The organism is Dyadobacter sp. CY261, from assembly GCF_021440085.1.
In the GTDB taxonomy this organism is placed as follows: domain Bacteria; phylum Bacteroidota; class Bacteroidia; order Cytophagales; family Spirosomataceae; genus Dyadobacter.
Window position 1 is genome coordinate 461372 of sequence record NZ_JAKCPW010000001.1, and the last position, 57671, is coordinate 519042.

Annotated in this window: 53 protein-coding genes (2 of these 53 running past the window's edge); 19 read left to right on the forward strand and 34 right to left on the reverse strand. The window is 47.7% G+C overall.

Going from position 1 to position 57671, the window contains the following annotated elements; genetic code table 11:
• Together LZD49_RS01875 and surE are read right to left on the reverse strand one after the other, a co-directional pair.
• Positions 1-1012, reverse strand: partial view of an MFS transporter gene (locus tag LZD49_RS01875; protein ID WP_234665614.1) — the 5' portion only. The gene continues 287 nt to the left of window position 1, outside the view; 1012 of the gene's 1299 nt are visible here — the first part of the coding sequence; it begins with the start codon at positions 1010-1012; its stop codon lies beyond the left edge, outside the window.
• Between the two features lie 226 nt (positions 1013-1238).
• Positions 1239-1973: a 5'/3'-nucleotidase SurE gene (gene surE / locus LZD49_RS01880; protein WP_234665615.1), complete on the reverse strand. Its 735-nt coding sequence runs from the start codon at positions 1971-1973 to the stop codon at positions 1239-1241.
• Positions 1974-2058: 85 nt separating this feature from the next.
• On the opposite strand from surE, the gene LZD49_RS01885 reads away from it, so the two are divergent.
• From LZD49_RS01885 to LZD49_RS01895, 3 genes are all read left to right on the forward strand, one after another.
• Positions 2059-2961, forward strand: a complete 903-nt coding sequence (locus LZD49_RS01885; RefSeq protein WP_234665616.1) for a diacylglycerol kinase family protein — start codon at positions 2059-2061, stop codon at positions 2959-2961.
• 109 nt (positions 2962-3070) lie between these two features.
• Positions 3071-4075 carry an NAD(P)/FAD-dependent oxidoreductase gene (locus LZD49_RS01890; RefSeq protein ID WP_234665617.1) on the forward strand — a complete coding sequence of 335 codons (1005 nt, stop codon included), beginning with the start codon at positions 3071-3073 and terminating at the stop codon, positions 4073-4075.
• A gap of 2 nt (positions 4076-4077) precedes the next feature.
• Positions 4078-4401, forward strand: coding sequence for a 2Fe-2S iron-sulfur cluster-binding protein (locus LZD49_RS01895; protein ID WP_234665618.1), 324 nt, complete (start codon positions 4078-4080; stop codon positions 4399-4401).
• Between the two features lie 73 nt (positions 4402-4474).
• On the opposite strand, the gene LZD49_RS01900 is transcribed toward LZD49_RS01895, so the two are convergent.
• Positions 4475-5167, reverse strand: a complete 693-nt coding sequence (locus LZD49_RS01900) for an SGNH/GDSL hydrolase family protein (protein ID WP_234665619.1) — start codon at positions 5165-5167, stop codon at positions 4475-4477.
• 55 nt (positions 5168-5222) lie between these two features.
• On the reverse strand, positions 5223-5495 hold the full coding sequence (locus tag LZD49_RS01905; RefSeq protein ID WP_234665620.1) for a hypothetical protein: 273 nt from the start codon (positions 5493-5495) through the stop codon (positions 5223-5225).
• A 158-nt stretch (positions 5496-5653) separates the two neighbouring features.
• Here LZD49_RS01905 and LZD49_RS01910 point away from each other — a divergent pair, with 158 nt between their 5' ends.
• On the forward strand, positions 5654-6376 hold the full coding sequence (locus tag LZD49_RS01910; RefSeq protein WP_234665621.1) for a peptidase: 723 nt from the start codon (positions 5654-5656) through the stop codon (positions 6374-6376).
• A gap of 31 nt (positions 6377-6407) precedes the next feature.
• Here the strand turns inward: LZD49_RS01910 and LZD49_RS01915 are convergent, their stop codons facing one another.
• From LZD49_RS01915 to pdxA, 7 genes are all read right to left on the reverse strand, one after another.
• Entirely contained in the window at positions 6408-7793 is a 1386-nt protein-coding gene (locus LZD49_RS01915) for a M28 family peptidase (protein WP_234665622.1), read from the reverse strand.
• Between the two features lie 78 nt (positions 7794-7871).
• Positions 7872-10193 carry an RND family transporter gene (locus LZD49_RS01920; RefSeq protein WP_234665623.1) on the reverse strand — a complete coding sequence of 774 codons (2322 nt, stop codon included), beginning with the start codon at positions 10191-10193 and terminating at the stop codon, positions 7872-7874.
• Between the two features lie 72 nt (positions 10194-10265).
• Positions 10266-11450, reverse strand: coding sequence for an SAM-dependent methyltransferase (locus LZD49_RS01925; protein WP_234665624.1), 1185 nt, complete (start codon positions 11448-11450; stop codon positions 10266-10268).
• Between the two features lie 71 nt (positions 11451-11521).
• Positions 11522-13321 (reverse strand): sensor histidine kinase, encoded by a 1800-nt coding sequence (locus tag LZD49_RS01930; protein WP_234665625.1) that lies wholly within the window; start codon positions 13319-13321, stop codon positions 11522-11524.
• Between the two features lie 71 nt (positions 13322-13392).
• The gene (locus tag LZD49_RS01935; protein ID WP_234665626.1) at positions 13393-14016 is read right to left on the reverse strand and encodes a DNA-3-methyladenine glycosylase; all 624 of its coding nucleotides are present in this window, start codon (positions 14014-14016) and stop codon (positions 13393-13395) included.
• Positions 14016-14903 (reverse strand): YicC/YloC family endoribonuclease, encoded by an 888-nt coding sequence (locus LZD49_RS01940; protein WP_234665627.1) that lies wholly within the window; start codon positions 14901-14903, stop codon positions 14016-14018. Before LZD49_RS01940 ends, LZD49_RS01935 begins: the two co-directional genes overlap by 1 nt.
• A 181-nt stretch (positions 14904-15084) precedes the next feature.
• Complete coding sequence (gene pdxA, locus LZD49_RS01945; RefSeq protein ID WP_234665628.1) at positions 15085-16191, reverse strand: 4-hydroxythreonine-4-phosphate dehydrogenase PdxA; 1107 nt, start codon at positions 16189-16191, stop codon at positions 15085-15087.
• Positions 16192-16199: 8 nt separating this feature from the next.
• Between pdxA and LZD49_RS01950 the strand changes: the two genes are divergently transcribed.
• Positions 16200-17213, forward strand: coding sequence for a 2-hydroxyacid dehydrogenase (locus LZD49_RS01950; protein WP_234665629.1), 1014 nt, complete (start codon positions 16200-16202; stop codon positions 17211-17213).
• 60 nt (positions 17214-17273) lie between these two features.
• Here LZD49_RS01950 and LZD49_RS01955 read toward each other — a convergent pair whose 3' ends face one another.
• From LZD49_RS01955 to LZD49_RS01975, 5 genes are all read right to left on the reverse strand, one after another.
• Positions 17274-17840 (reverse strand): 50S ribosomal protein L25/general stress protein Ctc, encoded by a 567-nt coding sequence (locus LZD49_RS01955; protein WP_234665630.1) that lies wholly within the window; start codon positions 17838-17840, stop codon positions 17274-17276.
• 36 nt (positions 17841-17876) lie between these two features.
• Entirely contained in the window at positions 17877-18821 is a 945-nt protein-coding gene (locus LZD49_RS01960; RefSeq protein WP_234665631.1) for a ribose-phosphate pyrophosphokinase, read from the reverse strand.
• Between the two features lie 38 nt (positions 18822-18859).
• Positions 18860-19438 (reverse strand): phosphatase PAP2 family protein, encoded by a 579-nt coding sequence (locus LZD49_RS01965; protein WP_234665632.1) that lies wholly within the window; start codon positions 19436-19438, stop codon positions 18860-18862.
• Positions 19435-20412, reverse strand: a complete 978-nt coding sequence (gene trpS / locus LZD49_RS01970) for a tryptophan--tRNA ligase (RefSeq protein WP_234665633.1) — start codon at positions 20410-20412, stop codon at positions 19435-19437. Before trpS ends, LZD49_RS01965 begins: the two co-directional genes overlap by 4 nt.
• 306 nt (positions 20413-20718) lie before the next feature.
• Positions 20719-20949: a hypothetical protein gene (locus LZD49_RS01975; protein ID WP_234665634.1), complete on the reverse strand. Its 231-nt coding sequence runs from the start codon at positions 20947-20949 to the stop codon at positions 20719-20721.
• Between the two features lie 116 nt (positions 20950-21065).
• On the opposite strand from LZD49_RS01975, the gene LZD49_RS01980 reads away from it, so the two are divergent.
• From LZD49_RS01980 to trxA, 3 genes are all read left to right on the forward strand, one after another.
• Positions 21066-21737 carry a DUF2461 domain-containing protein gene (locus tag LZD49_RS01980; protein ID WP_234665635.1) on the forward strand — a complete coding sequence of 224 codons (672 nt, stop codon included), beginning with the start codon at positions 21066-21068 and terminating at the stop codon, positions 21735-21737.
• A 57-nt stretch (positions 21738-21794) separates the two neighbouring features.
• Positions 21795-25445: a DNA polymerase III subunit alpha gene (dnaE, locus tag LZD49_RS01985; protein ID WP_234665636.1), complete on the forward strand. Its 3651-nt coding sequence runs from the start codon at positions 21795-21797 to the stop codon at positions 25443-25445.
• Positions 25446-25530: 85 nt separating this feature from the next.
• Positions 25531-25863, forward strand: coding sequence for a thioredoxin (gene trxA, locus LZD49_RS01990; RefSeq protein ID WP_019943838.1), 333 nt, complete (start codon positions 25531-25533; stop codon positions 25861-25863).
• A gap of 430 nt (positions 25864-26293) precedes the next feature.
• On the opposite strand, the gene LZD49_RS01995 is transcribed toward trxA, so the two are convergent.
• The 9 genes from LZD49_RS01995 to LZD49_RS02035 all read right to left on the reverse strand — a co-directional run bounded on the left by LZD49_RS01995 (position 26294) and on the right by LZD49_RS02035 (position 35106).
• Entirely contained in the window at positions 26294-26986 is a 693-nt protein-coding gene (locus LZD49_RS01995) for a hypothetical protein (protein WP_234665637.1), read from the reverse strand.
• An 80-nt stretch (positions 26987-27066) separates the two neighbouring features.
• A complete protein-coding gene (locus LZD49_RS02000) occupies positions 27067-27663 on the reverse strand; it encodes a Crp/Fnr family transcriptional regulator (RefSeq protein WP_234665638.1) in 597 nt (198 codons plus the stop codon).
• Positions 27656-28573 (reverse strand): aldose 1-epimerase family protein, encoded by a 918-nt coding sequence (locus tag LZD49_RS02005; RefSeq protein WP_234665639.1) that lies wholly within the window; start codon positions 28571-28573, stop codon positions 27656-27658. The genes LZD49_RS02000 and LZD49_RS02005 overlap by 8 nt, the downstream gene beginning before the upstream one ends.
• Positions 28540-29751: an aspartate aminotransferase family protein gene (locus LZD49_RS02010; protein ID WP_234665640.1), complete on the reverse strand. Its 1212-nt coding sequence runs from the start codon at positions 29749-29751 to the stop codon at positions 28540-28542. The genes LZD49_RS02005 and LZD49_RS02010 overlap by 34 nt, the downstream gene beginning before the upstream one ends.
• 1 nt (position 29752) lies before the next feature.
• Positions 29753-30946 carry a hypothetical protein gene (locus LZD49_RS02015; RefSeq protein ID WP_234665641.1) on the reverse strand — a complete coding sequence of 398 codons (1194 nt, stop codon included), beginning with the start codon at positions 30944-30946 and terminating at the stop codon, positions 29753-29755.
• Complete coding sequence (locus tag LZD49_RS02020; RefSeq protein WP_234665642.1) at positions 30939-31781, reverse strand: type 1 glutamine amidotransferase; 843 nt, start codon at positions 31779-31781, stop codon at positions 30939-30941. Before LZD49_RS02020 ends, LZD49_RS02015 begins: the two co-directional genes overlap by 8 nt.
• A 121-nt stretch (positions 31782-31902) precedes the next feature.
• Positions 31903-33003, reverse strand: coding sequence for a carboxylate-amine ligase (locus LZD49_RS02025; RefSeq protein WP_234665643.1), 1101 nt, complete (start codon positions 33001-33003; stop codon positions 31903-31905).
• Positions 33004-33030: 27 nt separating this feature from the next.
• Positions 33031-34365 carry a glutathione synthase gene (locus LZD49_RS02030; protein ID WP_310590468.1) on the reverse strand — a complete coding sequence of 445 codons (1335 nt, stop codon included), beginning with the start codon at positions 34363-34365 and terminating at the stop codon, positions 33031-33033.
• Positions 34366-34392: 27 nt separating this feature from the next.
• Complete coding sequence (locus LZD49_RS02035) at positions 34393-35106, reverse strand: esterase family protein (protein ID WP_234665644.1); 714 nt, start codon at positions 35104-35106, stop codon at positions 34393-34395.
• Between the two features lie 131 nt (positions 35107-35237).
• Here LZD49_RS02035 and LZD49_RS02040 point away from each other — a divergent pair, with 131 nt between their 5' ends.
• Positions 35238-36017, forward strand: coding sequence for an esterase family protein (locus LZD49_RS02040; RefSeq protein WP_234665645.1), 780 nt, complete (start codon positions 35238-35240; stop codon positions 36015-36017).
• Positions 36018-36022: 5 nt separating this feature from the next.
• Here the strand turns inward: LZD49_RS02040 and LZD49_RS02045 are convergent, their stop codons facing one another.
• Positions 36023-37045, reverse strand: coding sequence for an acyl-CoA reductase (locus LZD49_RS02045; RefSeq protein WP_234665646.1), 1023 nt, complete (start codon positions 37043-37045; stop codon positions 36023-36025).
• A gap of 129 nt (positions 37046-37174) precedes the next feature.
• Here LZD49_RS02045 and LZD49_RS02050 point away from each other — a divergent pair, with 129 nt between their 5' ends.
• From LZD49_RS02050 to LZD49_RS02060, 3 genes are all read left to right on the forward strand, one after another.
• Positions 37175-37522: a 4Fe-4S binding protein gene (locus LZD49_RS02050; RefSeq protein ID WP_234665647.1), complete on the forward strand. Its 348-nt coding sequence runs from the start codon at positions 37175-37177 to the stop codon at positions 37520-37522.
• Between the two features lie 346 nt (positions 37523-37868).
• Complete coding sequence (locus LZD49_RS02055) at positions 37869-39065, forward strand: porin (protein WP_409021290.1); 1197 nt, start codon at positions 37869-37871, stop codon at positions 39063-39065.
• Positions 39066-39124: 59 nt separating this feature from the next.
• A complete protein-coding gene (locus tag LZD49_RS02060) occupies positions 39125-40444 on the forward strand; it encodes an ammonium transporter (protein ID WP_234665648.1) in 1320 nt (439 codons plus the stop codon).
• A gap of 181 nt (positions 40445-40625) precedes the next feature.
• On the opposite strand, the gene mtaB is transcribed toward LZD49_RS02060, so the two are convergent.
• Both mtaB and LZD49_RS02070 read right to left on the reverse strand, forming a co-directional pair.
• Complete coding sequence (gene mtaB, locus LZD49_RS02065) at positions 40626-41954, reverse strand: tRNA (N(6)-L-threonylcarbamoyladenosine(37)-C(2))-methylthiotransferase MtaB (protein WP_234665649.1); 1329 nt, start codon at positions 41952-41954, stop codon at positions 40626-40628.
• 36 nt (positions 41955-41990) lie between these two features.
• On the reverse strand, positions 41991-43826 hold the full coding sequence (locus LZD49_RS02070; RefSeq protein WP_234665650.1) for an LTA synthase family protein: 1836 nt from the start codon (positions 43824-43826) through the stop codon (positions 41991-41993).
• 148 nt (positions 43827-43974) lie between these two features.
• On the opposite strand from LZD49_RS02070, the gene LZD49_RS02075 reads away from it, so the two are divergent.
• Together LZD49_RS02075 and LZD49_RS02080 are read left to right on the forward strand one after the other, a co-directional pair.
• Positions 43975-46161 (forward strand): glutamine synthetase III, encoded by a 2187-nt coding sequence (locus LZD49_RS02075; RefSeq protein WP_234665651.1) that lies wholly within the window; start codon positions 43975-43977, stop codon positions 46159-46161.
• Between the two features lie 29 nt (positions 46162-46190).
• Positions 46191-46742, forward strand: coding sequence for a hypothetical protein (locus LZD49_RS02080; RefSeq protein WP_234665652.1), 552 nt, complete (start codon positions 46191-46193; stop codon positions 46740-46742).
• Between the two features lie 104 nt (positions 46743-46846).
• Here the strand turns inward: LZD49_RS02080 and LZD49_RS02085 are convergent, their stop codons facing one another.
• Complete coding sequence (locus tag LZD49_RS02085) at positions 46847-47857, reverse strand: glutamine synthetase beta-grasp domain-containing protein (RefSeq protein ID WP_234665653.1); 1011 nt, start codon at positions 47855-47857, stop codon at positions 46847-46849.
• Positions 47858-48251: 394 nt separating this feature from the next.
• Here LZD49_RS02085 and LZD49_RS02090 point away from each other — a divergent pair, with 394 nt between their 5' ends.
• The 3 genes from LZD49_RS02090 to LZD49_RS02100 all read left to right on the forward strand — a co-directional run bounded on the left by LZD49_RS02090 (position 48252) and on the right by LZD49_RS02100 (position 50588).
• Positions 48252-48959 carry a 16S rRNA (uracil(1498)-N(3))-methyltransferase gene (locus LZD49_RS02090; RefSeq protein WP_234665654.1) on the forward strand — a complete coding sequence of 236 codons (708 nt, stop codon included), beginning with the start codon at positions 48252-48254 and terminating at the stop codon, positions 48957-48959.
• 93 nt (positions 48960-49052) lie between these two features.
• Positions 49053-49712, forward strand: coding sequence for a DUF4159 domain-containing protein (locus tag LZD49_RS02095; RefSeq protein WP_234665655.1), 660 nt, complete (start codon positions 49053-49055; stop codon positions 49710-49712).
• Positions 49713-49841: 129 nt separating this feature from the next.
• Positions 49842-50588, forward strand: a complete 747-nt coding sequence (locus LZD49_RS02100; protein ID WP_234665656.1) for an acyl-CoA desaturase — start codon at positions 49842-49844, stop codon at positions 50586-50588.
• A 646-nt stretch (positions 50589-51234) separates the two neighbouring features.
• Here the strand turns inward: LZD49_RS02100 and LZD49_RS02105 are convergent.
• From LZD49_RS02105 to LZD49_RS02125, 5 genes are all read right to left on the reverse strand, one after another.
• Entirely contained in the window at positions 51235-52617 is a 1383-nt protein-coding gene (locus tag LZD49_RS02105; RefSeq protein ID WP_234665657.1) for a HAMP domain-containing sensor histidine kinase, read from the reverse strand.
• A gap of 3 nt (positions 52618-52620) precedes the next feature.
• On the reverse strand, positions 52621-53298 hold the full coding sequence (locus LZD49_RS02110) for a response regulator transcription factor (RefSeq protein ID WP_234665658.1): 678 nt from the start codon (positions 53296-53298) through the stop codon (positions 52621-52623).
• A complete protein-coding gene (locus LZD49_RS02115) occupies positions 53295-53828 on the reverse strand; it encodes a 5' nucleotidase, NT5C type (RefSeq protein WP_234665659.1) in 534 nt (177 codons plus the stop codon). Before LZD49_RS02115 ends, LZD49_RS02110 begins: the two co-directional genes overlap by 4 nt.
• Positions 53828-55141 carry a dihydrolipoamide acetyltransferase family protein gene (locus LZD49_RS02120; protein WP_234665660.1) on the reverse strand — a complete coding sequence of 438 codons (1314 nt, stop codon included), beginning with the start codon at positions 55139-55141 and terminating at the stop codon, positions 53828-53830. The genes LZD49_RS02115 and LZD49_RS02120 overlap by 1 nt, the downstream gene beginning before the upstream one ends.
• Before the next feature lie 65 nt (positions 55142-55206).
• Positions 55207-56478: a competence/damage-inducible protein A gene (locus LZD49_RS02125; RefSeq protein ID WP_234665661.1), complete on the reverse strand. Its 1272-nt coding sequence runs from the start codon at positions 56476-56478 to the stop codon at positions 55207-55209.
• Positions 56479-56585: 107 nt separating this feature from the next.
• On the opposite strand from LZD49_RS02125, the gene LZD49_RS02130 reads away from it, so the two are divergent.
• Positions 56586-57311 (forward strand): DUF4197 domain-containing protein, encoded by a 726-nt coding sequence (locus tag LZD49_RS02130; protein ID WP_234665662.1) that lies wholly within the window; start codon positions 56586-56588, stop codon positions 57309-57311.
• A gap of 60 nt (positions 57312-57371) precedes the next feature.
• Positions 57372-57671, forward strand: partial view of a gliding motility protein GldC gene (gene gldC / locus LZD49_RS02135; protein ID WP_234665663.1) — the 5' portion only. It continues 42 nt past the right edge of the window; the window shows 300 of its 342 coding nt (coding positions 1-300); its start codon is at positions 57372-57374; its stop codon lies beyond the right edge, outside the window.

Below are 57671 nucleotides of genomic sequence, written 5' to 3' on the forward strand. Positions count from 1 at the left end.
CAGCGGTAGCGATCGCGATAATGGCTACGACCGTCCAAATATCAGTCGCAAACTGCGCGAGGATGATCGGCATTACAGCAAACGCCACGATCAGTAACGTTGTTTTGCGGGCTCTGAGCGGCGCCCAGCCTTTTTTTATGAGGTAAGAGGACAAATAGCCGCCGCCGATACTCCCGAAAGTAGTTGCCGTGTAAACGATCGCTAAATGCAGGCTCGGTTTTTTCAAATCGAGTGCAAATGTGGTCGCGAAATAGGAGGGTAGCCAGAAAAGGAAGAACCACCAAACCGGGTCTGTCAGGAATTTACCGACGATAAACACCCATGTTTGCGGGAGCCTGACCAGTTTGGTCCAGTGAATGGGCTTTTGACTTTCACCGTCTCCGGCCTCATTGTCGCTGTGGATAAATGCATATTCTTCGGTACCGAGTTTCTTGTGGCGTGACGGGATTTCATACATGGACCACCAGAAAAACAACCAGATAAAGCCGAGTGCGCCGGTGATCAGGAATGCGCCCTGCCATCCGTAACTGCCCAGTAGCCAGGGGACAAGGATGGGCGCAGCTACGGCACCGATGCTCGTTCCCGAATTGAAAATACCCGTTGCCAGTGCGCGTTCTCGTTTAGGAAACCATTCGGCAGTGGCTTTTACCGCCGCCGGGAAGTTGCCCGCTTCGCCAAGACCCAGCACCGCGCGAACGGCCCCGAATCCGAAGGTGCTTTTGACAAACGCATGCGCTATCGCAGCAATGCTCCATATGATGATAGACACGGCGTAGCCAAGTTTGGAGCCGATCTTGTCGATGATATTACCGAAAACAATATAACCTGCCGCATAACATCCGGCGAAAACCATGACAATGTTGGCGTAATCACTTTCAGTCCAGTTGAATTCAGTTTCGAGGGTCGGTTTCAGGAGTCCAAGAATCTGTCTATCGATATAGTTGATGGTGGTTGCAAAGAAGAGTAATGCGCAAATAACCCAGCGATAATTGCCAATATTGGTTTGTTTCATGATGGGGAATAACTGATTTCTTGGATTCAGGAATGAACGAAAATACGTCTGTTTGGGGATAAGACTGCATTTTGTCCATTCTACCCCTTAACGATTTTGTAAAGACTTTCGCCAAAAAAATCCCGCACCTGATTGGGCGCGGGATAGAGGTACTCTGATGGAACGTCTCGTAAATAATTTAACATAACAAAATACAGCCCCAAGACGGTTCGGCTGCCGAAGCTACTTAGGTAATGGGGTAGGCAAGCTGCGCTTTTACGAGCTCGGCTTCGTTGGTCAGATCGAGGCGGAGAGGTGTAATGGAAACGTAATGGTTTTCAATGGCCCAGCGATCGGTACCTTCTTCGGCAGGTTCCAGGGGCACTACGGTAAACCAGTAATGCTTGCGGCCCATGGGGTCGAGGGCCGGGACAATGTTGTTGTCGTAGAGCCGCACCGACTGCCGCGTCCAGCGCACGCCCTGGGGGTTGTGCGGGAAGTTTACATTGACCAGATTTAAATGCGGATTTTTGAAAAGCAAGTCCAGCGCTCTTTCCACAAACGGATCGAGGGCGTCGAAATCGGGTTCAATATCCGTTGGCGTGCTTAATGCAATGCCTTTAATACCGAACAATACTGCTTGCTTGGCTGCGGCCAGCGTGCCCGAATGCCACATCGCATTCCCCAGATTTGGCCCCAGATTGATTCCCGAAAGCACCACATCGGGTTTGTCCCACAAATGTTGCCCAAGCGCCACGCAATCGGCTGGTGTTCCATTGACACGGTAGGCGTCGATGCCATTGAAATCAATGGGTGATTTTTTATAGGAAAGAGGTCGGGATGCCGTAATCGCATGGCCCATAGATGATTGTTCTACATCGGGGGCCACAATTTTAACCTCCCCGAACCGCGAGGCAATTTTGGCAAGCGCCGCAATACCCGGGCTGTATATTCCATCGTCGTTCGTTACCAGAATTTTCATAACGTATAGCGTTTTCAGGTGAGTATTAATAAAATTATGCCTGGTATGTTTTTTATAAAATGGCATGTAGGCTATACATCCGGATATGAAACGAACAACCCTTTTACACAACCCCACAGCCGGGGATAACGACTTTTCCAAAAAGGAACTCGTCAGGCTCATCGAGAAAGAAGGCTTCGACTGCAATTATGCATCGGTGAAAGAGGAAGGATGGGATGAGTTTGAAAATGACATTGACTTCTTGATTATCGCAGGCGGCGACGGGACAGTACGGCGTGCAGCGAAGGCGCTGATGAAACGCAAGCGGCTCGACAAGCAATATCCTCTCGCGCTTCTGCCGCACGGCACCGCCAATAACATTGCGACGGCATTGCAGATCAATGGCCATCCCAAAGACATTATTCCGCATTGGCACCGTTACCACCTGCAACCGTTCGATATCGGCCGGGTCCATGGAATATGCGATGACCTTTTCTTCCTGGAAGCATTCGGTTATGGCATTTTTCCCCGACTCATGAAGGTGATGGACAAAATCGAGAGCGATATCGGCAATACGGCAGAAGAAAAATTGAAAGCCGCCCGCTCAGTGCTGCTGGAAATCGTCCAAAGCTACGAGGCCCGGCGATGTACGATCATAGCCGACGGTGTAGAGCATTCGGGGAATTACATTATGGTCGAAATCATGAATATCCGCTCTATGGGCCCGAACCTTGTGCTGGCGAGTAATGCGGAACCAGGCGATGGTTTCCTGGACGTGGTAATGGTGTCGGAAGCGAGCCGCAACAGGTTCGAATCGTTTTTGCAGAGCCGTATTAATGATGACGATAAAGAATTCAGCTTTTCGACCATCAGGGCCAAAAAGCTGAAAATCCTCTGGGAAGGCAAGGATGTTCATGCCGACGACGAACGGCTGAAAATGGAAAAGCCGCTCGAAGTGGAGATCGAAATACTTCCGGATATGATGCAATTTATGATCACCGAAATGTGATCTCATAACTTTTGGTTATATAGCATAACCATTTGTGATTGGCACCTGATGTGAATGAGCGGTACATTTGAATCATCAAAATTTCCAAAATTCTCAGTCACATCAGGTTATGATTCACACAGACATTTGCATTATCGGCGCGGGGCCAGTAGGGCTCTTCGCAGTATTCGAGGCAGGGTTGCTGAAAATGCGCTGCCACCTCATCGACGCCCTGCCGGTAGTGGGCGGGCAGCTTGCCGAAATTTATCCTCAAAAGCCTATTTACGACATTCCCGGAGCACCGGCCATTATCGCCGAAGACCTTGTGAACAACCTCATGCGGCAGATCGAGGAGTTCAAACCCGGTTTTACATTGGGCGAAAGGGTAGAGGCGCTCGAAAAGCAGGAAGATGGCAGTTATATTGTCCGTACCAACGAAGGCACCCACGTGCATTGCCAGGTGGTGGTGATTGCAGCCGGGCTCGGTAGCTTCGAACCGCGCAAGCCAGCCGTAGAGCAACTGGAATATTTCGAAGGCAGGGGCGTACACTACATGGTCAAAAAGCCGGAGCAATTCAGGGGACGCAAAGTCGTGCTCGCCGGTGGTGGTGATTCCGCGCTCGACTGGACAATCTTTTTGGCCGAAATCGCCGAACGTGTTACACTCGTGCACCGCGGCGATACTTTCCGCGGAGCGCCCGATTCTGCCGAAAAAGTGCATGATTTGGCTGGCAGGGGTAAAATTGACCTGATTCTACAAGCACAGGTGAGCAAACTGGGCGGTAACGGGGTGTTGAAAGAGGTTTCCATTTTAGGAAACGACAAGTCTGTCACCAGCATTCCTACCGATGATTTTATTCCGCTTTTTGGTCTCAGTCCTAAGCTCGGCCCCATAGCTGACTGGAACCTGGGCGTGGAAAAATCAGCCATCATTGTCGATACGGTGGATTACTCCACCAATGTCGAACGCATTTACGCCATAGGCGACATCAATACTTATCCGGGTAAGTTAAAATTAATCTTGTGCGGTTTCCATGAGGCCGCCATCATGATGCAGAGCGCATTCAAGTACGTTTACCCCGACCAGAAATTGAGTTTTAAATACACTACGGTTAACGGTGTAAACCCATTTTAGTCATGATCAATATATTCATAGAGAACGACTTAGGAGATCGTCAGGCATTGGAAGTACCTACCGATATGGGCTTCAACCTGATGGAGATCCTGAAAGCATACGAATACGACATACAAGCAACATGCGGGGGAATGGCGCTCTGCGCGACCTGCCATATTGAAGTGCTGGAAGGTAAGGACAAGCTGCCGGGATCCAACGACCAGGAGTTGGATACGCTGGACACGCTACCCAATGCGGACGCGAACAGCCGCCTATCGTGCCAGTTGCGGCCCTCGGATGCGATGGATGGGCTCGTTATCCGCCTCAAAGCATGGGAAGAAGCTTAGTTAAGGTTATTAGAATTTTGGAATAATAGTACATAAACCTCTGCTGGCCATCCAGCGGAGGTTTTTAGTTTAATCAAAATAGCTTCCTGACCTCTAAAATGACGTCATTGACCCACAATCTGTACATTTTACCGGAGAAATGGAGCTGGTCGCTGGCGATCATCGTGGGGTCATTCAATGCTTTTCGGGAAATGCCGGTAATGTCGATAAAAACAATTTTCAGCTTATCGCACTCGTCTTTGGCAATGGCGTTGAAGCTGTCTATTTCTGCGGCAATATGATCGCGGTTACCCTCGCCCATGGCTGTTACACCCCAGTCGGGAATGGAGAGGACGAATACATTCCCCGCGTCCCCGCCGGCATAAGTGATCGATTTCTGCAATAACTGTCGAAATTCGATGCGGTATTCTTCCTTATTCCTGCCCTGGTATTGGTTATTGACACCAATCAGGAGCGACACCAGATCGAATGTTCCTGTCGGTGGGCTTTGTTCCAATGCATCGAGCAGGTTACGCGTCGTCCAGCCGGTCCTTGCGACGATTTGTGGCGTAGCTATGGACTTTCCCCCATCTTCCAGCTCATTTGCTAATATTACCGGCCAGCGCTCGTCCGGCGCGACACTTTGCCCGATGGTATATGAATCGCCCAGTGCCAGGTATCGCGCTTTGCCACTTTCTTCCGGCTGGCTGGGCACCAACGGTGCAGGATTTTGTGTGCCGCCACAGGCCAGCATGCACAGTATGATCACAATTTGATATAGTTTCATGCCTCATATACTGTTTTCATGGCTGCTTTGGATCGAATAAAGGAATTTAACAGCGTTAGAAATTCGTATTTGCTTTGGGGTAAATGCATCCCGGACTTACCGCGATCAGGTTTAATGTGGTGCCGGCAAGTTCTTTGTTACCAGTTAAATGTATCCTTGCTGATGCTTCGTCCGGTTTAATGGCTGTGGTGAAAGCTTCCAGGTAGTGTCGGTGTCCAGGTCTTACCGGTGCGTTCGGCTCGCATACAAAAATGTCGGTGATGGTCCAGGGTGTGGCCACAATTAGGTGTTCGTCTCGCTCTGCTAAGTGGTGAACAGTGTGGATCATGGCGGTGGCGTGGATTAGTTTGTCTTAAATATCGATGAAAAAGGGAATTATTGCGGTGTTCATCGGGTGATTTGGTACTTTTAGGGTCAGTTTATTGAGTGTATAATGCCTGAAAACGTGCGAAATGCTGCATAAGGGCTGGTTTAAAGTGTAGTAAAATGACTTATTGTTTAGGAATAAAAGTAAAAGAAGGGCTTGTAGCGCTCGCCGACACGCGAATTACAGCTGGTACAAACACCACCACCAAAAAGAAGGTGTACATCAAGCAAAAGGACAATTATTCGATGTTTATCATGACAAGCGGATTGCGTTCGGTGCGTGACAAAGCAGTACATTATTTTGAAGAACTCATTAATGAGGGTGTCACCTACAATAAAATGTACAAGGCCGTGAATGCCTTTGGGGAGCAGATCAAACGGGTGGCCGAGGAAGACAAAGGGGCTTTGGATAGAGCAGGCTTCAAATTTAACCTGAACTCCATTGTAGGCGGCCAAATGAAGGATGACGAGGGCCATAAATTGTTCCTGCTCTATTCTGAGGGCAACTGGGTGGAACTCGATGAAGGGTCGCCTTATGTGATCATCGGCAACTCGGGTCAGGGAAAAGCGATCCTGAACCGCGTCCTGAATGAAGATTCTACTATGAAGCAGGCATTAAAAGCAGGCTTCCTGTCATTTGATTCGACACGTGTGAGCAACAATGACGTCGATTTTCCGATCGATGTTATTTTGTATAAAAAAGATAGTTTCTCGATTGTAGAGCATCGCTACGAGCAAAAGGATATGGAAGAAGTGTCGCGGTTGTGGGCCGAAAAGCTCAAGCAAGCGCTGGACGATATCCCGGAGGAGTGGATGGACAAGTCTTTTGAGAAAATCGAATAGCAAAGGTGGGGTAAGCCCCACCTTTGCCGTTTTATTCCAAACCGTACTTGTCGATCAGGTAGAGCATAGATGCCATCGCCGCAGCACCTAGTTCGAGTTCGCGCTTGCTGACGGCCTCGAACTTGTCGTTGGCGGCGTGGTGATAATCGAAGTAACGTTGCGTATCCGGCATCAGACCAAGCAATACCGTGCCTTGCTGTGCGAGTGGGCCGATATCCGCACCACCGCCACCTGGACCCAGCTCGTGAATGCCGTAGGGGATAAAAAGCTTCGTCCATTGTTGGATTTTAGCCTTTTGAGCAGGAGCTCCGACAATACCGAATCCCCGTGGCGAAAACCCGCCGTGATCCGACTCAATGGCTGCAAGGTGTAGTTCTTTTTTAGATTTGGCAGAATCCGCGTAGGTAATGCCGCCCCTCATACCATTCTCTTCATTCATAAACATCACAGCCCGAAGCGTATTGTGTGGTTGGTAGCCCAAGGCTTTCAGGATCCGAACGGCTTCGATGGATTGCACACAGCCTGAACCGTCATCGTGTGCGCCCTGTGCAAAGTCCCAGGAATCAAGGTGGCCACCGACCGCGATGAACTTGCCGGGGCTGGATGTACCCTTCAGTTCGCCGATCACATTATGGGAGGGCGCGTCGGGGAGTATTTCGCAGTTTTGTTCAAAATAGAATTCCGTTTCGGGATTTGCCTTTAATGCTTTACTGAGCAATTCCGCCCCGTTGGTGCTGATAGCCGCGGCCGGGATCATCGGAGCACCCGCGGCGTAACGCATGCTGCCTGTATGCGGGAAGTCGTCGAGGCGGGTTGTCATCGAACGGGTAATCGAACCGATCGCCCCCATTTTGGCGGCTTCACTAGCCCCCGCACCACGTTGTTCGACGGCCCCGGCGTATGCTTCGAATGTATTGATCTTGGTGGGGTCCATCGGACGGTTGAAGAACACAATTTTACCTTTCACCTTCTCGGTACCCAGCTCACGGAGCTGTTGGAAGGTGGTTACCTCAATCACTTTGGCCTTAATACCGCCTTTCGGCGTGGCAATCGAACCGCCCAATGCCGCGATCGGGACTTCTGTTTTTTGTTTACCACTGATGATCCGGGCTTTCTCTTTCGCACCACGTACCCAATGCAGTACCATCACATTTTGCAGAAAAACCCGATCGAAATGCTCACCTTTCATCACCGATTGGGTGTAAACTACGGCCTTGGCAGCCCCGTCTGAGCCGCTCAGCCTTGGTCCGACCTGCTGGGTCAGATGTCGTAGCCATTCATAGGACTTGCCTTCGGCCAGGGCAGCATTGTAAATTTTCCGGATGAAAATCGAGTCGGCCTGAAAATCGGTTTGGGCTGAAACAGGTAGCGCCATCCCTGCTATGGACATGGACAGCGCTGTAAAGAGTTTTTTCATTATGTGATAGGAGTTTTGGAGTTTATAAGCTCAAAGTTTACGAATGTTTACTTTAAACTCATAAACTCTAAACCCCATTTAGCTCGGCTTTACATTTTTACCCTGCCATTTGGCAATCGAGAGCAATAATGCGGGCAGAAGGATCAAGTTAGTACACATGGCTACTAGCAATGTGATTGACACCATTACACCCATCGCCGCTGTTCCCCCGAAACTCGACGCGGAGAAGATCGAGAAACCGCAAAACAGGATCACCGCGGTGTAAATCATACTCAAACCGGTTCCGAAAATGGATGCAGTAACCGCTTTGGAAGGTGTCAGGCCATTCTTGTGAAGCTCTTCGCGATAGCGTGTCAGAAAATATACCGTACCGTCTGAGGCGATCCCGAATGTAATGCTGAAAATCAGGATGGTCGTCGGTTTAAAATAAATATCGAAATAACCCATAATACCGGCTGTCAGTGCAAGTGGGATCAGACAGGGCAGTTTGGAAAGCAGGATGATGGGGACCGAGCGGAACAACACCATTCCTACGATCGCGATGAGGACAATGGCGATCAGCAGACTTTCATACAAGTTGCTGAGCAGGTAATCGTTGCTTTTCAGGAAAACCAGGCTGTGGCCGGTAAGGCTCACTTTGTATTGCCCGGGGCTGAAAATCGAATCTACCTTTGGGCGGATCCGGTTCATTAGCTCTTTGATCCGTTCCGAACCGACGTCGGCCATCTGGAAGCTCAGGCGGGTAACGCTTTTGTCATCGTTCAGGAACGACGAGAGTTGCTTCGCAGCGCCTTGCTGGCTTTGCAGGTAAGGTGTCATTTTATTCAGTTCCAAAACACCCGGCAATGCGTAATACTTGCTGTCTCCGCCACGGTAACCCTGGTATAGGAATTTAGACGCCTCCACAATCGAAACCGGCTTCGAGAACTCGGGAAATTTGGCCATTTCGTTTTGAAACGCCTTGATTTTATAAAGCGTCCTGGCCTGATCGGCAAAAACGCCGTTCGGCTGTTTGGTGTTGATCATTACCTCGAACGGCAATACACCATTGAAGTTCTTTTCGAAAAAACGTAAGTCGGTATACACAACGTCTTTCTTCGGCAGATCGTCCACCACGTAGCCGATGGTTTTGATTTTGGTCATCCCAATAGCCGAAACGATGATCATAACCACCATCGCAATGTAAATCTCCTTCCGGCGGTGATGTACGAGCCGGTCAATCATTTTCAGAAATCCGGAAGCCCACTTTCCGTCAAGGTGTTTCAAATGACGTGGTTTTGGTGCGCTCATGTAATGTAGCGTAATGGGCAAAAGCACCAGACAAAGCACATAGGTGACCATCACGCTGATGGCGGCCACCACACCGAATTCAACCAGGAGAATACTGTTTGTGAAATAAAATACCCCAAAACCGATAGCCGTGGTCATGTTGGCAAGGAACGTCGACAAGCCGATCTGCCGGATCATTTCGCGCAATGCTTCGTCCTTGTTGTTATGTAATACAAGCTCCGTCTGGTACTTGTTGATCAGGAACACGCAATTGGGCACACCGATTACGATCAGCAGGGGAGGGATTAGGCCAGTTAATGCGGTGATTTTGTAATTAAATAAATGCAATATCCCAACTGAGAACACCACGCCGATCAGCACTACAACGATCGACAGTAACGTGAGCCGGAAAGAACGGAAAAATGCCCAGAGAATGACTAATGTTACAAATACAGCCAGCCCCATAAACAACTCCATTTCACCGGAGATCTTTTTCATGTTCACGGTCCGGATGTAAGGCATCCCGGAATAATGCAAGTCAGTGTTGTATTTAACGGCGAACTCTTCCGCCATTTTTTCGATGTCGCCAACGATTGTCAATCGGCGCTTGGAGTTGAGTTCCTTGTCGTTGAAGGTGATGACGATAAGGGTCGCGTTGGTTTTGCTGTTTAGCACCAGCCCTTCGTAAATGGGTAGGTTGGTAATTTCTTTTTTGAGACTGTCGGCCTCCGTTTGTGTAGTGGGAATGTCGCGGATAACCGGAGTGAAGTCGAAACGGGTGAGACTGTCATTACGGGTAATCTTATAAACATTGGCGAGTGAGAGCACAGTTTTGATTCCTTCCGTTTCCTTGATTTGCTGCGAAAGCTTGCACCAGTCGCGGAATTTATTGATTTCGAACAGCTGTGGGTCTTGCCACCCGATGACCATTACGCTGCCGTCTTCGCCGAAAAGCTTGCGGAAGTCCTGATATTCTTTCTCCACAGGATCATTGGAAGGAAGAATTCGGGCGAAATTATAGGAGAGTTCAATCTTGCTGGCTTCATAGGCAATAAAGACCGTCGACACTAACACTAATGCAACCCACAGAAGCCGGTAGCGGATAATGTAAGCTGCTATTTTATTCCACATAATCAATTATTGAGTTCACAAAAAGTTGCAAATATAGCCACAGGAAAGAGAAAATGGGTTCATTTGACGACTTCAAATGCCTGCCAATCTTTCAAGGTGATGGTATTCAATGCCAAAAAACTGTTTGGCGTCCCTGATTTTTTCAAGCGTCGCGGCCTGTAATTTTTCGCTCCGGTTCCCTTTTGTTGCTACGATCAGCACGTTTTTGGGTGTATGTGCGTCCGAAATGAATTCGAACACTTTTGTTTTATACCCAAAATATTCCAGCATCAGCGCGCGGATCCCGTCGGTTACCATTTCCGCCTGTCTTTCCAGGAAAATACCGTGCCGGGTGAGAAAGCTGACATCGTTTTCGGTCTTGTGCTTTTCGATCTGCCGACGGATTTGCTTGTGACAGCAGGGTGCGACAACAATGAGCTCTGAACCGGCCTGAATGCCTTTGAAAATGGCGTCATCGGTAGCCGTATCGCAGGCATGTAATGCGATGAGCATATCGGTGCCGGTAGCATCGAACTGTTCGATCGTGCCTTCCTGAAAGGTTAATCCGTCAAATTCCACGTTCTTGGCGATCTGGTTGCACAATGTCACCAGATCCTCGCGAAACTCGATTCCGACGACTTCCGGATCGAGGCCCAGCACGTTTTTGAGGTAATCGTACAACGCGAATGTGAGGTATCCTTTACCCGAACCCATATCAGCAACCTTGATCTGGCCATCCGGAGCAATTTCCTTGATCAGGTTGCTCAGGACCTCGATATAGTGGTTGATCTGCCTGAATTTATCCTGCGCATTGTGATAGACATTTCCCTGCTGATCGGTGATTTTCAGATCGAACAGGTAGCCTTTGTTGGTGGGAGAAATGAGCCTGTTTTTGTTTTTGTCGTGCGTCAGCGATGGCATTTCCCGCTCAACAATGGCCTTTTTCTTTAAGGTCGTTTTTCCGCTGGGATGTATTTCGAAATAAATGTCCGCCGAAACTGTCTGCAAAGTAGCCACCCGGAAGTCGGTGCCCAGCCATTGCTCCAGCATTCCCAAAAATTCTTCCAACGTATGGTTTTTGGTAATGTCACGCGTCTTATAGCGGTATGTGAGACTAAGACGGGGCTCTTTTTTGATGAGGACTTTTTTAATATAGATGTTTTTCAGGCTCTCATCTGATCCGTGGTAGTTCCCGAGCGAAAGTTTGACGAGCGAGTCATTTTGGAAACTGTTCTTGAATTCGGTGATGAATTCGGTTGATTTTTCGGTAACATTCATGAGGGTGCTTCAACTATTCTATAAGTGGTAACGATCAAAAGTGCCGTTACAGTCTTGATGAGCAGGAATAATCACTTAATGACTACCTTTGGGATCTCAATTTCGACACGGATCCCGTTCTTTATCTGGCTATGGATCTGGATTTTACCATGCAGGCTTTCCACACGGCTTTTGATATTCCGAAGGCCGACGCCTTGTCGGTCGGGTTCAATCATTCCTGTACCGTCGTCACTCACAATCAATACAATTGTCTTAACGTTTTCGGTCAGTTCAACCAACGCCTCTGTGGCACCGGAGTGTTTGATAATGTTATTGGTTAATTCCAAAACAATGCTATACAGCTCAAACTCAATCTTGTTGTTGAGTCGGCTATTCATTCCTTTCAGGTTAAAAGTGAATGCAATTTTCTTGTTCTCGTTCAGTTTGTTGATCAGCCGGTGCAAAGCCATAGTCAGCCCGTGCTCTTCCAGCTCTGCGGGCATCAGGTTGTGCGAAAGGCTCCGAACCTCTCGGTAAGCTGCGCCAACCATCTGATGCACGCTGTCGTATATCTTTTGCTCTTCTTCCGAAAGAACCTTTTTATCAATCCCGTACAAATACCAGTTGAGCGATGCCAATGTACCCCCCAGGTGATCGTGTAGTTCGGCTGCTACGCGCTTGCGCTCGATGGTCTGCCCCTCGATGAGTGCAGCCTCTATTTCGGCGTTCTTGGCCCGGAGCTTTTTGTTATTAAACCACAGGAAAATCGCGGAAAGTATAACTACACAGGTAAATGCAATCAGGATACGTTGCTGTACCCGCTGCTCGTTGATGATCTTCTGCTGGATCTCAGTATCCATCAGTTTGTTGTCGTACATAAGCTGGTACATCGTGTACTGCCGCTTAATTGACTCGTCGTGGATCATACGCCGTACGAAATTGACCTCCTGACTGTAATCCAGTGCCACATCGTACTTTCCTATGGCTTTGTAAGAGCGCGCAAGCGTCACCAGCGCCCAGTTGGTCTGTTGCGAGGAATGGTAGATTTTCGCATATTCAAATGCCTTTAATCCTGCCTCTATGGATTGGTCGTACTTTTTCAGGTAAAAATAGGTATTGCTGAGATCGTTCAGACAGTTCAGTTGGCCGTAACGGTTATCGATTTTGCGAAACAACGCGATGCTTCTTAAAAAGTACTGCTCCGCTTCCGTGTAATGAGCGAGGCGTACATGCATGTAGCCGATACTTTGCAGCACCGTGGCGCGGCCCCAGTCGGAATTCATCTTATCGAACATCTTATATGACTGGTCGTAAAGCTTCACGGCTACGTCATACATACTTTTTTCACGGTAACAGTTACCCAGGTTTTCAATGCTTAATGCAAGCGAGCTGTCGGCTTTCAGGCGGGTGAACATCTGCACCGCATGTTCGTAATTGATCCGTGAAGAATCCCACTGACGATATTCGGAATAGCTTTCGCCGAGAAACCGTTTGCCGTGCGCGGTGAAAGTCGGCAGATTGAGCTGCCTTGAAAGGGTAATCGTTTCGTTGGAGAGCTCCCTTAAGATATCGTAGCTGCCGTCAAGCAGGTAATAGGTGCTCAAAAGATTGTAGGCCAGAAGCTTTCCCACTCCCCATTGGTGCTTTTGCGAAAGCCGCAGCACATGTTTTGCGTAAAACATGGATTTTTCGGCATCCAGGAACAGATATTCGGAACCCAACTTGTAGTACTTGCGGATCAGAGCGGTATCTTCAGCGAAACCCTCTTGTGGCTTGGCTTCCACAACTTCCACGGCTTTTTCCTGCCCGTTCTGTCCAATAGAGGTACACTGTGCGGCGAAAAGAATGCATCCAAAAGAAAAGAAGAGAATTAGTTTGTAGAATTCATTCATATATTGTTGATACCATGCCAGTTAGGCGGTAATAGCGGGTTGTCGAGGTTGATGTAATAAGGCGCGCTTAGTTAACCTTTACTTACAAAAATATTGTCTTTTATGTAATATCTGTAAGGAAGTTCACGACCAACATTAATGCCAATACGCGGTCCCGCCACGATGTCGCTCGGCTCGAAGTTTGCCGCGCGCAGATATAGATTTCCTTCGGTCAAAAGTGTAGTATTATGAAGATCACGCTCGATCCCCATCGCGCGAACTAGTTTGCCAGGGCCGCGACAAAGTTCCTTCAATGCGATTTTGGCGGACGATAGTGTCGGTACTTTTCCAGGCCGGAATTGCCTTCTCAGTTCCATAAGCTCCATGCCGGCAGTAGGCTGTAATGCGCGGATCAGCACCGCTTCGCCAATACCTTCGGCTTCACTCACCACGTTGAAGCATTGGTACATCCCATAGATCAGGTACACATATACCGTACCCGCAGCGCCGAACATCGGTTCGGTGCGCATGGTACGGCGGTTGAATGAAGCATGGCAGGCGGGATCGTCCTGTAAATAGGCTTCGGTTTCGACAATAATACCGCTTGTGAGACCGTCGGGGCTCTCGTGCACGAGCTCGCAGCCGAGCAGCTTTTTCGCGAGCGTTCGGGTGTCGTAGGCGGAATAGAACGAAAGAGGAAGCCTTTCTTCGGGCATCAGATAATGTTCATCGTTTGCTCCTTGATCTTCTCCAACTCGTCCTTCATCTGCACCACAAGATGCTGGATCGAGGCGTCATTGGCTTTCGAGCCGATGGTGTTGATCTCCCGACCGATTTCCTGGGCAATGAAGTTCAGCTTCTTGCCATTGCTTTCGGAAGCCTTCATCGTTTCAAGGAAATAGTCGAGGTGGTTGGCCAGCCGGATCTTTTCTTCGGAAATATCGAATTTCTCGACGTAATAGATCAGTTCCTGCTCGAATCGGTTAGGATCGAAATTATCGTCGGATAAGAAATCCCTTACCTGTTTTTCCAGCCGTTCGCGTACGGCGGGGATTCTTGCCTTGTCTTGTTCAGCAACCTGATCCAGCAATGTTTGGATTGTTTTGATGTATTCCGCGAATTTTTCAGCCGTCATGCGGCCCTCCTGTTCGCGGAAAACGGAGCATTTGCGCAACGCTTCCAATATCGCAACCTTGATCTGTGCCCAGTCATCCTCTTTGCTCGTCTCGTCCACGGTTTCGTTATTGTAAGCATTCGGTAGTTGCAGCGCAATGCGCAGTAGTTCGGTGCCGTCGTGCGAGAAGCCCAGGCTGGTAGCTGTTTCCGACAAATCCTGATAATACGCACTCACCAATGCACGGTTTACAGAAGTGGAGGCGACCGTCTTTCCCACCGGCTGGATGGTGAGCGTAAACTCCACCTTGCCACGTTCGAGCGATTGGGTGATGAGGTTCCGTATTTCAATTTCCCTCTCGGAGTAGTTGCGCGGTATACGGCAGTAAATATCCAGGAATTTGGAATTCAATGTCTTGATTTCAACTGTGACATTGATCGATTCGGATTCGATGTTGGATACACCGTATCCGGTCATTGATTTGAGCATATGGATGTGCGTTAATTCCTTGTTGGGAACTGGTTGATGCTTTTTTTGATTTTGACCGCCGACCGCCGACCGCCGACCGCCGACCGCCGACCGCCGACCGCCGACCGCCGACCGCCGACCATAGACCGTGGAATGATAATCGTAAGACTATGGTCGGCGGTCCATGGTCGGGCCGTCAGGCCTAATTAAACCGTTGCTTCCCCCCGGATTTTGCGGGGTGTTGACTTTCAGATGGTTGTGGTTTCGATATCAATGCATTCTTTTCCATATCAGCGTTGAAAATGCGGAATCTGTACACGTCGCATGCCAGGTATAGTGCTTGCAGTAGCGAACCCGGTTCGGCGAGGTTTTGCCCAGCAATATTGTAGGCCGTACCATGGTCGGGCGAGGTGCGGACTGCGGAAAGCCCGGCTGTAAAGTTCACACCTTCATTGAATGCCAGCGTTTTGAACGGAATCAACCCCTGGTCGTGGTACATGGCCAAAACGGCGTCGTATTGCCGGTAGGTACCCGCGGCAAAAAAGCCGTCGGCTGGGAATGCACCTACCACAAGGTGTCCTTTCTCCTTAAACTGATTAATCACGGGCTGAATAACGTCGATTTCCTCGGTACCGAGCAGGCCATTCTCGCCCGCGTGCGGGTTCAGACCTAACACCGCCAGTTTTGGCTTTTTTATACCAAAATCACCTTTCAAGGATTCCAGCATCTGCTCGATTTTGGCGGAGAGCTTTTCAGCGGTAATATGTTCGCGTACATTTTGCAGGGGAATATGGCCCGTAAGTACGCCCACACGCAGATCACCTGCTACCATAAACATCAATGCATCATCCTTTCCGAACGACTGCGCGAGAAATTCGGTATGGCCGGGGAATGTGAAATCCTCATTCTGGATATTATCCTTATTGATTGGGCCGGTAACAAGCGCGTGTAACTTTCCTTCTTTCAAGTCTTCGACTGCTCTTTTCAATGCGGCAAATGAGCCCTGTCCCGCTTCGGCAGTTATTTTTCCGGGTTGTATTTCTGTCTGATGGTCGTGCCAGCAAGTGATAACGTTCGTGAGTTTTTGATTGGCCTGCTCTGGTTTCTGGATACCGTGTAAGGCCCATTCCTTCATTTCAAAAAGGTTGCGGTATTGGTTTAATACTCTGAGGGAGCCGTAGATGATTGGTGTGCACAATTTCGCTAACTGGTTTCCCTCTAATGCTTTAAGGATTACTTCCGGGCCAATGCCGTTATAATCGCCTATTGTGATTCCGATAACCGGTTTATCACTGTGTTGTTCGCTCATGTAGGTAAATGCTGTTGTATGTGTTCTCCTGCGTAATTCTGTATTACTTTTGCCGAACGGTTCAACCGGCAAGTTACAAAAAATCCCGTGCTACTATGAAAATCCTGATCGCAGACTCCATGCATACCTCATTATTCGGGATGCTGGACGAGCAAAAATGGGACTATGATTACCATCCTGAATTCAAAAGAGAAGATATTAAAGATGCATTGCCTGCATACGATGGGCTGATTATCCGCAGTAAGACGTTCATCGATCGCGACATGCTCGAAAATGCTTCGAAATTGCGCTTCATCGCCCGTGCCGGAGCCGGACTCGACCTGATCGACCTGGATGTGGCGGAAGAGTTGAATATCGAGGTTTTCCACGCGGGTACCGGCAATCGTGATGCCGTTGCCGAACATGCATTAGGCATGTTATTAGCGCTTTTTAACAATATCCTGCGTGCCGACCAGCAAGTCCGTAATGGAATCTGGGACCGCGAAGGCAATAGGGGGGTGGAGTTGATGGGTAAAACCGTCGGCCTGATCGGCTATGGGAACAACGGCTCGGCTACTGCAAAGCGTCTGAGCGGTTTTGGCTGCAAGGTGCTTGCGTATGACAAATACCGTAACAATTACGGCGATGTGTTCGCACAGGAGTCATCGATAGAAGAGATTATGCGTGAAGCCGATGTTCTGAGCCTCCACGTTCCGCTGACGGAGGTCACCCGCCATTGGGTGAATGAAGAATTAATTGAAGGTTTTGCCAAACCATTTTACCTGTTGAACTTATCCAGAGGCGAGGTGGTGAAATTAAAGGCGGTTACCGAGGCATTGGAAAGCGGCAAAATCAAAGGCGCCTGCCTGGATGTGTTGGAAAATGAAAAGATTGGAAAACTGACACCGGAACAGCAGCAGACTTTCGACTATTTGCGTGCTTCGGACCGCGTTGTGTTTACCCCGCATATCGGCGGCTGGACACATGAAAGTTACGTCCGTATCAATGAAGTCTTGGTTGAACAAATACGGAACTGGCTATAAACAAATATGCCGACCAATGGTCGGCACGTTTGCATCTATTAGCCATGAAAAATAAAATACTTACTTGCCAAGTGTACCGCGAAGCGCACGTGGGATTTCAACAGATGCGATCGGATTACTTGTCGCTGTTAATATAACAAAATTTTCAGCTTTCAGTGCACCAACTTTAACAGATTTTCCTAAATCCAGGTCTGTTACATCAACATCTACATAGTCAGGGATGTTCTCCGCAAGACCTTGTACGCGCAATTTACGCAATTTTTGGTTCATTTTACCACCTTTCATAACACCGGTGGATGTACCTGTCAATTTAACAGGAACTTCAACTTTAATTTCCTTTCCAGGAATAATTTGCAGAAAATCCGCGTGGATCAACGCATCGTTCACCGGATGGTATTGTGTTTCCTGAAGAATCGCATTGTACTCAGTACCTTCGATGTTCAGGGTAACGTTAAAAATATCTGGTGTGAAAAGCAATTCACGGAACAACATGGTTGGCGCATAAAAATGCACTTGCTCGTCGCCTCCGTACAGCACAGATGGAACATATCCTTGAGCGCGCAAGTTCTGTGATTCCACCTTGCCGAGATTCGCTCTTTTAAACCCTACAATCTCAATACTTTTCATAAGAATTTTAATAAGAAAGTTAAATAAAAGAAAATTTTACTGATAATTTATAAACAATGAACTAATAGATTCGTGATCGCGGATCCTACCTATTGCCTTTGCAAAAATTTCTGCAACCGACAGTACGCGGATTTTTTCATTCTGTTGCTTAAGAGGGATAGTATCTGTTACAATCAGCTCTTCCAGCACTGAACTGGCAATATTTTCATGCGCCTTACCCGACATGATTGCATGCGTGCTGATCGCCCTTACGGACGTCGCGCCTTTTTCCATGATAATCTCGGCCGCTTTGCAAAGCGTTCCTCCAGTGTCGATCAAGTCATCTACGAGCACTACATCCATTCCCTCCACATCTCCGATCACCTGCATGCTCGCAATTTCGTTGGCGCGTTTCCGGTGCTTGTCACAAAGGATCATGTCCGCGTTCAGGAATTTGGCAAAATTCCGTGCCCGAGCGGCGCCGCCCACGTCAGGGGATGCGATCAGGAGATTTTTAAGGTTCAGGGATTTAATATAAGGAACAAAAATCGATGTTCCTTCGAGGTGGTCCACAGGCAGATCCAGGAAACCCTGAATTTGGCCGGCGTGTAAATCTATGGTCATCACGCGGTCAACCCCCACGGCAGTCAGCAGGTTAGCAACAACTTTTGCAGCAATTGCCACACGTGGCTTATCTTTTCTATCTTGTCTGGCGTAGCCAAAATAGGGGATTACTACCGTAACATAATGTGCCGAGGCACGACGGGCCGCATCCACCATGAGCAGCAATTCCATCAGGTTATCGGCAGGAGGCATGGTAGATTGGATGAGAAAAACATCACAACCCCTGATCGACTCCTCGAAACTTGGGGACAATTCGCCATCGCTGAATTTGCGTAACGTGTAGCCTCCCAGCTCCTTACCATAATACCTGGCAATGTCTTTGGCCAAATATTCGGACTGACTCCCCGAAAATATTTTTACTGTATTGAATGAACCCATGGCCAAACTAAAATTTGCGCAAAATTAAGCAAAAGCAGTTAATTAAGATAGTATCTTTTTAAAAAAATATAATAAAGCTGCACAAAGCAATAGCCCGTGAGTAGCCCGACGAGCGCGCCCACGAGAATGTCGAGCGGGAAATGCACGCCTACATATATGCGGCTATATGCATAAATTGAGGCCCAGAGATACAGCAACCACATATTTCGCACTTTCACGTGAAGCAAGCCGAACCAGCTAATCGCCAACGCGAAGCTTGTCGACGCGTGTGAAGAAGCAAAGCCATACATCCCGCCGCAATCCGTAACGCTATGCATTAACCCTTGCAGCGACGGATCATGGCATGGTCTCAGTCTCAGAAAGTAGGGCTTCATGAACCCGGATGTGATTTTGTCGGCTACTGCAACGGCCAGTACCACCGCGACTATTATGAATGCGCCCTTTTTCCAACCTTCCGCCCTTATCGTCAATGTGATTAGCAGAATATAGAGCGGGACCCAGGTAAATTTATAGGTAATCCAGTACATCACCGTGTCGAGCCAGGGCGTATGTAGCCCATTGAGCCATAAAAATAGCTCGTGGTCGGTTCGGGTCAGCGTTTCTACCGCCTCTGTCATGAACTGAAACCGAGTACTTTCCTAACCTTGCCGATCGTATCCTGCGCGATTTCGCGTGCTTTGGCCTCACCTTCCACCAGAATGCCTTCCAGCTCTTCCGCATTTTCCATATAATAATTGAAAATGCGCCTTGGCTCAGCGAATACCTCAATAAAACATTCAAAAAGTGCCTGTTTGGCATGGCCGTAGCCGTAACCGCCATTCAGGTAATTCTGCCTCATCGTTTCGACCTCTGATTCCTTAGCCACCAGGCTGTAAAGCTGGAACGTAATGTCGGCATCCGGGTCTTTGGGTTCTTCCAGTTGCTTCGAATCGGAAAGGATCTTTTTGGTGATCTTTTTCAGCTCGTTTTCAGGGAGGAAAATGTCGATATAATTATGGTATGACTTGCTCATTTTCTGTCCGTCGAGCCCCGGAATCGTCATGATACGCTCGTCGATCTGCGGTTCGGGCAATACCAGAATCTCCTCGCCGGCCATGATGTTGAACCGGTTCGCAATGTCCTTAGACATTTCCAAATGCTGTTTCTGGTCTTTACCCACCGGAATAATGTTGGCATTATAAAGCAGAATGTCAGCCGCTTGTAAAACGGGATATGTAAAAAGCCCCGCGTTCACATCGGCCAGTTTCTCCGATTTGTCTTTAAATGAAGTCGCATTTGCCAGCATGGGGAACGGCGTGAAGCAATTCAGGTACCAGCCAAGCTCGGTATGCTCCTGCACGCGTGATTGGCGCCAGAATACATTTTTTTTGTAGTCGAATCCGAATGCGAGCCAGGTCGCTGCGATGGCGCGGACATATTCGCCACGTTCAACGCCATTTTTCAGGGTCGTAAGCGAATGGAGGTCGGCGATGAAAAAAAAAGATTCGTTCTGCGGGTTTTTAGAGAGTTCGATCGCAGGTTTGATGGCTCCCAGGATGTTACCCAGGTGTGGTCGCCCGCTGCTTTGAATGCCTGTTAGGATTCTGGCCATTTATTGTTTTTAATACTTAGTTGCCTGGTTTGGTTTCGCGGCGATTGTCCCAGAAGTAGAGCAAAACGATATGGTCTTCATTTACTTCATAAAACAACGAGCATTGCTTGGTGACAAACCCCTTTCGCACTTCCGGCTTCGATGGGGAAGCTTCGTACATTAAGGGAAACGCCGCTATCTGTTTCAGAACATCCTTGGTGATTCAGATGAATTTACTGATCTCTTTTTCTGTCCAATTCAATTCTAAGTGTGTGATAATGTCAGCAAAGGTGTTTTCTGCTTCGGCCGACCAGAGAATAGGTAAGCTCATAGATACTTGCTATACTTTTCCATTACTTCGTCGTGAGATTTGGTCTGGCCTGTCATCGCCTGTTTTTGACCGCGTTCAATGCCATCCTTCACGTGACCGGGTAACTCGTCCCAGAAATCAGTCTGTTCCAGCTGTTCCAGTTTTCTTTGAATATCCTCCCACTCCTTCATGGAGATATAAACACCAGTCCTTTCTCCTTCTTCATTCGACAAATACTGAACATTCATAGCTTTCAACAGTTTAGCGTTTTCAGGTAAACATTAGCCTTTTCTTAATCCCAAAATTCGGTAAATTGAATCAGAAAACGTAGTAAATTTGAATTTTATACCTTCACCAACGCGACATGGATTCTAAAACGCTGCACTTTCTCAGTCAATTAGCCGAAAACAATAACAGGGAGTGGTTTCAGGAAAATAAGAAACTTTTTGAAGCCGCGAAGGCGGATATGGAAAAGCTGGTCGGCTACCTGATCGAAGAAGTGGGTAAGTTTGAGGACCTCGGGAATGTGCAAGTAAAGGATTGTATGCTGCGCATTTACCGCGACGTCCGTTTTTCGAAAAACAAAGCTCCTTACAAAACTAATCTGGCAGCCGGCATCGGTCCGGGCGGTAAAAGCTCGGGCAAGATCGATTACTACCTGCAAGTCCAGCCCGGTGACCAGACCTTCCTCGGAGGTGGCATGTGGGAAGTAACCACGGAGCAACTGGCGCGCTTTCGTCAGGAGATCGATTATAATGCGAATGAGCTGAAAACAATTATTAATGAAGAAGAATTTCACAGTTATTTCCCTGAAATACATGGCGAGACTTTAAAGACGACCCCGAAAGGTTATGCGAAGGATCACCCGGAAATTGATCTGCTGAAACGTAAACAGCTATTTTTTATGCACCGATACACCGATAAAGAGGTGGCTTCCAAAGACTTCGGTAGCTTGGTTTTGAAAGGCATTCAATTGCTGAAACCCTTTACCGATTATATGAATTATGTATTGTACGAAGAAGCGGAGGAAATGTAATCCGTAAAGCTAATTCGAGATTGAGCTGCCTGCAATACCCATTACAACCCTATTAATATGCAATTTTCCCATTTGCACTGTCACACCCAATTTTCGCTGCTCGACGGTGCTGCCGATATTAAAAAGCTTTTCAAAAAGGCTAAGGAGGACAATATGCCTGCCGTTGCCATCACCGACCATGGTAACATGTTCGGGGTGTTCGAGTTTGTGGCCGAGGGGAACAAGCAGGGCATTAAGCCGATCGTCGGTTGCGAATTTTATGTGGTGGAAGACCGGCACGTGCGGCAGTTTACCAAGGACAAAAAGGACGTTCGTCACCATCAATTGTTATTGGCCAAAGATGAAATTGGTTACAAAAACCTGGTGAAGATGTGCTCGCTGGGCTTTATGGAGGGGATGTATGGTAAATATCCACGGATCGATAAGGAACTGATCGTGAAATATCACCGCGGGCTGATTGCGACAACTTGTTGCATCGGTGCCATTATCCCGAAAACCATTATCCGCCAGGGAGAGGAAGCGGCTGAACGCGAGTTTCGCTGGTGGCTCGATTTGTTTGGCGACGACTTTTATGTGGAATTACAGCGTCACGACATCCGCGATCAATATATTGTGAATGAGGTGCTTCTGAAGTTTGCCAAAAAGTATAATGTAAAAGTTATCTGCTCCAACGACTCACATTATGTAGACCGCGACGATTGGAATGCGCACGATATCTTGCTGTGTATCAATACCGGAGATAAGCAGAGCACGCCATCGGCCAAGGATTTCGATGACGAAAAGGGTATTCCGAAAGGCTCGCGCTTTGCATTCTATAACGACCAGTTTTATTTCAAAAAAACCAGCGAAATGCTGCAACTGTTCAACGACTTGCCCGAGTCGCTGGACAATACGAATGAGATTGTAGATAAGATTAAAACGCTCGATCTCCGGAAAGATATTTTACTCCCCAACTTCCCGATCCCCGACGAGTTCAAGACCCATACATTGTCGGAAATGGTGGGAAAGAAGGAGCTCACCGCCGACGTTTTGAACCAATGGGAGTACCTGCGGCATCTTACATTCGCAGGGGCAAGAAAGAAATACAACGCTGTAACACCCGAAATCGAGGAGCGTCTCAACTTCGAGCTGCAGACGATCAGGAACATGGGTTTTCCAGGGTACTTCCTTATTGTGGCAGACTTTATTGAAGCAGGGCGTAATATGGGTGTGTTTATTGGCCCTGGCCGTGGCTCTGCGGCAGGTTCGGCGGTGGCATATGCCATTGGTATCACAAATATTGACCCTATCAAGTACGATCTTCTTTTTGAGCGTTTCCTCAATCCTGACCGTATTTCCATGCCCGATATCGATACCGATTTTGACGACGACGGTCGCCAGAAGGTGATCGATTATGTGGTAAAAAAATATGGGTACAATCAGGTTGCACAGATTGTAACTTATGGTACAATGGCCGCAAAATCGGCAATTAAAGATGTTTCGCGCGTAATGGACCTGCCATTGCAGGATGCGAACATGCTGGCGAAGCTCGTTCCGGATAAGCCGACTTATAACATGACGCTGAACCGGATCTTCACAGCACCGCTCGAAGGAGAAGGTAGCCTTATGAAAAAGGAAGGCATCTCGCCCGATGAACTGGAAAATGTGAAGCGAATGCGGGCCATTGCACAGGGGAACGATTTGCAGGCCAGCGTTCTGCAAGAAGCCCGCAGGCTCGAAGGAACGGTGCGAAATACAGGTATCCATGCAGCTGGTATCATTATCGCGCCAAGCGATCTGACCGAAATCATCCCGGTAAGTACTTCTAAAGATTCCGACTTTCTGATTACCCAATACCAGGGAAAGATTATCGAGGACGCGGGGGTTATCAAGATGGACTTTCTGGGGCTTCGAAACCTTTCCATTATCAAGGAAGCGCTGCGGATGATTAAGAACAATTATGGGGTAGAAATTGTCATCGACGATGTTCCGCTGGACGATCCGAAAGTTTTTGAACTTTTCCAGAGAGGCGATACCAACGCGATATTCCAGTTCGAATCCGACGGGATGAAGAAGTACATGCGCGACCTCATCCCTGACCGTTTCGAGCACCTTATCGCTATGAACGCATTATACCGCCCCGGTCCGATCGCTTACATTCCGAACTTTATCCGCCGGAAGAATGGGCAGGAAGAAGTGACTTACGATTTGCCCGAGTTGGAAGAGTATCTGGCCGATACTTATGGTATTACAGTTTACCAGGAGCAGGTGATGCTTTTGTCGCAAAAGCTGGCGGGTTTTACAAAAGGTCAGGCGGATACGTTGCGTAAGGCGATGGGTAAGAAGCAGATCGAGACGCTGAACAAGCTCAAAGGCGATTTCATGAAAGGTGGCACCGACAAGGGGCTGGATGCTAAAAAGCTGGAAAAGATCTGGACGGACTGGGAGGCATTTGCATCCTACGCATTTAACAAATCCCACTCGACGTGCTACGCATTTGTTGCGTATCAGACAGCATATTTAAAAGCGCATTACCAATCGGAATACATGGCGTCGGTTTTGACCAGCTCTCTGGGTAGTATCGACAAGATCACATTCTTCATGGAAGAATGTAAGAACTTGGGTATCACCGTTCTGGGGCCGGATATTAATGAATCGGAGCGGCAGTTTGGTGTGAACAAGAAGAAGGAGATCCGTTTCGGGCTGGCTGGTGTAAAGGGAAGCGGTGATGCGGCTGTCGAATCGATCATCGAAGAGCGGACTAATAATGGCCCATTTAAGGATGTGTTCGATTTTATGACACGTGTCAACCTTCGTACTGTTAATAAAAAGACATTGGAAAGCCTCGCATATGCTGGTGCATTCGACTGTTTTACAGACTACCACCGTGCACAATACTTTGCGGTAGAGCAGGGGGAAACCGGCACGTTTATCGAGAAATTGATCCGCTATGCGAACAATTATCATGCGGAAAAATCATCAGCCCAGGCATCACTGTTCGGTATGCTTGGCGATAGCGGCTCTACGTTGGCCAAGCCGAAACCAGCGGAAGTTGGTGAATGGGACGATCTTGCCAAACTGCGTTACGAACAGGAAGTTGTAGGTTTCTACATTTCCGGCCATCCGCTCGATACTTTCCGCACAGAATTGGATAATTTCTGTAACTGTACGGTCGACAAAGTGATGGAAATCCAGGAAGGTGAGCGCGCGCCGAAATATTATGGTAAGGAAATCAACATCGCTGGTATCGTCACGAGCGCGCAGGAGAGGATGTCCAAAAATGGTAGCCTGTTCATGATCTTTAAAATTGAAGATTATCAGGGCACGATGGAAATGTTGATCGGAGGGGAGGACTACATCCGCTTTAAAAACTATTTACAAGTCGGCCAGTTTTTGTATATCAAAGGCAAAGTCCAGAACCGCTGGAAGCAGGAAGACCAGTTCGAGTTCAAGATCTCTCAAATCCAGTTACTGCCCGAGATCATGGATAAAATGTGCAAGAAAATTAAGATTAACCTCACGCTGGATCAGATAGACGCGCAGTTCATTCAGGTACTTAATGATACGTTCGGAAGCTACCCCGGCGGATGCCAGGTAAGCATGACAGTTAAGGACCCTGAGACGCATCTGGAAGTGGAAATGTTGTCACGTGGTTACCGCGTATCGCCTAGTAATGAGCTCTTTAAAGTGCTGCGAGGTTCCTTAGGCGTGAAATTCTTTTTAAACTGATTTGTATTGATCTGAATGAGGAACTTTTAGATATTAATAATCCTTATTAAGCCAGATTGATAAATAACATTTAGACACTTAAAACATGGGAAAAGCACTTGAAATTACCGATAGCACCTTCGAAGATCTGATCAAAGGTGATAAACCTGTACTTGTTGACTTCTGGGCAGAATGGTGTGGGCCTTGTAAGATGATCGGTCCGGTTGTCGAGCAGCTTGCAGGAGAGTATGACGGCAAGGCAGTTATCGGTAAAATGGATGTGGATATGAATTCTTCGGTACCTGCAAAATTCGGTATCCGTAGTATCCCTACGCTGATGATTTTCAAAGGCGGCCAACTGGTAGATAAAGTAGTGGGCGTTGTTCCCAAAACAACCCTGGAAGATAAATTGAATGCCCAGATCGAAGCGACCGTTTGATAATTGCTGATTTGTGAAAGACTTATAAGCCCCGGTTTCGGGGCTTTTTTGTTTGTATACTGTTTTGTTAATGGTATATAATGCCCGACTGACTGGAATTCATGAAAAACAACTCAATCACTACGCATCCGGCCTCAAAAAGCCACGTCCTGCGCAGGTGAAAAAGATAGAGAATGCATTACACAGATTGGGTGGAGAACTGCTTGCTATTGAATTGTAATGGATTAGGTTGTTAGGAGTATTGTCGTTGGTCATGGTATTTGTTGTACATGCCTAAGGCATTTCCGAACATTCTGGTGTGACTTGTTGCTACCGATATTACATGCCTAGCGGCATTTGAATAAGCGGAAACTTGGATTTGGGGCTTAGACAATTCCGCGCTAAGTCGCGTAGCGACGTAAGATTAGTAGTGAATCGAAAAGCAACCCATTTACCGTAAATCCCGTACGGATGTAACATTACCGTCAACTAATTTCAAAATTGCTGCAACATGCGCAAACATTACTGCCGGCACCACGAAAGCCGGCAGTAGCACAAATGGTGCTTTTAGCAAAGCAACATTGGGCTGGTCGAATGCGAATTGCTGGAATGGGAGCGGGGCTGAGAGGATGGCGCGAATAACAATGTTTAACAGCAAACCGAGACATGCGAAATTCCAGAGCAGCAATGCTTTGTTGCCGAGAATACCCTTGCGATAACCCCACCAGACAAGCGGCGCGGTGATGCCGGACAGAATGTCGGGATTGCTTCCTTCGAAAGTCATTAATTTCGGCACCTCGCCTGTCAGAAAAAGGCCCAGCAGTACAAGCTCCACAGCTATTCGGACCATATGGAGCAACGTAAGGTGTTTCAGAGACGTGTTTTCAAGTAAATACTTGTGTTTAAAAATTGTAATGAATGCGATTAAAAGTAACGGCGGCCCGATTGTCAATAAAAAATGCGGCGGCATGGTCCTGGTGTCCAGGTAAAAGCCTTTAATGCCAACCAGGAGTTGAGCAGGTATCCAGATTAATGCCACAAACCACATGAATTTTGCACCTTTCAGGGCTTTGTACAGGATTATCCAAGTTGCGACAACTGTTAAAAGAAAAAGTGAGGAGAGAAGTAATTGATTGGTTTCCATGTCGATTGATTTATTTAATGCAAATAAAATCAATCGTTTTGCGAAGAATCTTGCCAAATGGCAACTAATGGCACACGCTGCTATTTCCCCGAAATTTCTTTCCTGATTCGGCTCAGCGAAGTATCCGTAATGCCCAAAAAAGATGCGACGGTGCGTAAAGGCGCGTGGTAAAAAATGTCCGGACTGGTTTGGAGCAGTTGGAGATAGCGTGCTTCGGCAGTCTCAGTAATCGTTGATAGCATCCGGGATTTAAGATTGGAAAAACCTCGGACCAAAATACTTCTTCCGAACTCACGGAATTCAGGCAATGCGTGAAAAAGCTCGTTGAGGGTGGCATAAGTAATCGCGAGACCAGCGCCGGGCGTGAGCACCTGGATGTTCTCGCGGGATGGGATGCGATGAAAGAAAGACGATACTTCAAAAACGACCTGTTTTTGACCGTAAAAGCCAGTTGTAATGTCGTTACCGTCCGGATCCATAGCAAAGGAGCGCATGAAACCATCGGTAACGAAAAGGTATTCATTTGATACCGAGCCTTCTTTAAGCAAAAAGTCTCCTTTGTTCAACTGCACATGGTAAAACCGCTCAGCGATTGCCGATGCCGTTTTGACCGGCATTGGAGAGGCTTCGATAATAAAATCAACCAGCAGCAAACGTTCGGCCGCCAGGCTATTCATAAATCTCAATAGTAAAGCTGGCGGTAAAGACGCCTCCCGCTTCCAGTTTCAATATACCTTCTTTCGTCTCAAAATTCTGATCAGAATCGGCGTTATCGGCGATGCCGAGCCAGGGCTCGATGCAGACGAAATGGCCGCCCGGCTTTGCCCAGACACCGAGGTAGGGGAAATCATTGTAATGAACGGTGATTACCTGCCCTGATTTGGTGCTTCTGAGACTAACTTGTTTGGATATTAAATGCTTGAAAATCAATGCGTCATTATCAAACAAATGGCTGTTCAAATGCAGCACATTGGTGTGCTCCAGAACCGGTTTGGTTGTGTTTCCTACCAAACCGTTCTTTTCAAGTATCCAGGTCGAGTCGTTTTCGATGGCTTCAAATTCGAGATAGTAATCTTCATAAACCTCGCCTTCGTGCAGCGGGCATTTGAACGCAGGGTGGCCGCCAAGAGAGAAAAGCATTTCCACGCTGCCATGGTTGATTACTTTATGATCGACAATTATCCTTTTACCATCGAGCCTATATGTGATCTGAAACTCGAATTCAAAAGGATAAATCGCTAACGTTTCTTGGCTGTATATTAATGTAAATGTAAGACTGTCAGGGGTTTGAGTTGTAAGCTTTACATTCGCATTATTCCGCACGATTCCGTGACGGGGCACAGCATATTCCTGCCCGTTGTATTTGACAAAACCATTCTTGATCGCGCCAATCACAGGAAAAAGTACCGGCGCATGGCTGGCCCAAACATTTGGGTCAGCATTCCAAAGGAAATCGGCACCTGTTAGGGTGGATCGGATCTGGCAAAGTTCAGCACCGGTTTCCTGCACGGAAATTTTCAGGTGGTCATTTTGAATGGAATAGTTCATATCGATCAGGAATTCAGGACTTTTAGAATAATTGAGCAAGCCTCGCGGATTTGCTCTTCTGCAATAGTCAATGGAGGTGCAATGCGCATGGAGTTGTCGCAGAACAGGAACCAGTCGGTCACGACGCCCTGTGCAATGCACCGGTCGATGGTATCTTTTAGTTTATCAAAGGATTCCATTTCCGCCGCAAGCATAAGGCCTTTTCCCCGGATTTCCCGGATTTTCGGGTGAATTAATAGCGATCTAAACAAGTCGCCTTTGCCGATAGCTGCCTCGGAAAGGTTTTCATCGATGGTTACACGAAGGGCAGCCAACGAAGCCGCACAGCTCACGGGATGCCCGCCAAAAGTGGTAATATGTCCCAGTATCGGATTGGTTTTCAGTACTTTCATAATCTGTTGTGAAGCCATGAAAGCACCGATCGGCATGCCCCCGCCCATTCCCTTGGCGCTGAGCAGGATGTCGGGGTAAATGCCATATTGTTCGAAAGCCCAGAAGCTCCCCGTGCGGCCAAAGCCAGTCTGGATCTCATCCAGGATCAGCAACGTGCCAGTTTCCGAGCATTTTTCCCGCAAGGCGGCAAGGTACCCCACCTCAGGGACGCGTACGCCGGATTCACCGCCAATGACTTCAATAATAACAGCGGCAGTTTGCTCAGAAATCTTATCCAGATCAGCCAGATAACCGTGTTGAATATGTTTTATGCCGGGTAAGAGCGGACGAAAATTTCGTTTAAAAAATTCAGCCCCGGCGAGACTCAATGCGCCCTGCGTGGCTCCGTGATAGGCGTTGTAGCAGGAAATAAACTCCTTTCGTTTGGTGAACCGTTTGGCCAGTTTCATCGCACCCTCTACCGCCTCGGTACCCGAATTGGTGAAATACACATTATCGATCAGCCCGAATGGGGAAGGGTGAGGCATTTCGATATCCAATGTGTCGGTCAAGGCTTTCGCAAGTTGCACCTGGCTGCTTTGTACGTATTCGCCGTACACAAGCAGGTGCATGTGCTTATCGAGTTGCGCGTGGATGGCCGCGAGTACCTGCGGGTGCCGATGGCCGACGTTGCTGACGCCAATGCCGGAAATCAGGTCCATGTACGATTTGCCGTCAGGCCCGTACATATAAATGCCCTCGGCTTTTTCAATTTCAAGGGCAAGAGGAAAATCGGAAGTCTGCGCCAGGTTGTCGAAAAAGTGCTGGCGATGTGAGATATGCATTCTAATGTTCAAAAAAACTGGCACTACCGCCTACCCAGGTGAAATCCTTGTTATACCGGACGCCGATCATTTCGCCCCGGCTCAATCGGCTCAGGCTGATCAACAACTCCGGTTTTTCGGCATTGTCCGGCCAGCCGTACATCATGCGGATTTCGCATTTCACCAGCCCGTCGGGTGCCTGGATCACAGGTTCGTAGACGACTTTTCGCTGCAAGATATAATTTTCCGGGTCGCCAATAGCCTCCAGATCCGGTTTTGTAAGATGTAATTGCACGCCGGAGCCCGCAAAGGAGAACAGGGGTTTTAATACAAAATTTTCAAGATCAGCGGGAAAGATGCCATTGTATTCGCTCAAAAAATGTGTTTCCGGCACGAATTCCCCCTTCAGAAAAGGCATAGCAAACTTACTGATCCTGAAAAACCAGTTGGGATGGCCTACCCATTGTACATCAACTTCATCGGTGAAATGATAGCTGGTTTGCAGGTCGGGATAGGTGAAAAGATCGTCGAAGATAAGGCGGTTGTAAATCCGCTTGACCTGGATTTTTCGACCGTCTTTTTCATAAAAAAGCTGACGGCCTTCACGGATAAGCTTGGTATAGCAAACCGGTTCTATGCCCAGCATTTGCCCGGTTACAGCAAAATCGATCCGCGTTTTTTGCTTTTCCGGGAAAATTTCAAGAAGAATTACATTTTCCGGCAGCTCATCGCCAAGGATCAGCGCTTTCAATTTAGCTACATATTCATTGTAAAAACTGGCACCAAACAGGTAACCGAAGTTTTGAGGAACATTAAAAAACTTCTTGAAAGACTCGGATAGAAAAGCCTGATAGCCGAATATTGATGGAAATCCCTGTAATTCTATGAGCTGGGGTACCAGCTCGCCATTTGTATTCCGGCAAATAGCATAATCGATAGCCAGGAACGAGGTGTGTGCATTTTCCCCGGGTACGTGCTGGTTGGAAGGGACGGCGCGGTCTGTTTTCTTTCGAAAATCGGGTGATAGCAGCGTAGCGATAATTTCATCGGATGCCTGCCTGATCTTCTCTGTCAGTTCCCTCGGCACAAAGACAGGCGTTTCTGCAACCCTGAAATCCAGCTGACCGGGAAACGCCGAATTCAGTGAATCGACAAACTCATTATATCCATTCTCGGTAAAAGAGTTGTTGAACGCTTCCCTCGCTTGCTTATGCATAGGCTGGCTGGAAACTTTTGTTGAATGCGTTTTTCAAAAATGTCGGAATAATGACGGCTTCGGTCATCGAAATTTTGTCGGGATCGTTCAAATGTGCGATCATGTCGTTGTATTTCTGCTCTCCATGCGCTTTGATGATCGCTTCCTTTTTGTCTTCATTTAGGAAATAGCGTAGCATTCCTTCCGCATCGGCTTCCGGGTGAAACTGGGTACCTACAATCTCATTCGAAAAGCGAATAGCCATCACAGCGCGTTCCAATGGTACGTGCGGTCGCATTTTTTCAAGACAAAGCAGTTTTGCCCCCAGATTGTCAAATGCGAACTGATTCGGCATTGTAAGCTGGAAGTCCCGCGAATCGACGATCCAGAATGGGTCGTGCAATGCATTCAGCAGTGGATCTTTACGACCTGACGAAGTTATATGAACCGGAAACGTTCCAAATGAAGTTTTTCGCCTTTTACTTACGGCCGCCAGCTCCCAGTGAATGCAAGCCATTTGAAAAGAATGGCAAATCAGGAACAAATGCTTTTTAACACGATTCTGCCGTTTCGAGTTGTAAGCCAACATTTTATCAAGAAAACCAAAGAATTTCTTTTCCCACGCCTCTCCAGCCGGTGCGGGATTGCCCGGTCCGCCTGTGGAAATATAAGCGTCGAAATCCATTCCCGGAACTTCGAGCCTTTGTCTCACATCAAAAACAGTAAATTCGACGGGCACATGCTCGTGCTCTCCGAATGCGGTGATGATCTTTTTAATGCATCGCATTCCTTCGTTTGGATGTCCGTCGTACATATCAAGGATCGCGATCCGGAAATGCTTTTCATTGGTCGTCATTTCAGCGGGTGGCCGACCCGTGTCAGTGGATCAGCCGTTTAAGTTATAAGTTGGGTAATCCATTTTTAACAATTGTCTTCCTGATTAGTTCGGATTTTACGCTGGAAGTGTAATTTAGTTCTCAGCCAATCCCAATTTTGGTCTCAGAAACGATATAATCTACTACCGCATTCAAACTACCTGTTTGCTCGAAAACGGCCAACTGGCGGTCTGCACCGGTACCCATTTCGAGGATCTGATGAATGTAATCGATCTCGTGGCGGCTACCCAGGCCGTCTACTACATCGTCGATAAATTCGAGGAGCTCGTGGATCAGGATTTTGTACTCCACCTCTTCCTGCTTTCCGAAGTCAATTAGCTTGCTGCTAATTCCGTATCTGGCCGCGCGCCATTTGTTTTCGTTGATGAGCATCCGGTGATAGGGCCGGAAGCTCAGGTTTTGGCTGTGCAGCTTGTGGATCTTCGCGACGAGTGCTTGCATGATCGCAGCCAGGCATATGGTCTCGTCTGTACGCATGGGCACGTCGCACATACGGAACTCGATCGTATTGAAGAACGGGTGAACGCGAATGTCCCACCAGATTTTCTTGCCATTGTCGATGCAATTCGTCTTGACCAGCAGCTCCACGTACTCATCATACTCTGCCGCGCTCGAAAAGAAATCGGGGATGCCGGTTCTGGGAAATTTATCAAAAACCTTAGAGCGGTAAGATTTGAAGCCAGTGTTCCGCCCGCACCAGAACGGGGAGTTAGTTGATAATGCGTAAATGTGCGGCAGAAAATACCTCACCGCATTCATGATCTGGATTCCCTCGTTCCGGCTCTCGATGCCAACGTGCACGTGCAACCCGAAAATGAGGTTGCCACGAGCCACATCCCTCATTTCATCTATAATCTGGTCGTAGCGTGGGTCGGCCGTGATGAGCTGGTCTACCCAGTCGGCAAACGGGTGCGTGCCTGCGGCAGCCACGTGCAGGTCTTGTTTCTCGGCCAGGTCAAGGATCATTTTGCGCAGGTAGGTCACTTCTTCCCGTGCCTCCTGGATATTGTGGCAGATATTGGTACCTACTTCCACGACTGCCTGGTGCATTTCCGCCTTCACACGTTCCTTCAATGTGATTTTTCCATCTTCAACCAGCTTCGACATATGCGACCGCAGGTTTCGCGTAATGGGGTCGATGGTCTGAAACTCTTCTTCAATTCCCAGGGTGAATGTTGCCATAATGCAAAGGCGGCTGATTTTAGTTTGTCAGGATTTTTTCAGTTTGGAGTTTTTCGCGGGTGCTTTGGTGGCGGCCGCTTTGGTGGTCGGTATTTTGGGTTCCGCTTCGGCGATTGGACCTTTAACAATAGCACCCAGGGATTTGGCGGGCTTTTTCGGCGCTGCGGTTTTTACTTTTACTTCTGTGGCTGACGGGGTAGATGGTGTATTTTTAACCTCTGTGATAGACGGAGTAGCTTCTGCGGCCTCGACCGGTTTTGCGGCGGGCTTTGTTGCCTTTGTAGGTGTCGTCGCGTTTGTAACTGGTTTCGCCGCCGGAGTTGCGACTTTGGCCGACTTAGCTGGTGCTTTTGGTTTCACAGGCTCGGTATCTGCCGGCGTTGTGACTTCGGCTATTGCCGGGGTTGGAACACTACTCACAGCTTGGTTTATAAATGTACCCCAGGTAAGATTAATCTGTCCGGGAGCCTGCTTTTTTGCCCTTTCGATGGCCATGTTCGCGGCTGCTTCTACCACCCATTCAAAATTATCGCGCCCTACCGAGTAGATATCTGCATCCGGCGCAGGGTTGCAGAAATCGATCGCATAGGGAATGCCGTCGCGCACTGCGAATTCGACGGTGTTAAAGTCGTAACCCAATGCAATATTGAGTTTCAATGTATAATCTTTGATCGTTTCAAGCAGCTTCTCGCGCTCTTCGCCTTGTGCTTTCAAATCGGCAGCGTAGCGTAAATGGTGCGGGTTGCGCGGTTCGTAAGGCATTACCAGCACGTCTTTCTGCCCAATGCAATAGCAGCGCACATAATCGTCAAACACGATTTCCTCCTGCAACATCATCACCAGTTGGCCTGTTTCCTCATGTTTCATCCACATATCCTGCGGGTTCACCACGCGGTAGACGCTCTTCCAGCCGCCACCATCATGCGGTTTCATGTAAGCCGGAAAGCCCACATACTGAAATATCTCTTCCCACGCCATCGGAAATGCAAGGTTTCGGAACGACGTTTCGGAAGTGTTTTCTGGCCGTTGTTTGGATGGAAGCAATACCGTTTTTGGTACAGGTATGCCAATTTTCTCTGCCAGCGCATTGTTAAAGAACTTCTCATCTGCGCTCCACCAGAACGGGTTGTTGATCACCGCCGTGCCCGCAATCGCAGCGTTTTTGAGATAGGAACGGTAGAATGGTACATCCTGCGAGATGCGGTCGATAATCACGGCATATTCATTAGGTGCGGCTTGTATGACCTTATCGATGGTAACGGCTTCCGCCACAATGCCGTCCTCACTCTTACTATTGACTCTTTCGATAAACGCGTTCGGGAAGGTATTTTCCATTCCGAACAGGATTCCAATCTTTTTCATATCAAGGTTTTTGAGTTGTGTTTTTGATTACTGCAAAACAAGGCGTGAGAGATAGTCGGGAAACATCTTGTTCCAGAGAGGCCAGTCGTGCTTCTCCCAGCCGCGGATATCCAGCCAGTGTTCGATGCCATTGTTGTTGAGGACGGACGACATCCGGATATTGCTATCGAGGCAAATGTCCCAGTCGGACGTGCCGAGAACGATCTTCATATGGCCGAAGCGCCAGCCCTGTTCGTTAGGCATAAAATCGACGGGATTGTTGAAATACACGGCGTCGTCATAGTAGCCGTCCAAAAAGCCACGGATATCGAATGCGCCACTCATGCTGACCAGATAGGCGACCAAATCGGGGTGGCGGAAGGCGAAATTGGCGGCATGAAACCCGCCGAAACTGCAACCCGCGACGCCGATTTTACCTACATTACATTGCGTTTTAATGTAGGGAACGAGCTCGTTTTTGAGGAATTTATCATACTGTATGTGGTTTAGCACCCGGTGTTCCGGGTTGAGGTGCTTGCCGTACCAGGAATCGGCATCGATGCTGTCGACACAGTAAATCTTGTATTTGCCCGACTCCACAAGCCACCGCACCGACTCGATCAATCCCATGTCTTTGGCCTGGTAATATCTGCCAAGCGTTGTCGGAAAAAGCAAAATAGGGTAGCCCCAATTGCCGAAAACGAGCATCTCCACGTCTTTGCCGAGATGATGAGAATAGTATTTAATGTGCTTCTCTTCCAAACAAAGACGGGTTATAGATGATAATTGAAATATACAAAACAAATCATAGCATGCAAATTATTACCTTTCGGGTTTAACATCCATCCGAAGTCGCGCTTTGCATTGAGTTCAGCCGCTTCTCTCAAAAAATAATGCCCGAAAATATAGTTCTGCGTTCCACTTACCTTGAAAGGGAAGTAGCTGTTTCCGTATTACTGCCGATCGGTTTCGAAAGGTCCGCGACTTATCCGTTGGTTCTCTTCAACGATGGACAGGATTTCCAAGATTTACGAATGGAAGGAGCTGCGGAAGCATTGCAATTGGAGAAAAAAATGATCCCGTGCGTGATAGCAGGTATTCATGCGAATGGTGCCCGCGTGCAAGAGTACGGTATTGCGCACCAGCCCGACTACGCAGGCCGGGGTGACAAAGCCGGTCTAACCACATCTTTTGTATTATATGAACTCATCCCGCATTTGGCCGAAAAATATAATACTGCCACAACAGGCATTACCTATGCCGGCTGCTCGTTGGGCGGGTTAATGGCGCTGGACGCGGTCTGGAACCATCCCGAGGTGTTTGCTACCGCAGGTGTGTTCTCGGGCTCGCTTTGGTGGCGGCAGAAAGCGCTGGATGAAGGTTATTCCGAAACGGACCGCATTATGCACCGGCACATCCGCGAAACGCAAAGGCGGTCTGATCTGAGGTTCTGGTTTCAGTGCGGCACCTGGGACGAGTACGACGACCGTGATGACGACGGGGTGATCGATTCGATTCAGGATACGCTTGAATGCATAGCCGAACTCGAAAGGAAAAGTTATCGGTGGGGACGGGATATCCGATATGTGGAGGTAAAAGAAGGGATGCACAACCCTGAAACGTGGGCAAAAGCCCTTCCTGACTTCCTAGAATGGGCGTCAGGAAGGCGATAGCAAAACTACAATTCTGACAAAAAGGCCATTGTGTCTACCGAATCGGCATAATCGCTCAATGCTGGTAGCTGGGCAACACCAAAAGGGATAATACCCGGAATGCCGGTCGATTCGCTGCCGACTATGCATTGAATTTTTTCCTCCGATTCCGAAAGCACCTGCTGCGCCTCTTTCAGCGAGTTGTATGTTTCGTAATGCAATACACTGATCGCCGACACCAAAGTAGGGCTTTCGGTAATCAGCAGGAAGTTATTATCGAAATGCGGGACCCTGTTTACGAGGAATATCGACTTGTTGTATTCGTAATTGTTAAAATACTTGTGGTGATTGATGTAGTCCGGCGCCATATCCTCAATCGCTTCGTAAAACTTGGTAAAATCATATCCTGCGGGAACCATAAGTTTGGAAACATTCCGGCAGCCAAGGCCAAAGTATTGTAGTATATCGCTACCCAGTGCCTTCAATTCTTCGGTAGTTTCGGCGCCCGTCAGCACGGCGACCGATGTCCGGTTCTTACGAATAATATGCGGTTTCTTGGCAAAATAGTAATGGAAGTAACGGGCGGTGTTGTCGCTTCCGGTAGCAATGTAGGCGTCGGAATCGTTAAGGCGCTCCACAAAACGGATGGAATCGGCAAGCTCAGGTTCGATTTCGATCAGTTTATCCAACATCGCATGGATCAGCACCTGGTCGTCCGAGCTGGGTTTGGCCATCAGTGTGTGGCCGCTGATGAGGACACACAACGCATCATGAAAGCCTACCGCGGGGATGTTGCCTGCCATTACTACGCCCACTTTCTGCGGATTGGTGGGTTCAGGGTACTTTCCAGTCCATTTTTCGAGCTCGGCGGCGTCGAGGTACCTTGTCGCGATCGCATGCAGGGAGCGGGACACATTGGCGGGGATAAACCAGTTGTTTTTACTTTTCGCTCCCGCAACCCATTCTTCTATGACCGTTTCGTTCTGTTTTTCATTGATGAACTGGCCTAATCTGGCGAACGCATTTATCCTCCGAATTCTTGATATCATTCTACTCTGACTCTAAAAAGTTTAATGGCAAGTGCCGTTTTTATTTTTCTGATTGTCGGGAAACTATAAATAGTTATATTTGTTACCTTAAACAGAAGAATAGCAACAAATATAAACAATCCGGCGACTATGGCTATAATGATAACCGATGAATGCATAAATTGTGGGGCGTGTGAGCCAGAATGCCCAAATACAGCAATTTATGAAGGAGGTGTAGAATGGACTTGGGGAGATGGTACGAATTTAGATGAGGTTGACTTTGGCGATGGCACTATCGTGAGCGGCAAAGAAAAGCAGTCGCCCGTATCCGATGAATTTTATTATATAGTAACCGACAAATGTACAGAGTGCGTTGGCTTTCATGAAGAGCCACAATGCGCTGCCGTTTGTCCCGTAGATTGCTGTATTCCCGACCCGGACAACGAAGAGGAAGAAGAAACTTTGCTTGCTAAAAAAGCATGGATGCATGGTGAGTAAGACCTACTGATCATAAAAAATACGAAGCCCGCTACACAGCGGGCTTTTTTTGTGCCTTTACTATTCTGGAAATGTCATTATAATAATAAAATTTCTTAATAATTACAATCACTTGTTTTAGAGAAAATTTTGTTTTCTTATCAATGTGCAGAATATTCGTTTTTTCTAAAAAAATGTGTTTTTCGTGATTTTGTGTTTCTAAAACGATAAAAAACATGATAAAAATTAGAAAATTGGATTTTTTGATATAAATTTCACTTAGATTATTTGATAAATATAATTTAAGTACAATATTTGATCCAGTAATGTAGCCGGAGAGTAATATTAACTTAAACAGAATATAATTATGAAAAAAGTCTATTGCACAGTATTATCTTTGATGGTTCCTTTTTTGGGTTTTGCGAAGTCGGAAGAAGATAAAAAGGCGGTGAAGGCCGATACTGCGGTGGTAACGGAAGCCAAGGACGAGGAGGAAGCCAAAGGAGCATTCGCTTTCTCCGGCTATCTGGATTCCTATTACATGGCTAATTTCAACAAACCCGTATCCCGCTCAAACATGGGTGCGAGCAACGCACGTGTATTCGATCAGAAATCGGGTCAGTTCTCGCTCGGTCTGGTTCAGACGAAGGTTGCCTACACCAATGCGAAATCGGAAGCGGTAGTCGACCTGACTTTCGGTCCTAACGCCAACTTAGGTAACTACGGTAACGCACTGTTCAGCACTGCGCTGGCCATCAAGCAAGCATACTTTACATACAAATTTACCGACAAGTTCTCGATGACGGCGGGACAGTTCGGTACGCACATCGGGTACGAAGTGATCGACGCACCGGCCAACTTCAACTACTCGCTTTCAAACCTGTTCAACAACGGTCCATTCTACCACACCGGTTTGAAAGCCACCTACGCATTCTCTGACAAGGCATCGTTGATGGTGGGTGTTGTAAACAATGTGGATGGTTTGGGAGACAACAACCGCGCGAAAGGCATCATCAGCCAATTGTACTTCAAGCCGGTTGAAAACTGGAACGTTTATGTGAACTACATCGGAAGCAATGAGGCAAATACCGATTCATTGGGCAAACAGCCGGATGGTTTCTACCAGGTATTCGACCTTACGACCAGCTTCCAGATAACTGAGAAATTCCTCCTGGGTCTGAACGCCGCGTACGGATCGCAAAAAGGAGATTATCAGGGAGCAGGTGGTCCGGTTGACTCTGAGTCATGGGGTGGCTTCGCAGTATATGCCAACACAGCCATCACAGATAACTTCGGAATCGGAGCCCGTTACGAATATTTCAATAATGATAAAGGTGTACGCGGTTTGCTGACTCCTGCTGGAACAGGTACAAAAGTTAACTCGGTAACATTGACCGGTAACATCAGCCTGGCCGACGGACACATTCTCGTAAAACCGGAGTTCCGTCTGGACGCATATCCTAAGCAAAGCGGCGGCGAAGCGCAGCAGTTCCAGGATTCAGATGGAGAGTGGACCAAAAACAGCCAAACTACTTTCGGACTCGCATTTATTTACAAATTTTAACAGTCATCGCATTTCACACGAATACCTTCTTAATCTAATAAAAACAATAATTTACAACAATGGAAAAACGTAATTTTATCCCACTGATTATTCTCCTGGTAATCAGCATCCTCGGTGCCTTCGTCCCCAATGTTCCGACACAGATCGTGACGGAGGGCATCAATTCGGGCGACACGGCGTGGATGCTCGTATCTGCCGCGCTGGTATTGCTCATGACCCCGGGTCTGGCTTACTTCTACGGGGGAATGGTTAACACCAAAAACGTCATTTCCACAATGCTCCAGAGCTTTATCGCAATGGGTGTAATCAGTGTGGTATGGATAGTTTTCGGTTTCAGCCTTGCATTTGGTGAAGACATGGGTGGTTTCGTTGGAAACCCCATGACGCACTTCATGTTCAAAGGTGTATTGGATGGCCCGGTTTGGGGTACTATTCCTTTCGCCTTGTTCGCAATGTTCCAATTGAAGTTTGCGGTGATCACTCCTGCGCTTGTAACTGGCTCGATGGCTGAGCGAATCAACTTCCGTTCTTACGTTCTTTTCATTATTCTGTTCTGCGTGTTCATCTATTCTCCGCTTGCCCACATGACATGGCATGCAGACGGTCTGCTTTTCAAAATGGGTGTTCTTGACTTCGCTGGTGGAACTGTGGTTCACATGTCTGCTGGTTGGGCTGCTTTGGCTGGTGCACTTTATCTGAAACGTCGCAAGTCGCTCCTCGAAGATCACGTACTTCCTCCTGCTAACATTCCATTTGTATTGTTAGGAACTGGTTTGCTGTGGTTCGGATGGTTCGGTTTCAACGCCGGTTCTGCTCTGACAGCTTCTCCATTGGCGGTTTCAGCTTTCGCTACTACCAACACTGCCGCTGGTGCTGCTGGTCTTGCATGGGTTCTTTTCGATGCTGCGAAAGGCAAAAAAGTATCTGCACTTGGTTTCTGTATCGGTGCGGTTGTAGGTCTGGTTGCTATTACGCCGGCTGCTGGTTTCGTAACTGTTCCTGCTTCTCTGTTCATCGGTACTGTGGCTGCGATCATCTCTAACTATGTAGCTCACCTGCGTACACGTTCTACTTTGGACGATACATTGGATGTATTTCCTTGCCACGGTGTAGGTGGTATGGTAGGTATGCTGATGACCGGTATCTTCGCAACGAGCGGTGTTAACTCATTGGTAGTAGACCAAGGTCTGGCATTCGGAGAAACCAAGTTGTTCATCAATCACGTGATCGCCCTGGTAGGTGTATCAGTATTCGCATTCGGTGGTTCATTCCTGTTGCTGAAACTGGTTGACCTCGTATTGCCACTCCGCGTATCTGAATCTGACGAAAAAACAGGTCTGGATATCAGCCAGCACGACGAATTCCTTGTAGAAGCTTAATCTAAACTATAAGAGTAAAAAGGGAAAGCCCGGCCAATTTGGTCGGGCTTTCTTTGTTATTCCTTTTCTTGATTCCTTTCATTTTAAAATCCCCGGGTCAAAACCCGGGCAATGGATATGCTCTCTATGGTTCCTTGCCGTCGACTTAAGTCGACGGTACTAGATAAAAAGAGCTAGCGCCTTAATGCACTAAAATCTCCTCCTGAATCTCAGTAACTTCCATTAGGTTTTCGGCATTAATATGATCATACCGCACTTCCTTGGTTTCATTGATCAGCAGCGGGTCATATTTTACAGCTACGCGAACGTAGTTGCCGGTAAAGCCCAGCATTTGCCCGTTTTGAATTTCATCTTCAAACAATACTTTGCCTTCCTTGCCAATCTGGCTTTCGTAGAAAAAGCGTTTCTTTTTATCTGAAAGAATATGCAGCATTTTGGAACGCTCGGCTCTTTCGCCTTTGTTGACAATTGGCCGAATGGCTAACGCAGCAGTATTTTCCCTTTCGGAATAAGTGAAAACGTGCAAATAAGAAACTTCCAACTCATTCAAAAAGTGATAGGTTTCTTCGAATAGCTCCCTGGTTTCACCGGGATGGCCCACGATCACGTCCACGCCAATGCAGCAATCCGGCATCAGCGATTTGATCTTCGCCACGCGTTCGGTATAAAGTTCGCGTTTGTAGCGACGCTTCATCAGGCCCAAAACCTTATTGGATCCAGATTGTAATGGGATATGGAAATGCGGCGCGAAGCGTTTCGACTGAGCCACAAATTCAATGATCTCATCGGTCAGAAGATTTGGTTCGATGGAGGAAATGCGGAAACGTTCGATGCCTTCCACCTCGTCCAATGCTTTGACCAAATCCAGGAAAGTTTCATCACGGACACCATTGCGCAAACCGAAATCGCCGATATTAACACCTGTGAGTACGATTTCCTTTACGTCGCGCGCTGCAATGTCACGCGCGGCTTTCACAATGTTTTCGATGCTGTCCGACCGGCTCTTTCCACGTGCGAGCGGGATCGTGCAGTATGCGCATGGGTAGTCGCAACCGTCCTGCACTTTCAGGAACGTACGCGTGCGATCGTTGAGCGAGTAGGAGGTATGGTATTCAACGGCATGGTCGATGCTGGAAGCAATAACCTGAGCAGGCTGGCCGGATGGGGCTTTTTCAAAGGTATCGATCAACTCCACCAGACGAAATTTTTCAGCGGCACCCAAAACAGCGTCTACACCTGGAATTTCAGAGATTTCTTTGGGTTTCAGCTGTGCATAACACCCGATGATCGCTATATAACCGTCCGCATTGATCTTTTGCGCCTCGCGAACGATCTTCCGGCATTTCTTGTCGGCATTCTCGGTAACAGAGCAGGTATTGATGATAAATATGTCGGGATTTTCATTGAATTCCACTTTGCGATAACCCTTATCCTCGAACATCCGTCCGATAGAAGAGCTCTCAGAGTAATTCAGCTTGCACCCTAATGTGTAAAAAGCGACTTTCTTCATTGTTTTGAAATATCCTGCAAAATTACACCTTTATTATCAACGCCTTAAATAATCTCCAAAAGAAGATTGCAGGTAAGCCTTCGAAAGCGGTTCTTCCTGCCTGGGCAAAGCGCCGTTTTTCTCGGTGATATTCCCCCCGATGTTGTCCCTTACCAGGAACCCGTCGGGACGCATCCAGCCAAGGCCATTGTTGAATGCGAAATAGGCAAAATCCTTACGGCCTTTCTTGAAAATGTCGTTACTCCATGCAAAAGTTCCGGAGGGGATGCGCATTTGGTTTAATAGCGTGGCGGCCAGGTCGGTTTGCGACGCGAGGGTGTCTACGTGCGAGGGGGCTGCTTTTAATGCGCCGCCAAGCCACAGCATCGGAATGTGGAATTCGGCCGGCTTGTCTTTCCGTGTTTCTGGCAATGGATGGCCGTGGTCGGCGATGATGACTACGAGCGTATTTTTCCACCAGGACTTTGTCTTGGCTTCTCGGAGAAATGTTCCGAGAGATTCGTCGGTATAATGCAACGCGTTCAGGAACAGGTGCTCGGGATCGGTGCCTGGGATCGCGGTTTTGGTGGGCACCTCGAATGGCTCGTGGCTGCTTAATGTAAATAGGGTCGAGAAGAATGGCTGCTTTTCCTTATCCAGGTCATTTAAAAGTCGGCTGAAGACCACATGATCGTGAGCACCCCACTTAGAGTTCATGTCTTTAGAATCGAAATTGTCCCTGTCGATGATCCGGTCGAAACCCTGTTGAAGGAAATAGGATTTCATGTTTGCAAATTCTGTCTCGCCTCCGTAATAGAATGAAGTTTGCCAGCCCCGTTCTTTGAAAATTGTGGGCAATGAGGAAAGAGACGCCGTTTTTTTGGGTATTTTAATGATAGAAGTGGTTGGCTGGGCAGGGTAACCGCTCAAAATGGCTACCATTCCCTTGTCGCTCCGGTTACCGCTTGCATATATATGGGTAAACAGCAGCCCTTCTTTGGCAATTTGATCAAACTGCGGGGTAACGTCTTTTACGCCGCCTAACGAACCGACCGCTTTGGCCGTAAAACTTTCCCAGATGATCACCAGCACATTCTTTTTGCCGACCGAGTCGATAACCTGCTCGGTTTCGCCAATTGACTGATATAAGTTTGCCACAGTTTTATCAGCCTCGACATCTTCTGTGTATTTGAATGGGTTTTCATTAGAATAGCTTTCATTCAAAAGGGACCGCACATAATTCCACGGCACATTGACGGCGGCGTAATTGGCAAATGCCTTGTCGCTGAAAAACACAGCGCTTTCGTTCATCGGGGCCAGCTGAAAACCACCGCGAATGGGGATGATAAGGCTTCCGGCGACAATCAGGAATGTGGGTATTGTGTATAAATGCGATGTTCTGCTGAAAGAGCTGGTAATACGCCGGATGATGGTTTGCAAAACGCGGTTGACAAGAAAGATAAGCCCTATCAGCAGCAGCACCAGCGGAACTACCGGCGCGGCGCCCATGGAAGCGAAGGCCTCGGCAGGCGTTTCGAGGTAATGCAGCGAGCTTGCGTCGATGCGGAAACCCCAGGCCCTGAATAATTCGAGATCTACTACCGTGAGCAGGGTGATCAGCAATACTATAATGGCGGTGTAAATGGACAACGTTTTGCGGTACCAGTTCCAGCGCTGACCGGTGAAAATCATTAATAATGTCGGGATCGCGAGTATATAGGCCGCGAAGGAAATGTCCATCGGCAAGCCGTGGCCCGCGCTGGCAACCCATAGGGAAGACGGCAATTCCAACGCCTTTTTATAATGATATGCCAGGAAAATAATCCGGAAAAACTGGAAGATAACCACCCAGGCCAGCCAGTACAAGGCAACGAATTCAAGTCTTTTACGCATTGGTGTCTTTGAACAATTTGCAAAGTTCTTAAAAATGCGCTAACCTGTGGTAACCGTTGGACAGCTATTATGAAAATGTCCGGGCGAATTGTTGTTCGTATCGGTAAATAGATAATTTTGGGGAGAATTAATATAAATCAATAAATACATGACGTTTCGTTCCAAAGCTTTTGAGATTGCGCAGGGCCGTGTCTCTCCTGTTTTGACCCCTCCCACAGAAAAAGTAGCCGACCTTTACGGTAGCAATACATTCAGTGATGATGTGATGAAGACCCTGCTTTCGGCAGAGGCATATACCAAGGTTTCCAATGCGATCCGCTCCGGCTCGACGATCGACCGCGAGGTGGCCGAAGAGGTGGCTGCTGCGATGAAATCATGGGCAATTTCGAAAGGTGCAACGCATTATACGCACTGGTTCCAGCCATTGACCGGGACTACTGCCGAAAAGCATGATTCTTTTTTCGATTTAACCATCGATGGAAAAGCGGTCGAGAAATTCAAAGGCAGCGCATTGGTACAACAGGAGCCGGATGCATCCTCCTTTCCAAGCGGAGGTCTGCGTGCGACATTCGAAGCACGGGGATATACAGGCTGGGACCCCAGCTCTCCCGCGTTTTTGATGGATAACGGCGCCGGGGGAAAGACATTATGCATCCCCTCCGTATTCATTTCATACAACGGTGAGGCACTGGACTACAAAGCGCCGCTTCTGCGCTCGCTGGTTATGCTCGACAAGGCCGCGACGGGTGTTTGCCAGTTCTTCAACCGCGATGTGTCGAAAGTGACACCGACACTGGGGATCGAGCAGGAGTATTTTCTGGTGGATAAGGCATTGTACTATGCCCGTCCCGATTTGCTAATGGCCGGTCGGACCGTTTTCGGGCATAACCCTGCACGTGGTCAGCAGCTCGACGATCATTATTTCGGTTCGATATCGCCGCGGGTGAACGCATTCATGGTGGATTTCGAGTTTGAAGCACTGAAATTAGGCATTCCGGTAAGGACACGGCACAACGAAGTGGCACCAGGCCAATTCGAATGCGCCCCGACTTTTGAAGAGGTTAACCTGGCCATCGATCATAATGCATTACTGATGGATTTAATGCAGAAGATCGGTGACAAGCATAATTTCCAGGTGTTGTTCCATGAGAAGCCATTTGCTGGCATTAATGGCAGCGGAAAGCACAATAACTGGTCACTTTCGACGGATACGGGCATTAACCTACTCGCGCCGACTTCCAAACCAAAAGAAAACCTACGCTTCCTCACGTTCCTGATGAACGTTGTAAAAGCTGTTCATGATCATGCGGACCTGCTACGTGCGTCCATTTCATCGGCAGGCAACGAGCATCGCCTCGGAGCCAACGAGGCACCGCCATCGATCGTTTCTGTTTTCCTTGGTGGAGAATTGACGTCAATGCTCGAAGAACTCGTGAATAAAGGCGAAATCACGCTCGAAAAAGGGGAGAACTTCTACTATAAACTGGGCATTACCCGCATTCCGAACCTGCAACGCGACAATACCGACCGTAACCGGACATCGCCGTTCTGTTTTACAGGCAATAAATTCGAATACCGCGCGGTGGGAAGCTCGCAGAACAGCGCGTCGCCGATGATCATACTGAACACGATCGTCGCCAATCAGTTGCTGGATTTCAAACGCGAAATGGACGAGCGACTGGCGGCAGGCGAGGAGAAAAAGGTGGCGACCGTGGAGATACTGAAACGCTACTTCCTTGAATCTAAAAACATCCTTTTCGAAGGAAACGGCTATTCGGATGAATGGATCGAAGAGGCTGCACAGCGCGGGTTGAGCAATATCCGCGAGACTTTCGATGCATTGTATGCCTACAAAACAGATAAGACCATTGCTGTTTTTGAACGGACAGGCGTTTTAAGCTCGCGTGAGCTGCATGCGCGCTATGAGATCGAGCTGGAAAATTATGTGAAGAAATTGCAGATCGAGTCACGCGTGATTGGCGATCTGGCATTGAACCATATCGTGTCGACAGTGGTGAAGTATCAGTTCAAACTCGCGCAAACTGCCCGCTCGCTGACAGACCTCGAAATGCTGGAAGAGGCCGAGCCGATTAAGGAGATTATCCGTGATATTTCTTCGCACGTGGTGGTAATTAAGAAATTGGTGCATGAGATGACCGAAAGCCGGAAGAAGGCCAACAATATCGATGACCTTTTTGAACGCGCCAAATGCTACGGTTCGGAGGTGAAAGGGTTTTTTGATCAAATACGGTATCACGTCGATAAGCTGGAATTACTGATCGACGATGAGGATTGGCCGCTTGCAAAGTACCGTGAAATGCTATTTTTGGAGTAGTTTTGCATTTGAAACAAACAATAGAGCATATGAATCCCGGATTTGATCCAGAAGAAATCGCGCAACTCAAAGAGGAATGTAATGCTGAGAATTCCAACTTTATATATGTAGAGGACGAATTCGAGGGCGACGACGATAATAATGAGCATGCGCACGTACAGTTTGTAGGCACTTATAAAGACCAGGAGGTGATTTATGACGCACTGATCTTCACATTGCGCCTGCACCACTCGACGCTCGTGTACGACGAGGCGCTGGAAAGGCTCAAAAAGGAAATGCCTAAGTATATCTCACCCGACGAACGTCCGGCGAATTACGAGATTAGTGACGAACAGGAAGACGAAGCCGAACTGTTGCTGACCGAATTTATTGAGGAAATCGAAGAGGGCGAAGAAATTACCGTCCGCGAGCATGTCGAAATCGACGATCAGTTTGAATATGGCGTTGGCCTGGAAGTAGGTCTGAACAAAACAGAGATTAATGATAAGATCATCAGCGACTTCGTGAAGGCTTTCAATGCAGGCACTGTCGAACTTGATCCCACGCTTTATTCATTCACCGGCAGCGAGGACGAGGATTGATCCAGTATTAAATAAGGCTCTGAGTGCTTTTCAAAATCAGAGGCCAACAAAAAAACCACCTTTTTGAGGTGGTTTTTTTGTCACTATATGTTTTGCTCTGCGAATTAGATAGCAGATTTAACAGTCTTGATAATACGAGCTGCCACTTTGTAAGGATCAGCAGCTGAGTTCGGGCGACGGTCTTCCAGGTATCCGTTCCATCCTTTTGCAGGAACAGTAACAGGGATGCGGATAGAAGCACCACGGTCAGAAACACCGTAGCTGAAATCGTGGATAGAAGCCGTTTCGTGCTTGCCAGTCAGGCGGAGGTGGTTATCAGCGCCATAAACTTCAATGTGTTCTTTCACCACAGGACGGAATGCTTCGCAAATTTTGTCGAAAGTTTCTTTGCTTCCGGCAGTTCTCAAAGTTGTGTTAGAGAAGTTAGCGTGCATGCCGCTTCCGTTCCAGTCAAGCGCGCCCAGAGGCTTGCAGTGCCAGTTGATAGCAACACCGTATTTTTCACCGATTCTTTCCAGAAGGTAACGACCAAGCCAGATCTGGTCACCAGCTTCCTGCGCACCTTTTGCGAAGATCTGGAATTCCCACTGTCCTGCTGCTACTTCCGCATTGATACCTTCAACGTTCAAACCTGCTTCGAGGCAAGCGTCGAGGTGCTCTTCTACGATCTCGCGGCCGTATGCGTTGGCTGCTCCAACAGAGCAGTAGTATGGGCCTTGCGGCGCCGGGTAACCGTTAGCCGGGAAGCCAAGCGGTTTGTTGGTTTCAATATCCCAAAGGAAATATTCTTGCTCGAATCCGAACCAGAAATCGTTGTCACCATCTTCAATAGTAGCACGACCGTTTGACTCGTGAGCAGTTCCGTCAGCATTCAATACCTCACACATTACCAGGTATCCATTTTTACGCTGTGGATCAGGAATAATGTAAACAGGTTTTAGCAAACAGTCGGAAGAACCGCCTGGAGCCTGCTCAGTTGACGAGCCATCAAACGACCACATTGCGCAATCTTCCAGTTTTCCACTAAAATCGTTTTCAATTTTGGTTTTGCTGCGTAAACTTTGGGTCGGCTTGTAGCCATCCAACCAAATATATTCCAGCTTGGACTTTGACATAATAGTACTAGATAAAGTGGTGACGAATAATTATAACGGCACAATATTAATGCAAAAATGTATTTACAAAAAATAAATGTTAGGAAAAATTGAGCTTAGACAAAATAATATTGCGCCAGTGGTAGTATTGTCAGTAAAAAATGCACTATTCTAATAAAATAGTGAAGTTTCGAAAATAACGCTCTGGTTGAAAATTTCTGTAAAAGTGGGTAAAATGGGTGCAAAATATGCCTTAGAATATAAAAAATAGCAGTAATGTCCTAAAAAGTGCGATTTCGGTGACTTCGGAGCGATAGAATTCTGCGGGGATTGGAAATTTTGTGCAGTTGCCGATATTTTGTATATTTTTGGAAGTCCCCGGGGCATTTTGTTACATTAATACGATATTGGAAAAATGCATTTGTTTTACCAGCCTGACCCTCACATTTTTGAGCTCGACGAAGAGGAAGCCAGGCATAGTTCGAAAGTGTTGAGGCTGGGCTCCGGCGATATTATCCATGTTACCAACGGCAAAGGTCTTCTTCAAAAATGCCGGTTGAATATTCAGGGCAGGAAGGTAGGATATGAGGTAATCGAGTCTGAAACTGTGGAGCGCCGAAGTTTTGCGGTCAATATGGCTATCGCCTCCACCCGCAAGGCAGAGCGAAATGAATGGATGGTGGAGAAAATGACGGAAATAGGTGTGGAGCGAATTGATTTTATTGTGACCGAACACACCAATCCCGAAACCCTGAACCGCGTCGTGAACTTAACAAGGCTCAACCGCATTGCCGCATCCGCCATGAAGCAGTCTCAGCAATATTATATGCCAGCCATTACAGTAAACAACAAGTTTGAACCGTTTATTAAAAATGTGCGCGACGAAGTACGCCTGATCGCGTACGTGCCTGAACAAAATACTGTCGAGCACGTTTTTAGTAAAATAAAGAGGGGAAGCGATACCACATTGCTGATCGGCCCCGAAGGCGATTTCAGTCCGGCCGAAATAGAGTCGGCCCTTGAAAAGGGCTTTCAAACGGTATCATTGGGGCCAACAAGGCTAAGGACCGAAACAGCGGCGGTTACTGGTTGTCACGCTATTAACCTGGCGCAGTATTTGTAATGAGTGAATGAGTGAATGCTTACTCACTCAGTCAAATCCAGATATTCAATCATTCAATCATTCAATCATTCATTATTCACACATTCCAAACTCATGACTCCCCGCCTCGTCGTTATTACGCTATTGCTCTGCGCGGCCATCACATCGTATGGACAGTCATCCTTGAAGATCGCCAAGCTGAAATACGGCGGAGGCGGTGACTGGTATGCTAATAAAACCTCGCTTCCGAATTTGATCAAGTTTTGTAATACGGAGCTTAAGATGAATATCAATCCGGCCGAGGATGTGGTGGAAGTGGGAAGTCCGGACATTTTCTCTTACCCGTTCGTGCATATGACCGGACACGGTAACGTGGTTTTTTCGGATGCCGAAGCGCAGAATCTGCGGAATTATTTATTGTCTGGCGGTTTTTTGCACGTTGATGATAATTACGGGCTCGACGAGTTCATCCGCCGTGAAATGAAGAAGGTGTTTCCGGAACTGTCATTTGTGGAGCTGCCGTATGACCACCAGATCTATCGTGTCAAATACAATTTCCCGGATGGCTTGCCAAAGGTGCATGAGCACGACGGCAAGCAGCCCCAGGGTTTCGGGTTGATCTGGCAGGGACGGCTCATCTGCTATTACAGCTACGAAACCGATCTGGGTAATGGCTGGGAAGATCAGAGTGTGTACAATGATCCCGAGGAAATGCGCCGGAAGGCGTTGCAGATGGGAGCTAATTTACTGAGCTATGCATTTATGATCCAGTAGGATCTCGGTGCTATTCCAGGTCGAAGAGGTTATGGTTTTATTCCAAATTTGTTTTGGAATTTTCGGTTTTCTAACCTCCGGCACTTATTTTTGTACAAAGTTTAATATAATAAAATTTTACACCGTTCCATGTATATAGTCCTGATTGTATTTGTTGTACATTGGTATTTGTCACTATTTTGTCAAACCTTTTTCTTACACCGCTATTCCGCTCATAAGATGTTTATTATGAGCAAGCCGTGGGAACGGTTCTTCTATTTGCTCACCTATTTATCGCAAGGATCTTCTTACCTGAGTCCACGTGCTTATGCGATTCTGCACCGTATGCACCACGCGTTCAGTGATACCGATAAAGATCCACATTCCCCGCATCATACTAAAAATGTGTTTACGATGATGTGGGAGACTAAAAATATCTATAACGCCGTATTGAGCCGTAAACGGGCTATCGAAAACCGTTTCGAGCGTAATTATCCGGAATGGAGATTAATAGAAAAGCTCGGTGATTCCTGGATATCACGTGTAGGTTGGGCGCTTCTTTACTTGTCATTTTACGTGTTGGCCTACATTTACCTTGATATGCACTGGGTGTTCTTCTTCCTGCTGCCAATCCACTTCCTGATGGGCCCCATCCACGGCGCGATCGTCAATTGGAGCGGACACAAATACGGCTATCAGAACTTCGATAACGATGACAAATCCAAAAATTCCCTGATCTTCGATTTCCTGATGATGGGAGAGCTTTTCCAAAATAACCACCATAAACGGCCTAATTCGATTAACTTCGGTTCGAAGTGGTTCGAAATCGACCCGACTTACCCGGTGATCAAGCTGCTTAGCACATTGAAGATTATTGAGATCCGAAAGAAGCATTAATAGACAGAATAGAACTGAAAGCCCCTCGTCGATCCGGTGAGGGGCTTTTTTTGGGTACGGTCTTCGACTGCGCTCAGACTGACAATGCACCCATGTCAGTCTGAGCGAAGTGAATATGCCATGTCAGTCTGAGCGAAGTCAACGCGCCATGTCGGTCTGAGCGAAGTCAATATGCCATGTCAGTCTGAGTGAAGCCAATGTGCCATGTCAGTTTGAGCGAAGTGAATATGCCATGTCAGTCTGAGCGAAGCCAATGTGCCATGTCAGGGTGAGCGAAGTCAATGTGCTATATCAGTCTGAGCGAAGTGAATATGCCATGTCAGTCTGAGTGAAGTCAATGTGCTATGTCAGTCTGAGTGAAGCCAATGTGCCATGTCAGTTTAAGCGAAGTGAATATGCCATGTCAGTCTGAGCGAAGTGAATATGCCATGTCAGTCTGAGCGAAGTCGAAGACAACCCGAAAAAAGCTAGTGAAATACAGCCACAAAAAATTGGCAGGCGTGAGAGACGCCTGCCAATTTGCTTATTAACACCACAAAAAATGAAATCCTTTGAAATGCGACTAGCGAAAGTTGTCTCGCCCTGTCGACAATACAAATAAGCTGAACAATACTTAGAAAGGCGTTAATAATAAGTTAGAATTTCCTTAGAGCCGTAAAAAAGCTAGTCGGAACGTGGTGCCCTTCGGCATGTTTGATTGAATTGAAATATTCCCGTTATGCAACTTCACAATGCGCTCAACCAACGACAGGCCGATTCCGTAACCTTTGATGTTTGCGGTATTCTCGCTGCGGTAAAACGGCTGAAAAACGAGACTTTTGTCCTTCTCCGGGATTCCCTTTCCATTATCTGAAAAAGTCAATCCAAGCTGCCCTCGCGATGGGTGCAGGCAGACGTTCACCGAATTATCGTCCGAAAACTTGCAGGCATTGTCCATCAGGTTCAGGAAGGCGGTTTTCAAAAGCGTGGAGTTTCCCGTGATTTCGAGCCAGGTATCGTCTTCCGGAAGTTCGTCGAAATTGAGTTGGATGTTATATAATGGATTCGCTTCGGCCAGGTTCATGCGGCAGTCGAGGAGCAGGTCGTCTACACGGATTACTTCCGTCAGGAGGTCGCGCTGGTCTTCGCTCACCTTTGCCAGTTCCAGCAAGGTATTCGAAAGCTGGCCGAGTTCCTGGATGTCTTCAAGCACAGAGCGGATCGTCATCTGGTACTCGTAGGCATTGCGCTCTTTGAGCATGCTCACTTCGAGCTGTGATTTGATCTTCGTCAATGGGTTCTTTAACTCGTGGGAGACGTTGGCGACAAAGATTTTCTGCATTTGAAAGGCCGTCTCGATCCGGTCAAGCAGCTTGTTGAACGTTACTGTCAATCGGCCGATTTCATCTTTCTGGTTCGGTACATTTAGTCTGGTGTCGAGCTTTTGGGGAAGGATGCCTTCCACCGCATTCATTACCTTTGAAATAGGTCTTAATGCGCGCTTCGAAAATATCCAGCCGACGATCGCCACTACAAACGTAACGATAAGGTACAGCGCCGTCAGCAGCGTTTTCAGGTTCGAAAGGTTCGCCTGGCCATACAAATCCTTTGCGCCGAGCATCACTACGGCCCTGTTGAACGGATATTTGTAATATAGACCCACCACCTTGTAATCGCCATCGTCGTAACGGATCTGACCGGCTTTGCGGATTTCGTCGAGCCAGTAGTTGGATACATGTAATGCTTTGAGCTGCGGGGTCGTGGAGTTACTGTAAATGAGGCGGTTCTTTTCGTCGAAAATGAAGATGTTTTCGTCGTAGATCAGGTCGCGGTTGGTTTCGTCCAGCGCTTTCAAAACCTCCGCATTAATGAGCGGTACCTGAACTTTAAGTAACAACTCAGCCTGCGACTTTGCTTTCGAGCGCAGACGGTCGTAAAAGTCTTCGTTGACGTTGTAATAAGTGAAAAAGTAGACAGCCAGGAAGGTGATGAGCAAAATACCGCTTACCAGCAAGGAAAACTGAACCGTAAGTCGGGTGCGGATTTGCATAAATTATTCAACTTTGAGCACATAACCCATTCCGAACTGCGTGTGGATGAGTTTGACAGGGTAATCTTTATCGATCTTTTTACGGAGGTAATTTACATATACTTCAATCACATTGGTACCGGTGTCGAACCCGATGTCCCAAACCTGTTCGGCGATCTCGACCTTTGAAATAACCCGCCCCTGGTTGCGGATCAGATAAACCAACAGGTTGAATTCTCTCGCCGTCAGATTAATCTTATTACCGGAACGATGAACGGTCTTAGCATCAAGCGATATTTCCAGATCCGCGAAACGCAGCACCTGCGCAGTATGTGACACGGTTGAGCCGCGCTTTGTAAGCGCCCGTACACGCGCAAGTAGCTCTTTGAATTCAAACGGTTTGACCAAATAATCATCCGCACCAGCGTCAAGGCCGGTTACCTTGTCGTCGGTAGTTCCGAGGGCAGTCAACATCAGAATCGGCGTTTCGTCGCCCCAGCTGCGGATTTCGCGACAAAGTTCGATTCCGTTGATCCCCGGAATGATAATGTCACTGATAATCAGTTGATACACATTGCTGCGCGCCAATTGTTTCCCAATGAGCCCGTCGTAGGCAATATCGACTTCATAGCCGTTCTCTTCCAGACCTTGCCGTATAGACTGCAAGGTTTTGGGTTCGTCCTCTATCAATAACAGTTTCATATGCTATGTAGAAATAGTTCTGACACTTCTTTCCAGCTTGACACGCGCTTGTAAGCCGTTTCCCGGAGGTTGTGTGGGGATGAAAACAGAATACCCTTGCCTTTGAACACCGCCAGGTTGCGGACATGGTCGTCGATCAGGTAGTCCGACTGGATAATGCTTTTATACCCACAGAAAACGACATTGGTCCATGGAATAAACGGAAAATGCCTTTTGAGCCAGTCAAACTTGTCCCTGAACGAGTTTGGAAATTCCATGCATGCGGTTGCCACAAACAGCTCATAATATTTAGAAAGCTGGTGGACGGTTTCGATGGCACCTTCTTTTGCTTCGATGTCGGCGAAAAAACCCGGCGAATCCATGATCTTGTGCAGTTTCGACAACTGCTTTGGATGCAGCAATTCCCTCAATCCCTTCTTTTGGAAATCCTCCCGGTTCAATATGGTCGAAAAGTCGGCAAGGACAATATCAACGAGCTTTTCATGGGTATTGGCCAGCACGTCGTCCATGTCGAGGGTCAATCTCAGCATCAGATTATAGTTCGGTGAATGTCGAAGTTTTCGAGATAATCATTGACGCGTTTCAGGAATAAACCGCCCAATGAGCCGTCCACCACGCGGTGGTCGTATGAATGCGAGACGAACATCATGCTGCGGATACCGATCAGATCGCCCTGCGCCGTTTCAATCACGGCAGGTTTCTTCTTGATGGCGCCAAATGCCATGATAGCCACTTGCGGCTGCACGATAATCGGCGTGCCCATCAGGTTTGCGAATGCGCCGATGTTTGAAACGGTGTAGGTGCCGCCAGCGAGATCGTCAGCTTTTAACCGGTTTTCACGCGCCCGTTTGGCGAGGTCGTTCACTTTCCGTGCCAGGCCAGGCAAGTCATACCGGTCGGCATTGTGAATGACCGGCACGATCAGGTTTCCGTCCGGCAATGCTACGGCCATTCCGATATTGATATCTTTCTTTTTAATGATCTTATCGCCTTCCACCGAAATATTGATCATCGGATAGTCCTTAATGGCTTTTGCAACAGCTTCGATCAAGATCGGTGTGAATGTAATGCTGTCCCCGGTTTTCTTGCGGTACTCACTCTTCACATGTTCACGCCAGTTGACCACCGGTGTCATGTCGGTTTCGATAAACGACGTAACGTGTGCGGAGATCCGCTTTGAATCGACCATGCGCTGCGAAATCATTTTCCGCATGCGGTCCATTTCGATGATCTCGTTGCTGCCATTCAACGATGTGGCAGGCGACGCGGCAGGCGCAGGGGCAATGGTCTTTCCTTTTTTGCGCCGGTGCTCCACGTAGGTCAGGATATCGTCTTTGGTGACCCTGTTTTCAATTCCTGATCCCTTGATCACTTTTAGCTCTTCAACGGGAATTTGCTCTTTGGTGGCAATGCTCAATACAAGCGGCGAGTAAAAGGAATTGACCTCCGCACCGGCAGAAGCATATTCATAGGCGGGTTCTGGTTTTCGGGTAACGGCCGTTTGTAAGTCCTTTTCAAGCAATGCGGCGGTAGCGGCTACATCGGCTTCTTCTTCCACAGCTACCAGCTGTGAGGAATCTGCTTCAAGGGCGACCACATTGTCTTCCACCTCTATTTGCGCCACAGCGCTGCCAATGGGCACTATGTCGTCGACTTTTACCAGCCATTTGGTAATCGTTCCTTCGTAAGGGCAGGGGACTTCGGTATCCACTTTGTCGGTAGCCACTTCCAGAATGGAGTCATCGATACTCACCTTGGCACCTTCTTCCGCAAGCAGGTGAAGCACAGTGCATTCCATGATGCTTTCCCCCATCGGAGGCATTACCATTTCAACTATTTTCATAAATGGTGTTTTTTTGAAGGTAAGGAAAACATATTTCCGTTACCTCCATGTTTCCCGGTCTTGGTTTAACCTTTAATTGCGAGAGAAGTTTTTAAAATAGTTTTCCTCAATAGGTTAAGGGCGTAAGAGCAGGTTAGTTCTATATTGATTTTTCTGTTGTTCCTTAATGTCAGCAATTGGGTAAATGTCTCCTCGGGCGTTGCGCAGGCGATCCATACCGTGCCAACCGGTTTTTCCGGCGTGCCGCCGTCGGGGCCTGCTATGCCAGTGGTTGAAATGGCAAATGTTGTGTTAAGCACTTTGCGGGCGCCTTCGGCCATTTCGCGGGCAGTTTGCTCACTGACTGCGCCATATGCTTCCAGCGTCTCCCGCGACACGCCCAGCACATTCGTTTTAATATCATTACTATAACTTACCACAGAGCCTTGGTAATAGCGCGAAGAGCCGGGAATACTTGTGATCTGATTGGCTACATAACCTCCCGTACAACTTTCAGCCGTGCCAACGGTAGCATTGTTATTCATCAATAACGTCCCGATTACCGTTTCCAGTTCATCCGAATCGTACCCAAAAACGTGCTCTTCGATGAGCGGAAGTACCAATGCAACCTGTTCATTCAGTTCTTTTTCTAAAACCATCTGATCTGTTCCCGTACCGGTCAACCGCAGCCTTACCTGACCGAAATGAGGCAAGTAGGCCAGTTTGATATGTTCCGGCAGGGCGTCTTCCCAAGGTGAGATTTTCTCCGCCAGAAAAGATTCCCCAATGCCGATCGTGCGAATGGATTTATGCTGAATGATGTGTGTAGAAAACCGCGCTTTGAGCCTGGGCAGGATTTCGTATTCCATCAGGCTCTTCATTTCATAAGGCACGCCGGGCAACGAAACATAGATTACTTCATCCTTTTCGAACCACATGCCCGGAGCAGTGCCCCAGAGGTTTGGGATGTAGGTACAGTTTTTGGGTAATGCTGCTTGCTGAATGTTCAGCTCGGTCATGGCGCGGCCGCGTTTGGCAAAAAATTCGGTAACGAGCGCCAATGCATCCTGATTAATTTCCAGCTCTGTGCCAAAATATTCGCAGAAGGTGTGTTTCGTAATGTCGTCACGCGTGGGTCCGAGCCCGCCTGTAACGATCACAACATTGACCCGCTGGCTGGCCTGTTTGAATGCGTCGAGGATATCCTCCTTGTTATCGCCAACAGACGTCTTTCTGGCCGGACGAATGCCGATGTCAGTCAGTTGCGTGCCAATCCATTGGGTGTTCGTATCGATGATCTGACCAAAAAGGATCTCGTCACCGATAGTGATTATTTCAGCCCTGGCAGAGGAAATCATAAGTTCGGAACAGGTTAAGTAAGACCGTTATTTTCCCAAAAATAAAGAAAATTAATCGTTATTGAGTACGTTTGAAACATAGTGAAATATTAACAAACTCTATTGTAATGAAATATAAAATCCTTTTGTTTACGCTGTTTTGGCTTATTTTCGCACATGCTACACAAGCTCAGTTCAACCTTGGAAAGGTGCTGGACAAGGTAAGTGGCAAAAGTGGCGGACTCAGTGAAAATGAGATTGTTCAGGGCCTCAAGGAAGCTTTGAATGTAGGCATCAGCAATGGCTCCGACTCTGCTTCAAAAGTGGATGGTTTTTTTAAAAATGAGCTGATCAAAATTGCCGTGCCGCCGGAGGCGCAAAAAGTTGCGGAAACGCTTCGTAAGATGGGGCTGGGAGAGCAGGTCGATAAATTTACATTGTCGCTCAACCGTGCGGCGGAAGACGCAGCCAAGAAATCCAAACCGATTTTTTTCAAGGCCATTACTTCGATGACGGTACCCGATGCATTGGGCATTCTGAAAGGTCAGGACGATGCGGCTACCCAGTATTTGAAGAAAAGTACGAACGACGACCTTTTTAAGACCTTCTTTCCGGTGGTGGACAGCACGTTAAACCTCAACAAGGCGACGGAATATTATGCCGACATCGTAAATACTTACAACCAGATCCCCCTGGTGAAGAAAGTAAATCCCAATCTTAAAGAATACGCGACCCAGAAAACGATCGATGGTCTTTATGTGCTGATCGCACAGGAGGAGAAGAAAATTCGCGAGAATCCGGGTGCACGGGTAACTGATTTGCTTAAAAAGGTGTTCAGCCAGGCGGGGAAGTAAGTAAGCTACGCCCCGTTTAATCTCAAATGCATAGCTTTGTCAAAAATTAACACCGCAATAATGAAGAAGTCAGAAATCCATTTTACCGTTGAACTAGACGAAAAAAATATACCTGAAAAGATCTTTTGGGAGGCTACCGATAATCCAAATGAAGGGATTAACGATACGCGCGCAATCGCCATCGGCGTTTGGGACCATTACCACCGCGGCACACTGAAAATCGACCTTTGGACTAAAGATATGGAGGTTTTTGAAATGAAAAGATTCTATATCGAGCTGATGAGCGGCATTGCTGATACACTGTTGACAGCTACTAACGACCGCGGTATGGCCGATTTGATCGAGGGTGTTTGCGACACA

Excerpts from the sequence above, each read along its gene's own strand:
- surE (WP_234665615.1), bottom strand. The coding sequence starts at position 1,973 with ATGAAAATTCTGGTAACGAACGACGATGGAATATACAGCCCGGGTATT.
- LZD49_RS01885 (WP_234665616.1), top strand. The coding sequence starts at position 2,059 with ATGAAACGAACAACCCTTTTACACAACCCCACAGCCGGGGATAACGAC.
- LZD49_RS01890 (WP_234665617.1), top strand. The coding sequence starts at position 3,071 with ATGATTCACACAGACATTTGCATTATCGGCGCGGGGCCAGTAGGGCTC.
- LZD49_RS01895 (WP_234665618.1), top strand. The coding sequence starts at position 4,078 with ATGATCAATATATTCATAGAGAACGACTTAGGAGATCGTCAGGCATTG.
- LZD49_RS01900 (WP_234665619.1), bottom strand. The coding sequence starts at position 5,167 with ATGAAACTATATCAAATTGTGATCATACTGTGCATGCTGGCCTGTGGC.
- LZD49_RS01905 (WP_234665620.1), bottom strand. The coding sequence starts at position 5,495 with ATGATCCACACTGTTCACCACTTAGCAGAGCGAGACGAACACCTAATT.
- LZD49_RS01910 (WP_234665621.1), top strand. The coding sequence starts at position 5,654 with ATGACTTATTGTTTAGGAATAAAAGTAAAAGAAGGGCTTGTAGCGCTC.
- LZD49_RS01915 (WP_234665622.1), bottom strand. The coding sequence starts at position 7,793 with ATGAAAAAACTCTTTACAGCGCTGTCCATGTCCATAGCAGGGATGGCG.
- LZD49_RS01920 (WP_234665623.1), bottom strand. The coding sequence starts at position 10,193 with ATGTGGAATAAAATAGCAGCTTACATTATCCGCTACCGGCTTCTGTGG.
- LZD49_RS01925 (WP_234665624.1), bottom strand. The coding sequence starts at position 11,450 with ATGAATGTTACCGAAAAATCAACCGAATTCATCACCGAATTCAAGAAC.
- LZD49_RS01930 (WP_234665625.1), bottom strand. The coding sequence starts at position 13,321 with ATGAATGAATTCTACAAACTAATTCTCTTCTTTTCTTTTGGATGCATT.
- LZD49_RS01935 (WP_234665626.1), bottom strand. The coding sequence starts at position 14,016 with ATGCCCGAAGAAAGGCTTCCTCTTTCGTTCTATTCCGCCTACGACACC.
- LZD49_RS01940 (WP_234665627.1), bottom strand. The coding sequence starts at position 14,903 with ATGCTCAAATCAATGACCGGATACGGTGTATCCAACATCGAATCCGAA.
- pdxA (WP_234665628.1), bottom strand. The coding sequence starts at position 16,191 with ATGAGCGAACAACACAGTGATAAACCGGTTATCGGAATCACAATAGGC.
- LZD49_RS01950 (WP_234665629.1), top strand. The coding sequence starts at position 16,200 with ATGCTGTTGTATGTGTTCTCCTGCGTAATTCTGTATTACTTTTGCCGA.
- LZD49_RS01955 (WP_234665630.1), bottom strand. The coding sequence starts at position 17,840 with ATGAAAAGTATTGAGATTGTAGGGTTTAAAAGAGCGAATCTCGGCAAG.
- LZD49_RS01960 (WP_234665631.1), bottom strand. The coding sequence starts at position 18,821 with ATGGGTTCATTCAATACAGTAAAAATATTTTCGGGGAGTCAGTCCGAA.
- LZD49_RS01965 (WP_234665632.1), bottom strand. The coding sequence starts at position 19,438 with ATGACAGAGGCGGTAGAAACGCTGACCCGAACCGACCACGAGCTATTT.
- trpS (WP_234665633.1), bottom strand. The coding sequence starts at position 20,412 with ATGGCCAGAATCCTAACAGGCATTCAAAGCAGCGGGCGACCACACCTG.
- LZD49_RS01975 (WP_234665634.1), bottom strand. The coding sequence starts at position 20,949 with ATGAATGTTCAGTATTTGTCGAATGAAGAAGGAGAAAGGACTGGTGTT.
- LZD49_RS01980 (WP_234665635.1), top strand. The coding sequence starts at position 21,066 with ATGGATTCTAAAACGCTGCACTTTCTCAGTCAATTAGCCGAAAACAAT.
- dnaE (WP_234665636.1), top strand. The coding sequence starts at position 21,795 with ATGCAATTTTCCCATTTGCACTGTCACACCCAATTTTCGCTGCTCGAC.
- trxA (WP_019943838.1), top strand. The coding sequence starts at position 25,531 with ATGGGAAAAGCACTTGAAATTACCGATAGCACCTTCGAAGATCTGATC.
- LZD49_RS01995 (WP_234665637.1), bottom strand. The coding sequence starts at position 26,986 with ATGGAAACCAATCAATTACTTCTCTCCTCACTTTTTCTTTTAACAGTT.
- LZD49_RS02000 (WP_234665638.1), bottom strand. The coding sequence starts at position 27,663 with ATGAATAGCCTGGCGGCCGAACGTTTGCTGCTGGTTGATTTTATTATC.
- LZD49_RS02010 (WP_234665640.1), bottom strand. The coding sequence starts at position 29,751 with ATGCATATCTCACATCGCCAGCACTTTTTCGACAACCTGGCGCAGACT.
- LZD49_RS02015 (WP_234665641.1), bottom strand. The coding sequence starts at position 30,946 with ATGCATAAGCAAGCGAGGGAAGCGTTCAACAACTCTTTTACCGAGAAT.
- LZD49_RS02020 (WP_234665642.1), bottom strand. The coding sequence starts at position 31,781 with ATGACGACCAATGAAAAGCATTTCCGGATCGCGATCCTTGATATGTAC.
- LZD49_RS02025 (WP_234665643.1), bottom strand. The coding sequence starts at position 33,003 with ATGGCAACATTCACCCTGGGAATTGAAGAAGAGTTTCAGACCATCGAC.
- LZD49_RS02030 (WP_310590468.1), bottom strand. The coding sequence starts at position 34,365 with ATGAAAAAGATTGGAATCCTGTTCGGAATGGAAAATACCTTCCCGAAC.
- LZD49_RS02040 (WP_234665645.1), top strand. The coding sequence starts at position 35,238 with ATGCCCGAAAATATAGTTCTGCGTTCCACTTACCTTGAAAGGGAAGTA.
- LZD49_RS02045 (WP_234665646.1), bottom strand. The coding sequence starts at position 37,045 with ATGATATCAAGAATTCGGAGGATAAATGCGTTCGCCAGATTAGGCCAG.
- LZD49_RS02050 (WP_234665647.1), top strand. The coding sequence starts at position 37,175 with ATGGCTATAATGATAACCGATGAATGCATAAATTGTGGGGCGTGTGAG.
- LZD49_RS02055 (WP_409021290.1), top strand. The coding sequence starts at position 37,869 with ATGAAAAAAGTCTATTGCACAGTATTATCTTTGATGGTTCCTTTTTTG.
- LZD49_RS02060 (WP_234665648.1), top strand. The coding sequence starts at position 39,125 with ATGGAAAAACGTAATTTTATCCCACTGATTATTCTCCTGGTAATCAGC.
- mtaB (WP_234665649.1), bottom strand. The coding sequence starts at position 41,954 with ATGAAGAAAGTCGCTTTTTACACATTAGGGTGCAAGCTGAATTACTCT.
- LZD49_RS02070 (WP_234665650.1), bottom strand. The coding sequence starts at position 43,826 with ATGCGTAAAAGACTTGAATTCGTTGCCTTGTACTGGCTGGCCTGGGTG.
- LZD49_RS02075 (WP_234665651.1), top strand. The coding sequence starts at position 43,975 with ATGACGTTTCGTTCCAAAGCTTTTGAGATTGCGCAGGGCCGTGTCTCT.
- LZD49_RS02080 (WP_234665652.1), top strand. The coding sequence starts at position 46,191 with ATGAATCCCGGATTTGATCCAGAAGAAATCGCGCAACTCAAAGAGGAA.
- LZD49_RS02085 (WP_234665653.1), bottom strand. The coding sequence starts at position 47,857 with ATGTCAAAGTCCAAGCTGGAATATATTTGGTTGGATGGCTACAAGCCG.
- LZD49_RS02090 (WP_234665654.1), top strand. The coding sequence starts at position 48,252 with ATGCATTTGTTTTACCAGCCTGACCCTCACATTTTTGAGCTCGACGAA.
- LZD49_RS02095 (WP_234665655.1), top strand. The coding sequence starts at position 49,053 with ATGACTCCCCGCCTCGTCGTTATTACGCTATTGCTCTGCGCGGCCATC.
- LZD49_RS02100 (WP_234665656.1), top strand. The coding sequence starts at position 49,842 with ATGTATATAGTCCTGATTGTATTTGTTGTACATTGGTATTTGTCACTA.
- LZD49_RS02105 (WP_234665657.1), bottom strand. The coding sequence starts at position 52,617 with ATGCAAATCCGCACCCGACTTACGGTTCAGTTTTCCTTGCTGGTAAGC.
- LZD49_RS02110 (WP_234665658.1), bottom strand. The coding sequence starts at position 53,298 with ATGAAACTGTTATTGATAGAGGACGAACCCAAAACCTTGCAGTCTATA.
- LZD49_RS02115 (WP_234665659.1), bottom strand. The coding sequence starts at position 53,828 with ATGCTGAGATTGACCCTCGACATGGACGACGTGCTGGCCAATACCCAT.
- LZD49_RS02120 (WP_234665660.1), bottom strand. The coding sequence starts at position 55,141 with ATGAAAATAGTTGAAATGGTAATGCCTCCGATGGGGGAAAGCATCATG.
- LZD49_RS02125 (WP_234665661.1), bottom strand. The coding sequence starts at position 56,478 with ATGATTTCCTCTGCCAGGGCTGAAATAATCACTATCGGTGACGAGATC.
- LZD49_RS02130 (WP_234665662.1), top strand. The coding sequence starts at position 56,586 with ATGAAATATAAAATCCTTTTGTTTACGCTGTTTTGGCTTATTTTCGCA.